Origin of the sequence: Haloferula chungangensis (assembly GCF_042664875.1) — a bacterium.
In the GTDB taxonomy this organism is placed as follows: Bacteria; Verrucomicrobiota; Verrucomicrobiia; order Verrucomicrobiales; family Akkermansiaceae; genus Haloferula; species Haloferula chungangensis.
In genome coordinates this window covers 576,716-634,386 of record NZ_JBHTBS010000002.1, presented here as the reverse complement: position 1 = coordinate 634,386, position 57,671 = coordinate 576,716, and the positions used below count along the sequence as shown (strand labels likewise).

The following is a 57,671-nucleotide window of genomic DNA, read 5'->3' as shown; positions in this document are numbered from 1 at the left end:
CTCCCAAGCCTTCCCGCTCAGACAATCTATGGATATCCCCACCATGAACGGCCGACGCATCGCCGTGATGAAACTCAGCGCGCTCGGCGATATCGCATCGACCCTGCCCTACCTGCGCGCCATGGACCCGCCGCCATGCATCATCACCTCACCCATTGGCAAAGCCTTCCTCAAGGACGAATTTTCCGACTTCATCGTCCTCGATAAAAAATCCGCCATCTCCCAGATCCAGGTCATCCTCGAGGTCCGAAAACGACGCTTCACCGACATCCTCGACTTCCAGGGGAACAAACGCTGCCGACTCATCGGACGCCTTTCCGGAAGCCGTGTTCACGATGTCGCCAACGTCTTTGTTAGAAACGCACCTGCCTCTGAACTCACTGCCTCCGTCCTCAAAAAAGGCCGCGAACAGCACCAGTTCAGGAAACGCGAACGCACCCACATCATCTTCAACACCGGCTCCAGCCCGAAGTGGACATCCAAACGTCCGTCTGTGGAAAAATGGCAGGAATTCGCCAGCATCCTCAACGATCGCTACAACCTGCCGATCAAACTGGTCGGCTCCGAGGAAGAAGTCCCCTACGTCGAGGAGATCGCCAAAGCGCTGCCAGGAAAGATCGAAGTCCTCGCCGGAAAAACCTCTTTCCCCGAACTCAAAAAAGTCATCCGCGATGCCTTTCTCACCGTCTCCACCGACTCCGCCGCCCTTCATATTTCCAAGGCCGAAGGCACCCCGACGATCGGCATCTTCGGCTCCCACGCCATCGGTGGAAAGATGAGCTTCCCATGGACCGTCGGCATCTATGACCGCGTGCTCTACCCCGACGGCAAGCTCCCCATCGCCCAGCAGGAACCCGGCAACTACTACGACCACGTGGATCTCAGGGAGGGACTCGATGCGCTCGCCGAGTATCTGCACTAAGTGGGAACTTTAGGCCGGCTCGGATGGGAAGAATGGGATTTAGGAGAGATAGGGATCGGTGGTCTTCCGCTTTGCCATACTTCCCATGAATCCCATTCCTCCCATCCGTCAAACCCCAGCAGCATGAACTCCCATCCCCAGCCCGACACCCCTACCCCAGCTCACTCTGAAGCGCCTTCTTGATCCGCCCGATCACATCGGTCGAGCTCCAGCCTTCGAGGAACTTCATGAACTCCACGCGGCCAACCAGATCACTGCCCGGAAGTTCCTTTCCTTCCCAGTCCGCACCCTTCACCAGAATGTCCGGCCTCAGCGCGCCCATCAACTCAACCGGCGTGTCTTCATCGAAGACCACCACCATGTCCACGCAAGCCATCGATGCCAGCATGTAGGCCCTCGCGCTCTCCTCGCAGATCGGTCGTTCAGAGCCTTTCAGCCGCTTGATCGAATCATCTGAATTCAAGCCGACCACCAGAATGTCGCCAAGCTTCCTCGACGCCTGCAGGTACTGCACGTGTCCCGGATGAAGCACATCGAAGCAGCCGTTGGTGAACACCACACACTTGTTGTCCTTGCGGAACTCCTCAAGCAACTCCGCAGCTTCCTCCCGACTTTTGATCTTCTCTTCGATGTCTTGCATAATTTGGACCTCTCTGAACGAACGGAGGATTAACCACGGACCACACGGAATACACGGAATTTTTCCGCACAGTTGCAGCAGATCAGGGTCTTAGCTTTGAAAGCCCCAATGCCTTTCAATCCGTGGATTCCGTGCAATCCGCCTGCCCGACCGAAGCTTTCCTCGCCTTTGAACCTCCTGAAAAGCAGTCAGCGAAGGAGGGTGCTTAAAAATTCTGAATCTGGTTCCAGAACCTCAATCCAATCCATCCAATCCATCCTGGTCCAATTCTTACTTCCTCCGCTCCAAACATCCGCGTTCATCCGCGTTCATCCGCGGTTGAAAATTCAATGGAGCGCTTTGATCTCAGCCAAAATCTCCTCAAACGAATCAATCCGGAACTGACAAAGCCCACCGGTCCCCGAATCATCGATGTTCCCATCGTTCAGGCCCACCGAGCGGATCCCCGCCAACCTCAACGAGCAGATCCCCGCACCACTGTCCTCGATTCCTAAAGTCGCATTCCGCTCCTCGAACTTCATCCCCAGACCAATCGTCAGGCTCTCCGCGTAGAGCCACGGATGCGGCTTCGGCGGCAGCTCGCCCATCGTCCCCGCCTTCCCCCGACCGACCGCCGTTCCGGCCGTGATGATCGAATCATAAAAGTCTTCCGGGTTCCCCATTCCCAGCGTCTTGAACACATCAAGGATCTCCGGATACGCCTTTTCAAAAAGCCCCGAAGTCACCAGCCCGAGCTTCACGCCCATTGCCTTGAGTTCTAACAAAAACTCCTTGATCCCCGGAGCCGGCGTGAACGCCCCCGGCCGACCTTTCCCATCCAGAATCGCCGCCATCTCGCGGTCCGTGTGCTCGAAGTAATAACGCCGCGCCTCTTCCAGCGACTTGTCCGGACAGTACTTCGCAATGCAGTACTGCAAGTGCTCCGAGACCGAGTGCCCCGAGACATGCGCCACATCCGCATCTTCGAGTTCGAACTTCGCATCGTCCAGCAGACTCGCCGTCGATTGCTCGATGATCCAGATCCAGAACTGCTCGCTGTGAACCGTTGTCCCATCCAGGTCCATCAGCATCGCCTTGATCGGCGCCGGCTCTCCCAAAGCAGGCACCGGATAGTAGGCCGGATACCCCAGCGACGACGTCACCAGCGCCAGCGTGTGTCTTTCAAAGCCCACGAACTCCACCTTCCCGTCGCCGGTCGCCGCAATCGCCCGCACCCCATCCTTCCCGACCGCAAAGCGCGCATCCGAAGTCCCCTCCCGAGCATCGAGCCCGAGAGTCTCCGCCGATTCCCCGAGATCCGGAAAATCCGCACTATCTGAAAAGCATCCGTCAGCCACGCCCAAAGCCTTGGCACCCCCTGTTCCCCGAGCAAGCAGAATCCCCGCTAGACTCAAGGAGCGGTTGCTTGCAGCTACCGGACAACCCCGGCGACCAACCCCAAGAGCCCTCCACCTCCCAAGCCTCCAACAATCCCACCTTCGGGGACTGCATGTCCCCGCTCCTTGCCAAACCAGCCTCCCCATCGCCAGCCTTTGCGAGATGGGCTTGGCATTTCCCCCTCCCCCGCAACCCCATGCCTTTCACTGATCACTGATCACTGATCACTGCTCACTCCCGCGCAGCGCCGCATTGCACTCATGACCATTCCATGACAAAGCATCCTCGGAAGTCTGCTTCCCTGCCCTCATGAAAACCTTCCTCGTCCTTCTCTGCCTGCTGCCGTTCTTCGCCACCGCCGAGCCGGATCTTCGCGTGCAACTCCGCGACGCCCTCTACGCCGAGGAAGTCGAACGCGAGCCCGCCAAAGCCGCCGAGTCCTACCAAAAAATCCTCGCCAACTTCGACCAGCAACGCCCGCTCGCCGCCAGCGCCCTCTTCCGTCTCGCCGAAGTCCGCCGCGCCCAGCAGAAAAACGACGAAGCCATCGCCCTCTATCAGCGCCTCCTCCGCGAGTTCCCCGACTTCGAACGCGAAGCCGAACTTTCCCGCGAACACCTCGCCACCCTCGGCGGCGAAGCTCCAGATGTCGAAACGAATCCCGATACCCGGGAAACCATCGAACTCAGACGCCTCAAGGAACTCGCCAAGTCCGCGCCAGATATCATTCGTGATCCCAAGGTCCTCTCGAATGCAGTCGATCATGGTTGGCCTGAGGTCATCCGCTACCTGCTCTCCGCGGGAGTCAGCACAGCCGACACCAACGTTTTAGCCGATGCCGCTTCTGTCGGCCGTCTCGACCTTTGCAAGATCCTCATTGAGCACGGCAAGTTTTCAGAGAGCGACAAACTCAAAGCCCTGAAGAGCGCGATTGAAAGAGACCGCGTTTCCGTCCTGACCTATCTACTGAAAAGCGGAGTCAATCCAAACGAAATTCTCAGGGCATCGGATAATTCCGATGTCACACTTCTTCATCTGGCGGTCCTCGAAGAGCGCCCTGAGATGATTACCACCCTTCTGGATCATGGAGCCGACATCGATATCAACATCGATACCCAAGGCCGCTACAACAGGAATTATCCGTTTGGGACTCCACTTCACCAAGCGGTCCTCGGGCGCAATCCAAAGATCGTCAAGCTGCTCCTTGATCGAGGAGCCTCGCCCGATCTGCCCGCGCCTGACACCAACCTCACGCCGCTCCATTTCGCCATCAGCGACGACCACGAAGAATCGGAGCTCATCGTTAGCATCCTACTGGAAAAGGGAGCTGACCCCAACCGCCGCACAGGACCCGTCAATGCAGACATCAACAAGCCCGGCAATCCCACCAACCCTTATTATCCGCAGATCTTCAACAAGGTGAGACCTCTCCAGCTCGCTTCGCTATGGAAAAGCCAAACGAATGCCAAAGCACTCATCAAAGCGGGTGCCGAAGTTCTTACCGAAGATCTCGCAGGGGCGAATTCAAAGGAGCTCTTGATCCTCTTTTTGAAGCACACTCCCCGCTTCCAACCGGACGACTCCAACGGACAAGACCTCCTTAGCTTGGCCATCGAAAAGGACAGCGAGCTCGCGAAGCTCCTCATCGCCCACGGTGCCGCACCATCCGAAGCACTCATCAAGTCACGATTCGCCGGCGTAAATCACGAGTTCCTACCAGAGCTCAATAAAAACTACCTGCTCCCGAAACTGACTCGCCAAGACAGCATCCAACTCCTCGTCGACCAAGGGACCCACCAAGACCTCACAGCTCTCGCCGAGCCATCGACAGGACCGACACCACCGCCACTCGCCCAGGCACTACGCGAGACGCCGATGAGATTCCCTCAAGTGGACAATAAGGAAACTCACTACCGATGGCTCTTATGGAGACAATCCGAATCGGGTAAACTTGAATCAATACTTCTGAATTTCGAAGGATCCGACTCCCTTCCAGAACTAGAGTGGGGGGACGTCATCGAGCGCCAAATCGGCAGCGACACCTCAGGCTATGGTATAAGTTACCGGGATGACCCTCCGCCAAGCCTTCTGTGGGATCTGACCCGCCGGATTGACATCCCCTTCACCATCACAATCAATGGACAAGCTCGGAAGATCACCGTGCGTGGTGACCTGCTCAGCTACGACCCCACCAAACCGGAGGTTCCCTATTTGTCCACTCCCGCTACGATCCTCCTGCTCAAGCCCGACCTCAATCTCCTTTCCGAGAATGAAGTCATGATCACCATCCAGCGAGATGGCTGGCAGGACATGGCGACCACTTTAGGCAGCAAGACACTGGATCGCTTCAAACTCCGCCCCGGTGATCGACTCAGCCTCGACGTCCCACCGCTCACAGCAAAAATGGACCTCGAGATCCGCAGCCGGTTGATCACCCTTCGCGTTCCTGAGATCCCGTACGAGTGGCACTTCGAGACACCCCCCCATACAGAGGCTCAGCCCTCTTTGATTGAAATACTGGCTCAGGTCTACAGCTGTGAAAAATGGGGCTTCACCCGCTCGAAATTCCAGTCGATCCCCGATGATCCCCGCAAGCGACCGGCAGACATCCTAGCAAATCAAACATTTCAGAAGCTTGCCAATCCGGTGGTGCTACCTCATCCCGATTTTTCCCATATCCGCATTCAGCGCACCGCTTGGGACGGTTCCCAATCGACGATCGAAGTGAACCTAACTGAGGCCATCGACGCCTGCGACGAGAGCTCAACGGCTGAACAAATCAGGGAGTCAGACATACCATTGCACCGAGGCGACATCATCGAACTTCCATTGAAGAGAGAAGCCAGTGAGTGGACCGGCTTCTCAAGCAAACAGATCCTGTTTTTCCACAAAGCCCTAAGTGGGGACATCATGATCTCCTATCACAACGGCGAGGTCACCCAACATCGGATCGACTGGCAGGCCTCGCGCTGGACCCCAAGCCCGTCCGGTTTACTTCCGCTGCCGCCCAAAAATGGCACATCTTCCACCAGGGCTCTGGACCTTGGATTCAATCGCAGTCAATCGGGAATTCCCAATCTGACTCTCACACGTGGCAAATCCACATTTGGAGACGTAGGATTTCAGGCTTATTTACGCAATGGAGACCGAGTCGCCTACGGGTCCGACACTCCCATTGATGTGCCCGAGCGGTCATCGCCCGACAGAGGACGCGTTCAACGGCCCCGCATCGTCGTTCCTGCCTCGTCGACCCCCCAGCCCCGTGTCCGAAGGAACGTATCTCCCTCTCGCTAGTCCATGTCCGCCGCCTCCCCATCACTACGCTGGCTCTACCTCGCCGTCCTCGGGCCGCTGGTGGTGCTCGCCGTCCTCGCCTGGTGGGGCACGCGCTCGCAGCTGAAGGCGGCATGGGCCGATGCCCAGGCCGATGCGGAGCGCCTCGCCCCCGGGATCGCCAAGGTTCTGGCGCTCGATTTTTCCCAGCAAATCGACGAGATCCCCAGCTACCCGAATCCCCCGATTCCCGGCCCACCGGCCCCACCCGATGACCCCCTTCTCGGCAACGATACCGAGGCACTTTTCGAACTCAGCATTGACCCCGAGGCCGGACTCTCACCCGCCGGCCTTCCCCGCCGCGCGCTCGCCGCCCTGCGGCTCCATGAACTCGATCCCAGCCACCCACTCTCCTCCTATCTCTTCCTCTACGAAGCCCCGTCGATCCTCACGCCCCTCGCCTTGGAAAAAATCACTGACGACGAATTCGCACTCGCCAACTGGAAGCGTGCCGAAGCGGTTAGAAAACTCGCCGCCGAACATCCATCGGAAGAAGGCGTCTGGCTCCTCGATGACTTGCCGGTCTACCTCCGCAACGAGGGCTCGAAAATCACCTACTACACCCTGCCGACGCGTGACTTCGATGGCTTGGAGCGGGAACAGGAATTGCCGAATTGGGTTCATGTCCAGTTCTCCCTCGATCAGGAATCCCCGCCGGCTTCGCCGCTTGCCACGACAAGCGTCCCTTTTGGCAAAGGCCTCGAGCTCCACATCATTCCTCGCTCCGAGATCCTCGAAGCGCCGATTCGGAGACAGCAACAATGGACCTTGGCGATTCTCTCAGCCGCCATCGGAACCGCCCTCATCGCGCTCTACGTCATCCACCGTACCGTGACTCGCGAACGCCGACTCGCCGAACTCAAATCCCAATTCGTCGCCAGCGTCTCCCACGAACTCCGTGCCCCGCTAGGATCGATCCGACTGATGGCCGAGTCCCTTCAGCAGGGTCGCGTCAGCAAGCCCGCCGAGTTCCACACCCTCATCGCCCGCGAAGGCGCACGGCTTTCCCATCTCATCGAGAATGTCCTCGACTTCGCGCGCATCGAAGAAGATCGCAAACAGTATCATTTCGAGGAATGCGATCTATCCGCCCTGCTGCGCGACACCCTGCGTCTGATGCAACCCCTCGCCGAGGACCGCCGTGTCCAGCTAGCTTTCGATATCCCCGACCTTACCGCCACCGTCGACCCCAGCGCCCTCCAACAAGCCCTCGTCAACCTCGTCGACAACGCCATCAAGTTCTCGCCCGTTAGAGGAGTGGTCGACCTGCGGGCGAAGAGCGGGGAAGACGGCAGGATCACCATTTCCATCATCGACCAAGGGCCCGGCATCCCGAAGAGCGAACAGAAAAACATCTTCCAGCGCTTTCACCGCCTCGGCAACGAACTCCGCCGTGAAACCCAGGGCACCGGCATCGGTCTGAGCATCGTCAAGCACATCGCCGAAGCCCACGGCGGATCGATCACCGTTGAAAGCACCCCACCCAACGGCGCCACCTTCACCCTAACCATCCCCGCCCAAACTCCAGACAACTGACTCAAGTGCTAGTCTTGGGTCTTCCCGTCTTGTGTCTTGTGTCTCTTCCCATGCGAATCCTCATCATCGAAGACGAACTCGCCATGCGCAGCGCTCTCGTGGAAGCGCTGTCATCCGAAGGCTATCACCTCCGCTCCGCCGACAATGGCGAAGCGGGCCTCGAACTCGCCTGCACCGAGCCCTTTGATCTCATCCTGCTCGACGTGATGATGCCTCAGCTCGATGGCTACGAGGTTTGTCGTACTTTGCGTCACCGCGGAAAGATCATGCCCGTCCTGATGCTCACCGCCAAAGGCCAGGTCGACGACCGCGTTGAAGGCCTCGACTGCGGTGCCGACGACTACCTCGTCAAACCCTTCAGCCTGCGCGAACTGCTCGCCCGCGTCCGAGCTCTGCTGCGTCGCTACGAAAGAAATGACAGCGTCCCTCCCACCGTCACCATCGGTCCCGCCACCATCGACTTCACCCGACAAACCCTCACCCGCGACGGCAACAGTTCCCCACTCAGCGCCAAGGAAGTCGGAATCCTGCGCGTGATGATTTCACGCCAGGGCGAAACTGTGAGCCGCGAAACCTTTCTCGACATCGTCTGGGGCTACCACGCCTACCCCAGCACCCGCACCGTTGACAATTTCATCGCCGCGCTCCGAAGCCGCATCGAGGCGGATCCCGCTAATCCCGTCCATCTCCTCACCGTCCGAGGCCAAGGTTACCGTTTGATCGGCTCTAAAGCGGGCCAGGCGAAGCTTGAAAATTGAAACGCCAAACCGCAACGATCGCCAAGCTAAACGAACTTCCAGACGGGTTGGAGACACTGCGGCCGCTGAACCAATCTCTTCTTGGCGAACTTGGCGTCTTGGCGTTTCACTATGGTATGAAGTGCTCGAAGCTCTGCCTCCCCCTCGCCCTCCTACCGTTCACGCTGTTCAGCCAGGAATCCATCGAGCGCCTCGACCCCGCCCTCGACGCGATCATCGCTCAGGACACCCCCATCGAAACCCTCTGCAGCGGATTCGACTGGGCCGAAGGTCCGGTCTGGGATGAAAGAAACAAGCGCCTCCTCTTCTCCGACGTCCCCCGCAACACGATCTATCAGTGGAAGCCCGGCGACAGCGAAGCCAGCGTTTTCATGAAACCCTCCGGCTTCACCGGCCCCCTCGGCTACGGCGCCGAACCCGGTTCGAACGGCCTGGCCTTCGACAAGGACGGCCGCCTCATTCTCTGCGAGCACGGCGACCGCCGACTTTCGATCCTGACCGATGGTGGCGGAAAGATGACCCTTGCCGACCGTTACCAAGACACCACCGGCTACCGTTTCAATTCTCCCAACGACCTGACCATCCATTCCTCCGGAGCCATCTACTTCACCGATCCGCCCTACGGTCTGCCGCGCGACAATCCCGAAAAGTTTCGCGAACTCGATTTCAACGGCGTCTTCCGCTACACCGCCGGTGAAGGCGTCACGCTTCTAACAAAGGAGCTCGACCGCCCCAACGGCATCGCCCTTTCACCCGACGAGAAAACCCTTTACGTCGCCCAATCCCACCGCCCTCATCCCGTCATCATGGCCTACCCTGTGAAGCACGACGGCACTCTGGATAAAGGTCGCATATTCTTCAACGCAAAGGACCTCAAGGGCCCCGGCATGCCCGATGGCATGAAAGTCCGCTCCGATGGCACCGTATTCGCCACCGGCCCCGGGGGGCTGCTGATCATCGACCAGACCGGCAAACTCCTCGGTCGCGTCCTCTGCGGACGTTCCACTGCCAACCTCGCCTTTGGTCCCCAGGAGAAGGAGATCTATCTCACCTCCGACGACCGGATCCTCAGAGTTGCCCTCAAGCCCCCCGCCAAGTAAACCCCTCACAACCCAAAGCCCTCATCATGAAAACCCTTCTCATCTCCCTCGCCTTTGCACTGCCCTTGCTTGCCGATGAATTGCCGGCTCCCCTCGCTCTAAAGACCGCCGCCAGCGCCTTCCTCGCCTCGCTCGACGCCGCCCACCTCAAGCAGGCCAGGATTCCCTTCGCCGACGCCGAAAGGGAAAACTGGCACTACACTCCTATCGAACGTCTCGGCGTCCCGCTCAAGGACATGAATGAGGCTCAGAAGAATGCCGCCGTGGAATTGGTCACCACCGCACTCAGCGAAAAAGGTGCCTACAAGGCCGCTCAGATCATTTCCCTCGAAGCCGTCCTCGCCGGCATGGAGAACGACCCGGTCGGACGCGATCAGGAAAAATACTTCACCACCATCTTCGGAGAACCCGGTGATCCCAAAGGCTGGGGATATCGTATCGAAGGCCACCACCTTTCAATCAACATCACCATCGTCGACAACAAGGACATTTCCGTGACGCCTTCATTCATGGGTGCCAATCCCGCCGAGGTTCGCGAGGGAGAATCCAAAGGTCTCCGCCCCCTCGCCGCAGAAGAAGACCTTGGCCGGGCCCTCGTCACCAGCCTTCTCGAGAGCGGAAAAAAGGAGGTCATCTTCGATGAAAAACCTCCGAGAGAAATTCTAACAGGTGAAGACCGCGTCGCCAAACAACTCACCCCCGTCGGCATCACGAGCGCCGACATGAGCGAGGCACAGAGCAAGGCACTGCTGGAACTCATTGCTGAATACACCGGCCGTTTTCGCGAAGACCTCGCCGATACCGACCTCAAGAAAGTCAGCATGGCGGGCAGGGACCAGCTCCGCTTCGGCTGGGCCGGCTCGACCAAGCCGGGCGAAGCTTACTACTACCGCATCCAGGGCCCGACCTTTCTCATCGAAGCCTGCAACGTCCAGAACAACGCCAATCACATCCACACCGTTTGGCGCGACCTTGAAGGCGACTTCGGTCGCGACGTGCTCAAAGAGCACCTCAAGGACCACGAGTAAAATTCCCCGAAAGATTCCGGCTCGATCCGGTAATACAGGTGGAACATGCACGGATCCCCTGAAAACCCCGAAGAGCGGCTTGTCGGCCTGATCGCCCGTCATCAGCCGGAGATCCATCGCTATGTGCTGGCATTGCTTCCCGATCGAATGCTGGCCGACGACGTCGTTCAGGAGACCAACCTCGTCCTCTGGCGGAAGGCCGCTGACTACGACCCGGCCCAGCCCTTCCTGCCGTGGGCACTCGCCATTGCCTGGTATCAGGTGAAAGCCGCTCGCCGCGACAGCGCGCGCGATCGTCATGTCTTCGACGACGACCTCGTCGAAATCCTTGCCTCCGAAAGCAGCCAGGAAGCCGATAGCCTCGACCTCTCGGAAGCCCTCGAACACTGCCTCGGCGAGCTCCCGGCGCAACACCGCCAGCTCATCCTCGAGCGTTATCAACCCGGCGCCTCGGTTCAGGATCTTGCCGCCGCGCGCGCCAAGTCACCGACCGCACTCTCCCTTTCCCTGCTCCGCATCCGCAAGGCGCTCGAACTCTGCATCGAGCGCAAACGCAAACTCGCCACACCATGAAAGAGGACCCCACCGACCACCTCATTCAGCATTTGTTAGACGGCACTCTGGAAGATGACAGCCGCGCCGAACTCAACGACATTCTGCGAAACTCACCCGAGGCTCGCGACCGGTATCGCCGCGCCTTCGCCCTTCACAGTGCACTCATTCGGCGCGATGCAAGCAAGCTACCTGATTTCCTCTCGAGATCAGAGGCTCCGAAAAAAGTCTCCTTCTTTCGAAGAGAATCACTTCAGGCAGTTGCGGCGCTGATCATTGTGGCTCTGATTCTCGGATCCTCCGGCATGTTCGCGCTTCACAGACTCAAGCCGCGCGCGGAGATCCTCGAATCGAACCTTGCCGTCTATCAAACCGGAACCCACCACTTGAGTCCCGGGAAGATGCCCGCTGACGTTCCGGTCGAACTTGTTTCAGGTGACGTCAAGCTGGCGTATCCGAGTGGCGCCCTCGTGATCCTCGAAGCTCCCTGCCGCTTCAGACTCGATACCAAAGAAGCTCTCACCATTCTCCACGGACGCGCGTCAGTCCACGCTCCGCCCGGAGCGGAAGGCTTCCGTCTCGACACTCCCACAGGGCAAATCATCGATCGCGGCACCGAGTTCGGCGTAGCCGTGGGCAACGATGGCAAGAACCCCGTGGTGCTCACTGAGGTCTTCAAGGGCGAGATCGAGGTCAGCACTCAAAGCACCGACAAGGTCCTGCTCACCGACGGAGAAAGCCGTGCGATCACCAATGACGGCACGCTCCTTGAGCAACTCGACGAATCGCCTGTCCATCTCGCCAACGCCCTTCACCGCACTTCACAAATGTCGCGGTCCAGCACCGGCAATCTCGCACTTGGCAAACCCGTCATCAGCCCCGGCTACCTCACCCGACCCCACGGCTCGATCTTTCCTCCCGACAACCTAACAGATGGGCGACTCGATGACTCCGGCGTCCCGGGCGACTGGTCCTTCTGGCTCGCACCCGAGCATGAAGGCGGCGAATTCATCGTCGACTTGCTCGACACTCACGAAGTCTCACTCGTGTCCCTGCAAGGCACCACCAACCGCGCCATCGACGACCGCGGAGCCGCCAGCGTCGAATTGTTAGGTTCCCTCGACAACAAAACCTACTTCCCGCTCAGCGGAGGCCCCATGCCACGCATCGACCCCTCGCTCTACGGCCAGAGCTTTCCTTTCGAGGACTTCAACTTCCCGCCGGTTGAGCTCCGCTACCTCAAATGCATCATTACGTCCTACTACAAACACCCGACTCGCCCCGCTGATCACCGGAATCAGGGAGGTGGATTAAACGAAATCCGGATCTTCTCCGAGTGATGAAAGCGCTCTCGAACCCTTTTCTGATGAGACAACTCCTTCCCATCCTTCTTCTCACCCTTCCGGCCACGGCGGAAGTCGACTTTGCCCACGACGTCCGACCGATCCTCAACGCCAACTGCACCGCATGCCACGGCGGCGTCAAGGAAGCCGGAGAAGTCTCCTTCATCTACCGCGAACAGGCCCTCGGAAAAGGCGAATCCGGCAAACCCGTCATCGTCCCCGGCGATCCCGATGCCTCCGAAATGATGGTACGCATCCTCTCCACTGATGAAGATGAAGTCATGCCGAAGCCCGAGCACGGCCCACCGCTCAAACCTGACGAAATCGAAACCCTCCGCCAATGGATCAAGGAAGGCGCGCAATGGGGAGAACACTGGTCATTCACTCCTCCTAAGAAGCACGCCGTCCCAAAGGTCACCAACACCTCATGGCCACGCAATGACATCGATCGCTTCGTTCTCGCCCGCATCGAAGCCGAGAATCTAACACCTTCGAAGGAAGCCGACAAAGCCTCCCTGCTCCGTCGTCTCTCCCTCGACCTCACCGGCCTTCCCCCCACTCTCGACGAGCTCGATGCTTTCATCGCCGATACCTCGCCGGAGGCCTATGAAAAGCAAGTCGACCGATTGCTCGCCTCCTCGAGCTTCGGTGAACGCTGGGCCAGCATGTGGCTCGACCTCGCCCGCTATGCCGACTCCGAAGGCCTCGGGATGGATCGTCGGCGCGATGTCTGGAAGTACCGCGATTGGCTCATCGATGCCTTCAACCGCGACCAGCCTTACGACGAGTTCACCATTGATCAACTTGCCGGCGACCTCATCCCGAACAGCACGCTCGATCAAAAAATCGCCACCACCTTTCACCGCCTCACTCAGGTGAATGACGAAGGCGGCACCGACGATGAAGAATTTCGTGTCGCCGCCGTGCTCGACCGGGTCAGCACCACCTGGGAAGTGTGGCAGGGCCTTACCTTCGGCTGCGTTCAGTGCCACAGCCACCCTTACGACCCGATCAAACACGAAGAATTCTACGAGTTCGTCGCCTTCTTCAATCAGTCCGTCGATGCCGACTTGAGTGAAGACCTCCCGAAGCTTCAGGTCCCACTCGCCGACACCCAATACCATCGGTCCAACGAACTCCAGACCACCATCCGCGAAACCGAAGCAGCCCTCCACAAACTCCGCTCGGAAATCGACGTAAATTCCCGTTGGGCACCCATGAAGAACGCTCAGGCCACCGCGACCAAAGCCAAGCTCAGCATCGTCGAGCACCAGGGCCGCGAGGAATACCGCTCGGACTCGAACGTCGCCTCCGGTGCGGTCTATCAGCTCACCTTTCCCACCGATCTTCCTCAGCTCAGTGCGCTGAAGATCGAGTTTCTCCCACTCGATGAAGAGACCGCCAAACACACGCCCGAGTGGGGTGCCTTGCTTCAGAAGATCACGATTGAAACCATCGACGCCGACAACAAGGCCACACCTGTTGCTTTGGCCGAGGTCATCGCCGACGAAGCCCACCCGCTTTTCAACTCTAACAACTCCATCAGCGGCAAAGGTCGCGGCTGGGGCACCTACTCAAAGACCTTCAGCCCCCGTCATGCCATCGTCGTCCCGAACGAACCCGTTGCCACTCCACCCGGCACGCGGATCAAGGTCACCATCCACAACGGCGGCACCATTCTCGCAAGTTTCCCAATGGCTTCAAAACGCGGCCGTCTCTCCATTACCGACGACCCCGCATGGACGATCCAGAACAGCGATCCAATCATCGCCGACCTGAAAAAGAAGCTCGACGCCGCCCGCAAGGAACTGAACGCCATCCCGCGCACCACTGTTCCCACCATGCGCGAACGCGACCCCGCCTACCTACGACAGACCCACGTCTTCATCCGCGGGAACTGGCTCGAAAAGGGTGAACTCATCCCTGAACCCGACACTCCCGGCGTTTTCCCGGAACTCAAGCCCGAGGGCAAGCAAGCCACCCGTCTTGATCTCGCCAAGTGGATCGCCTCGCCGCAAAACCCTCTAACAGCCCTCGTCGCCGTCAACCGATTCTGGCTCGAACTCTTCGGCACCGGCATTGCACCAACCCCCGAGGACCTCGGCTCGGCCGGCGAAAAACCAAACCATCCCCAGCTGCTCGACACGCTTGCCCTGCGCTTCAGCACCGACATGAAGTGGAGCATGAAGACGCTCATCCGTGAAATCGTCACCAGCGCCACCTACCGTCAGGATGCCAGCATCAGCCCCGAGCTTCTCGAGCGCGACCGCTTCAATCGCTTCCTTGCCCGCGGTCCGCGTCAGCGACTCAGCGCCGAAATGGCCCGCGACACCCCCCTCGCGGTCTCCGGTCTTCTCACTACAAAGGTTGGTGGGCCACCCGTGCACCCGCCCATTTCTCCCGGTGTCTGGACACCCTTTGCCGCAGACAAATGGGACACCCCAAAGGAAGGCGAGCCCAACCGCTACCGTCGCGCGATCTACACCTACTGGAAACGCAGTATTCCCTATCCCTCCATGATCACCTTCGACACCCCGACGCGTGAGATGTGCTCCAAACGTCGCCTCGTCTCCAACACTCCTCTCCAGGCCCTCACCATCCTCAACGACCCCGCCTTCCATGAATGCGCTCAGGGTCTCGCACGGTGCATGAAATATGAAACCACCGGCAACCTCGACGCCCGGCTCGCCTTCGGCTTCCGAGTCGCCACCTCCCGCGAACCCTCACCCGACCGCCTCGCCGAACTACGTTCCCTCTTCGAAGATCTCGAGGAACGCTACGCCGCCGCCCCCGACACCATGAAAGGCCTCGCCGGCACCCCCGACGGCGCCGCCTACACCGTCGTCGCCTCCGTCCTCCTCAACCTCGACGAAGCGATTACTAGGTAGATAGTAGATGATGGATGGTGGATGATAGATTTTGGACCTCCGCCATCCGCCATCCGCCATCCGCCATCCGCCATCCGCCATCCGCCATCCGCCATCCGCCATCCGCCATCCACCATCCACCATCCACCATCCACCATCCACCATCCACCATCCGCCATCTGCCATCTGCCATCTGCCATCCATGAACTTGCTCCAACACCTCCAGCAGGCCGGACTCAATCACCTAACCCGGCGTCATTTCCTCAAGGACTGCTCGACCGGGCTCGGTGGCATGTGGCTCGCTGGTCAAGGCCTCGCCCAGGCCTCCGGCAAACTTCACATCGAGCACGACCCTTCGAATCCCCTCGCCGCCCTCGCGCCCAGCTTCGCTCCCAAAGCAAAGCGCGTCATTTACCTCCATATGGTCGGAGCCCCGAGCCAGCTCGAACTCTTCGATTACAAACCGACTCTCGCCAAATTCGACGGCAAGCAATGCCCGCAGGAATACCTTGAAGGCCAGCGCTTCGCCTTCATTCAGGGTGTTCCGAAAATGCTCGGCCCCCAGTTTGATTTCAAACAACACGGCCAGTCCGGCGCCTGGATTTCCGACCGGCTCCCTGAGCTTACCAAGCACGCAGACAAGCTCTGCTTCATCAAGTCGATGCAGACCGATCAGTTCAACCACGGCCCGGCCCAGCTCGTCGTCCACACCGGCAACCAGAACCTCGGCCACCCCGCGATGGGCTCATGGGTCAGCTGGGGCCTCGGCACCGACAACCAGAACCTCCCCGGTTTCATGGTCCTTATTTCCGGCGGTCGCCTTCCCCGCGTCGGCGCCTCACTCTGGGGCAGCGGCTACCTTCCCTCCGTCTATCAGGGTGTCCAGTGCCGCTCCACCGGCGATCCCGTCCTCAACGCCGCCAACCCCGCCGGCATCACCCGGGATGTCCGCCGCGCCGCCCTCGACTCGCTCGCCCGACTCAACACTAAGACCCATGAGGACTTCGGCGATCCGGAGACCATCACCCGAATCGCCCAGTATGAAATGGCCTACCGCATGCAGGTTTCCGTGCCGGAAGTCATGAGCATCAAGGACGAACCACAGCACGTTCACGAAATGTATGGCACCCAGCCCGGCAAGGAATCCTTCGCCAACAACTGCCTGCTCGCCCGCAAGCTCGCCGAGAACGGCGTGCGTTTCATCCAGCTCTTCGACTGGGGTTGGGATTCCCACGGCGCAAGTGCCAGCGAGGCCATCAACGAAGGCTTCAAAAAGAAGTGCCACTCGATCGACAAACCCATCTCCGCTCTCCTCACCGACCTCGAACAGCGCGGCATGTTAGACGACACCCTGGTCGTCTGGGGCGGAGAATTCGGCCGCACCTCGATGCAGGAAAACCGCGGTGGCGGCGACGCGAACAAGTTCGTCGGCCGCGACCACAACCCGAATGCCTTCACGCTGTGGATGGCTGGTGCCGGCGTGAAGCCCGGCATTTCCTACGGGGAAACCGATGAGATGGGCTACCAGGTCGTCGACAAGCCCGTCCACGTCCGCGACCTCCACGCCACCCTGCTCCACCTCTTCGGCTTCGACGCCAAAAAGCTCTCCTTCCCCTTCCAAGGCCTCGACCAAAAGCTCACCGGCGTCAAACCCGCGAAGGTAGTGAAGGACATCCTCACCTAATGATTGCCTGAGTTCTCCGCCGATCGCCTACCGATCATGAAGGCGCCACAACTCTCCATCTTGGGTGCAGCCCCGTGGACTGCTGCAGCCTGCTGCCGCTGTCCGTGTGACAGCCCTGCTGTCCACGGCGAAGCACTCGTTGCAGCCCGCCTCGCAGCAGGGCTGCATTGGCCAACAGCGGCAGCAGGCTGCACGCACTCCGCAGCCTACGGCGTTCAAACAGAACCCTTCTCGCAAAAACTATGCCTGCGCCCCGATCCCGATCCCTCCCAAAAACAGTCGCGTGAGGCGCAGCCTTTTACGCGACGCGACGCGACCCTTCAAGTGCCCTGAAGGGGCCAAAGATCATAGCCCGGGGTAAGCGAGGAACGAGCGCCACCCCGGGTACCCCCATCCGAAGCCCTACCGCGAACAAGCCAGAACACCTCCCCTCACCGTTGCACTTTCCCGAAGTTCGCCAAATCCATTTTCGCCTGATTCTCTTCAGGCGGCCACCCTCTCGTGGAACCAGTTTCCTCATCCAGAAGACTTCATGGAAGTTCCTTCAATCCTTTACTGAGCTTTCCATGCGATGCGTATTTCAGACTATCTTACCACGACTCTCTTCAGGCTCATCAAAATTAATCCTGTCATCACTAGCGCTAACGCCCTTGGCTCGGGTATCAGATTGACACCCGTGATTAAACCCTCATCGCGGTTTGGTCCAAATGGAGAAACTCCAAAGATCGGACCGATCGCTCGAGTGTCATCAAACTGACTCAAGTCGATCGCTTCGGGAAGAATCCCATCACTGAATGCTCCACCCGTAGAATCGAAGAGCCATATCGATATTGCTCCGTTGTCGTTAAATCCGTCAATTCCGACAGTCGCCATAGCAGGAAGGTAAAACCCACGGACCTCAAGCCAGTCGTCGGAGTCCCCACCATCATGAACAAAAACGCCTGCACGGAAGGGTATCTCGGGGCCGGTCGACACATTCAAAGATCGGCCATCTAGTTTGAAGTCGATTAGATCGTAGAAGCCAGAAGAAGAACGACTCTCATTCAATGAACTCGTGTCATAGCTGAAGAATCCAGTAAACTCTCCGCCTACTTCTCCGGTGAACACACTAACGTCCCGACCCCTCTTTTCGGTGATCTGTCCTGTAAATGAAAATAGCAAGGTCGCTGCTGAGGCGGAGACCCCACAAAGATAATGAACAAGACCAATGCCCATCCAGGTTCTTATCAATGTTTTCAAGCTTCCCATGGACGACCTACAACTAATTCAGACAAAGCTATATCAGAACAACACCTATTCAAGCTCAGAACCAAACTTACACATCACCCGATGCCAACAGCCCTGATGAGCGAAGGCACGGGACTACGTGCAAATTTAGACAAGAATAGGTCATAATCCTAAAAAATCTGACTCAGCCCCTCGGGAGTAAAAATTTTGATCTGGGAACCATGGGTTCTTCTTTTCGCGCTACTTACCCGACTTTACGTGAAGCTCGCCAAGGGCATAAAAGACATCTTCACCTAAAAACCCCCTGCACCTGCCCCTCAGGCACCCATCCCCTCCTTTGATCCGCAAGCTCCACCTCCACCCAACCATCCCGCCTCCCGACGATTTCAATCTCAAGCCCGTCGTGCAGCGCCTCGTTGAACGCCGTCTCATACCGATACGACGGCCCCTTCCTCGCAAACACCTCCGGCACGACGATCACGCCCTCGCGTCCATCGCGCTTCACCGCGACCAACAAAAGCCCTCCTGCGCCCCCTAACAGGAGCAGCGCGAATCCCGCGCCAGCGATCAAGCCCCGCTTGCGATACCGAAGGTAGGCAAGCCCCAGACCCCAGAAGGCGAACGAGGTCACGATCATCGCCATCCTGATCCACGAGCTCGGCACTTGCTGCCACCACGCTGATTTGCGGTCCACCACCACGTCGACCGATAGCGCCCGCGCCGCGGAGAGGTTGTCGCGAATCGTCGAGTCGAATGGCCGCAGTACTTCCGCCTGACGATATGAAGCAATCGCCCGACCAATCTCTCCCGCCTGAAACCAGGCATTCCCCGCATTCAGCCAGGCCTTTCCCGCATACTGGCCATCCCGCGCACAGGCTTCAAAAATCAGTGCCGACTCGGCAAAGCGGGAAAGCGTCTCCTCACTCCCCGCTTCCGCTTCGAACGCCTGATCGAAAGTCTTCGTCGCCCGCTCCCAATCGGCCTCCTCACCCATCGCCGAGCCGACTAACAAGATCAGCAGCATCACCACCAACGAGCGACTCAGCGCCTGGCCGATCCGCTTCGCCAAACCGTTCAATTCGGGAATCTTCGCCGTCTTCGCCTCCGTCGAAAACGCCTGCGCATCGAGCGACTCCTGACTGCTCACCACCAAATCCACATCCTCCTTCGAGACCCCAAGCTCCTTCAATCGCTGCTGCGCGTCGCCCGAGGTCCACGCCGCTGGCTCCACGCCGAGACTGGTTGCCACAAAGCCACGAAACGCCTCCCACTTTTCCACCGTCCCTTCCGGCAAGCGGGTGAAGGCATCGTAGGCCATCCTTCGCGCCCGATACTCCGGACTCAAGGCCCGCAGTCGCCTTTCCTTCACCCACGGCAGCAGCACGGCAAACATCACCGGGCCCATCGCCATCAGGAACCAGAAGTATCGATCAACAAAGTTCCAGAGCATGTTCAGTATTTCATCCATCGTCGTAATCTCCGCATTCTGCCAAATCCCGTCCGGCGTGTCCGTTAGACTCGGCTCATCGCCGCCAAGCGTCTTCGCGTCGAAATAATCCCGGCCGTCCCGAGGAAGAATGCGCAGCGGAATCTCATCGGTTCTCAGCATTTGATACTCACCGCTCGCCGGATCGAAAATCTCAAACTCCAGCCCGGGCAGGGATTCCAGCTTTGTTGTCAGCGGGCGCACGCGGGTGCGGAAAATCGTCCCCTCATCATGCCAGGCCCGACCGTACTCCGCATCGACCTTGAACCAGCTTCGCAGCGCCCGCTGTTTTGTCAGGGGCGGAAGTTCCAGAAAGCCGTGCGGCGCCTCCGAGCTGACTTTCAAATCAAGCTCCACCAACTGCCCCACCTCGGTCTCCGTCGGCTTCGCCGAAACCTCGATCCTGCAGGGCGCGAACAAGCCACTGAAGGACTCCAAGCGCCCCTCCACCGGCAGCGGCAACACCTCGATTTCGATCGGCTCCGACTCCGTGAAGACCCGTTCATAGGCCTCGCCCTCCGGAACCGCATCAAATAAGCCGTTGTTGAAGTAGGCCGCGTAGGGCGCGAAGGCCCCGCCATCACGCATCAGGCGCGCGCACTCCAGTCGAACCGCCGGCAAACTGAATTTTCCCGGTTCGGTGATCCGTAAAAAGGTCCGAAACCTCACCACTCCCAAACCATCGCCTTCCCCCGGGGCATCCCGCTCCGCAATCACCCGACGCCCGCCAAAGGGCATCCCCATCTGCCGCTCCTCCGGCACCACACTGCGCGGCACCAGCACCTCGATCTTCGGGTCGTTGAAGAAGTCCGGGTAGCAATGCATCGATCTCAGCCGCTTGGTCGGCACGCGACAGTGCCACTCGATATCAAGCCGCAGCGGTTCGCCCGCGTAGATCGTCTTCTTCGCCGGAGTGATCTTCAGTTCCATCTCGTCGGATCGACGCGGCACGCTGATCGTCACCGTCTTCGCCTCGGACTGATAGCTCGTCGTCTCCGAAACAAACTCCAGCGCCGGAAACACCACGGCACCTCCCCGTTGCGGCAACCACTGGATCATCGCCACCGCGCCCTTGCCGTTCTCCGCTTCGAGCACTTCCACCGAAATCACCGCCACGCCATTCGCGCCTTCCGGCGATTCCTCGGCCTCCTCCGCCATTTCCGGGAGTGTCACCATCGCCGTCGCCGTCACCCCCTCGAACCACGATGCATCGCGGAACTTCAGCTCCACCATTTTCACCGGCAACTTCACCGCCTCGTCCACCGCGCGGACCAAGCCCGCCAGCAAGAGCATCGCCAAAAATGTTAGAAAGCCTTTCATCACCAATCCTTCTCCACCTTTCCGGCCTGGCCCTTCGCCCGCTGCTGTTCGCGGAACTGCATGTTCCCCTGCTCCTCCATCAAAAGCTCCTCGGCCGAATAATTCGGCACCGGCAGCGGCGCCATCTCGCTTCCCGCGGCCAGGTCGCCCTCCATCGGCATCGATGAAGGCATGCCATCCTCCGAGTCCTCGTAGTCCTCCCAATCGCCCTCCTCGTCCCACTCCCCTTCATCATCCTCGCCCTCCTCGGATTCGCCCGAATCACCGCCTTCGAGGATCGCAAGGATCTCCTCAATCTTGAGAATTGCTACCTGCTGCTGCGCCGCCGACTCCGCCCATCTCGACCACTCGGCAAGCGCTTCCCGTGCCTTGTCCTGAGCTCCCAGAAGCTCGGTCATCAGTCGCAGCGGCACGCGCATCATGCTCATTTCCGGCGGCGTGCCCTCTGGCATTCCGGCAAGCATCTCCTGATCCAACGCCGTCATTTCACCTTCAATCGATTGCGCCTCGGACTTCAGAGACCCTTGTTCCCTGCCAAACTCTTCTCCCTCACCCGACGCCGGTGGCGAGCTGTTAGATCCTCGCTTCGGTAACCGCTCCGCGACCTTCGTTCTCAGTTCGCTCTGCTTCTCGTGCAGCTCCTTCAGGTGCTCGATGATCTTATCGAGCTTCTCCTGAAGCGCCTGCTCTTCCTGTTCCTTTTCCTTCAGTGCCGCCGCATACGCGGAAATCCTCACCGCCGTGGAATCCAGACGCCTCCCCGCCCGCTCCAAGCCCGGATCCAACCGAGCCGCCTCAAGAAAACACCGCTGCGCCTGACGCGCCGCCTCCAAGGCCCCGCCCGGCGACTCGCCCGCGAGCCCCTCGGCACGATTCAGATAGCAGAGCGCCTGGTTGAAACGAATCGCCGCCGTTTGAAAAGACGTCTGGCCTTCCACTTCGCCGTAGGCCTCCAGTGCTTCATCAAATTTCCCCTCCACCTGCAAAGCCCGCGCCTCATCGAAGACCACCGACTCAGCACGCATCGGCTGAAGGAAGGCCAGCGACATCAGCATCACCCCGATCCCCGCCCGACCCATCCGACCACCGAGTAATAGCAGCACCAGCGCCACAGCAATCAGCCCGAAGCCCGCCTCGCGATACACCACAAAACTATCCGCCCCCACCGCGCCCTCCGCCGGCTTGTCCATCGCGAAGTTCGCATACAAGTCCCCGAGATCGAAAGCAGCCGTGCCCGGTGCGACGAACGACGCCCCCCTGCAATCCTCCGCCAGCCCGCGCAGCACCTCCTCGTTGAGTCGCGTCGAAACAAAGTCGCCATCCTGCTTCAAATAACTCTTCCCGCCTTCTTCATTCTCGATCGGGATGCGGCTGCTCGACGTCGGATCTCCCAAGCCGACCAAAAGCAGATCCACCCCACGCGATTCTAACAACTCCGCCACCCGCTTCGTATCCGGCACGTGATCTTCGCCATCGCTCAGCACCACCAGGTCCTGCATGCCACTCCGTTCATCGGAGAAAACATTGTCCACCGACTTCTCGACCGCCGACAGCACCGTCGTCCCGCCAAAATCCACCGCCCGTGGGCTGACCTGCTCCAGCATGTAGCGCACGAAATCGTAGTCGTAGGTCAGCGGACAGAGAATCGTCGCGCTCCCCGCATAGATCACCAAGCCGGCACGTTCCGTCCCGAATCCTTCCAAGGCATCGCGCACGCCCTGCTTCGCCGCTTCGAGTCGCGAGGGATGCGCGTCCTCCGCCAGCATGCTGCGCGAAACATCGATCGCAAATACCACATCGCGTCCACTCTGCGACACCGAGCGACGCTCCGGCGCATAGCCCGGACGCGACATCGCCAGCACCAGCAGAACCATCGCGATCACCCGCAGTGCATCTCTCCCAAACTCGCCCTTCGTCGGCTCCAGCCCCAGCTTCCGTCTCAGAGCCGCCCGCTTTTTCCGCGCCCGCGCCAGCAATCCTGCCAGCGGCACGATCGCCAGCAGCAACAGCAGCATCCAGGGCCATTGAATCGCGACGTAGTTCATGAGGTCGTTCGCAACAGGGTGGACTCCAACAGCAATCCCGCCATCAGAGCGAGCAGACCCGCCGCCAGTGGCAGCCAGAACCACTCGGTGGTCTCATTGAAATTACGCGATGAGATCTTCGAGCGCTCAAGCTTGTCGATCTCCTCATAAACCGCCTTCAAGGAATCGTAGTCGTGCGCTTTGCGAAACACCCCACCGGTTTCGCGGCTGATGTGATCGAGCACTCTTTCCGCAGGGGAAAGCAGCGGGGCCGACGCTCCCTCCATCGGATCGCCCAGACTGATGGAATAGACCTTGATCCCCCATTCCTTCGACAAGCCCGCAGCTTCCAGCGGCATGTGATTGCCCGAGTTGTTCTCACCGTCTGTTAGAAGCACGATCACCCGGCTCGCCACCTCGCCACCGATCGCCCCTCGACCTTCCACCTCGATCTCGTCGAGGTGCTTCAAACGCGCCGCCGCCAAGGCCAGCGCATCGCCATAGGCCGTGCCATCCTCGTTCGGCCGGTCCTGCACCGTCAGGCTACGCACCAACTGAAGCAGTGCCGGATGTCCAAAAGTCAGCGGACAGCGCGTGTCCGGATAGCGCGCAAAAGTGATCAGCCCGATCAGGTCGTCCGCCCTTCCCACCAAGTTCTCCCCATCCCCGGCGATGAAATCCTCGACCAGCGACTTCGACACCTCCATCCGCGTGCGCTTGTCGCCATCGGGCAGGTTCATATTCATGTCCATGCTGCTCGACACATCGACGAGCAACTGGATCGCGATGCCTTCGGTCACTTGCAGACTCTTCGTCGATCCCGCCTGCGGCCGCGCCAGCGCCGTGATCAGGAACGCGACGCATAAGAACTTCAGCCAGCGCAGCACCCACAGATAGCGCGCCCGGCCTTCTCCGACGTGCTCCCAGAGCCGCACCGATGCCACCGGCAAGCCACCCGACACCCGACGCTTGCGCAGCATCAGAAAGGCCAGCAGCGGAATCAGACCTAACAACCACGGATACGCAAAGCTCATCGCGCCTCCTCCTTCCGCAAGATCTCCATCACCCGCTCGACATCCTTTCCGCCGCCGTAAACCACCTCCGACAAGGCCTGCCGCGCCTCATCCGACCAATCGCGCTCGTCCAGCAAGCGCTCCAGATTCTCCGGGCTGAGATCCATCTCCGACTTCCCCGCGACCTCTTCGACCACCCCCGTGCGATTTGATTTGAGCATCCACCACCAACAACCCAAAGCCATCAGGACACCGCCAATGATCCACGCGACCTGACCACCTTCAGCGACTTCATCAATCTCCTCCGGAAACTCCAAAGGCTCACTGCTTTCATCCACCGTCGCAAAGGGGAGCACCTCCACCCGAATCGGCTCCAGCTTCACTTCCTCGATGCCTTCGTGGGTCTCTAACAACGCGAGCCCCCCATCGATCACAAACTCGCCCGACGAGTCCGCCTGCAAAAGCCAGGTTTCCTGCTGCCGATAGCGTCCATCTTCCAGCCGCACCGGCACTTCCTCGACCGCCACCCGATGCAGATGGTCATGTCCCGGAATCTTCAGCTCAAAGCGCCCGAACTCCTCGCGCTCCATCGTCACCCGCAACTCAAACAATTCCCCCGGCTTCACGGTGGATGGCACGACTTCCACCGCCATCCCCGAGCCGGCCTGCGCCACCGCAAGCAAGCATCCGAAAATCACCGAAACCATGAGCGCGACTTTCATCATCCTCCGGTTTCATCGGCCAATCGCCGCTGCCTTGCGCGGAAAAATCCCGCCAGCGCCGAAACACAGTCTTCTCCCACGCCGAGCTCCATCAAACTCACTCCGCGTTCCATCATCTGCTCCTGAAGCGCCTCATGATGCCGTTCGTCCGCCAGCTTGCGCTTTCTCAGATCCACATAGCGGGTCTCACCCGACTCCGAGTCCACCAAACGCACCAGCCCATCTTCCTCCGACTCCAGACCACCGGTCTCTAACAAGTTCACCGCATTCAGATCGTGCCGCAGCGCCAGCGCGCTCAGATCGTCAAGGTAGTCACCCGCCAGGAAGTCCGAAATCACGAAGGCGACGGAACGTTTCCGGGCCATGTGACCGAAGCGTGTCAGCACCTCGTTGAATGCGGTCTCCCGACCTTCCGGCTGGAATCCCACCAACGCCTCCATGATCCGCAGTCCATGCTGCCGACCCTTCGAAGGAGGAATCATCAGCTCGATCCGATCGGTGAAAAGCACCAGCCCCACCCGGTCACCATTCCCGATTGCCGACATCGTGATCAGCGATCCCAGCTCCGCCATCGTCGCGCGCTTGCGACCGCCCTCGCCTTCCAGCATCGAGGCCGAGACATCGACCAGCAGGTAGATGAACTGCTCACGCTCTTCGATGTGGCGCTTGATGTGCGCGGTGCCCGTCCGCGCCGTCACTTTCCAGTCCATCATCCGGACATCATCGCCCGGTTGATACGGTCGCACGTCCTCGAACTCGACGCCCTGTCCGCGAAACACCGATCGATACTCGCCGACCAGCAGATGCTCCACCGGCCGACGGCATTTCAGTTCAAGCAGCCGAAGCCGACTTTCCATTTCATCGATCATTCCTCGATAATCGGCACCTTCGATAGAATTCGGTCGAGCAGATCATCCGAAGTGATCGACTCCGCTTCCGCACGATAGGAAATTGCCAGACGGTGTCGCAAAATATCGTGCGCCACGTCCTTCACATCCTGCGGCACCGTGTAGGTTCGTTTGCTCAGCAGCGCGTGACCACGCGCCGCCAGCGATAAATAAATCGAGGCCCGCGGCGAGGCACCAAATCGAAGATAGCGCTCGATATCCAGATCATACTTCGCCGGAAAACGCGTCGCATCGATCAGCCTAACAATGTATCGCTCGACCTTTTCATCGATGAACACGCTTTCCAAAGACTCCCGCATTTTCATCAACTCGGGCAAGCTCAGGACCGGCTGTACCTCCGCCGGAGCCTGGGTTCTCGCCATCCGCTGCACCACTTTCAGCTCCTCCTCCATGCTCGGATAACCGACCTTCAGCTTGAACATGAAGCGGTCGACCTGCGCCTCGGGAAGTGTGTAGGTGCCCTCCTGCTCGATCGGGTTCTGCGTTGCCAGGACCAGAAAGGGCTTCGGCAGCGAAAAAGTCTCCTTCCCCAGCGTCACCTGCTTTTCCTGCATCGCCTCTAACAGCGCCGACTGCACCTTCGCCGGTGCCCGGTTGATTTCATCCGCCAGCAGAAGGTTCGCAAACACCGGTCCCTTTTCCGCCGAAAAGCTGTGATCGCGCGGATCATAGACCAGGGTCCCCGTCAGGTCACCCGGCAGCAGATCGGGCGTGAACTGGATCCGGCTGAACTCCGCATGAACCGCCCTGGCCAGCGAGCTCGCCGTCAGCGTTTTGGCCACGCCCGGCACGCCTTCGAGAAGGACATGACCATTGCACAGCATCGCCAGCAGCAAGCGCTCGACGAGCAACTCCTGCCCCACCACGACCGTGCTGATGACCGCACGGACTTCATTCAGTTTCGCGCTGTGGGCTTCAATCTGCTGCTGGATCTCGCTGGCGTTTTCTACCGTCATGATTTGGAAAGGAACCGGAGGCTTCAAAACGAAGCGATCCGTCCCGCTTTATCACCCTCACCCCGGAAACATGCCAACCTCATATTTTTCATCAGGATGTCCAATTCGGGAAATTTGCTGAAACACCCCGTCTCATCGGCGTATTGATGGGCCATGGAACCCATCACCTTCCGCCCGAATGGCCTTCGCCGGCTTGCTCACGGATTGATCATGGCCGTCGCGCTCACCGCCCCGATAGCCTCCCATGCCGAAGACTTCGCTCGGCCGAACATCGTCTATTTCAACGTCGACGACCTCGGTGTGATGGACGTCGGCTTCAACAGCCCGCGCTACCGCACCCCGAACATCGACAAACTGCGTCGCGAAGGGATGCTTTTCACCGAGGCCTACGCTCCCGCTGCCAACTGCGCCCCCAGCCGCGCCGCCGTCTTCAGTGGCCAGTACGCGCCGCGCCACGGAGTCTACACCGTTGGGAATTCCGACCGCGGAGACTCGCGCGACCGCAAGCTCATCCCGATCAAGAACACCGAGTTCCTCCCGCCGGAGAAAATGACGCTCGCCCGCGCCCTTCAGCAAGGCGGCTACAAGACCATCCATCTCGGCAAGTGGCACCTCGGCCCCGATCCCACCCAGCAAGGCTTCGACATCAACATCGGCGGCGACAAGTCCGGCGGCCCGAGCGGCGGCGGCTACTTCTCGCCCTTCTCGCGGGGCCCGATGAAAAGATTCAACGATTCGTATCCGAAAGGCACCCATCGCGTCGACATCTTCTCCGACCAGGCGCTCAAGTTCATGCGCGCGAACAAGGAAAAACCCTTCTTCCTCCACATGGCCTTCTACTCCGTCCACACCGGTATCGAAGCCGTCCCGGAATTCGTCGGCCACTACAAGGACAAGCCCGTCAATGCCGCCTATGCCTCGATGATCGAGAAGATGGACCAGGGGGTCGGCCGCATCCTCGACGGACTCGAGGAACTCGGTCTCGAAGAAAACACCCTCGTCGTTTTCTGCTCCGACAACGGCGGCGTTCAGAACCTCTCCAGCCAGCAGCCATACCGTTCCGGAAAAGGCTCCTATTTCGAAGGCGGCATCCGCGAACCCCTTGTTGTTAGATGGCCCGGTCGCATCCCTGCCGACTCCACCTGCAAAACACCCGTCATCGCCACCGACTTCTTCCCGACCTTCATCGACGTCGCTGGCATCAAGGCCCCCGCCGACACGATTCTGGATGGCGTTTCGCTCGTCCCCCTTTTCGATGGCAAAGGTCAAATCGAAGAGCGGGCACTTTTCTGGCACTTCCCCATCTACCTTCAGAAATACGGCAACAAGGACTACGAAGCTCACGACCCAGCTTTCCGCACCCGACCCGGTTCGGCGATGCGCATGGGAAAATGGAAACTCCACGAGTACTTTGAAGACGGTCGCATCGAACTCTACGATCTCGAGTCCGACCTCGGCGAACGCCACAACCTTGCCGCTACCCATCCCGAAAAAGCCGCCGAGCTCCACCGCATGCTCAAGGCGTGGCGCAAGGACGTCAAAGCCCCCGTCCCCACCGAGCTCAACAAAGGCTACAAGCCCAAAGCGAAGTAGTCCGTGGACTGCCGGCAGCCTGCTGCCGCTGTTTGGCAAAGCAGCCCTGCTGCGAGCCGGGCTGCAAGCGCTTCTCCGCCGAGGACAGCAGGGCTGTCACACGGACAGCGGCAGCGGCTGCCCACACTCCACGAAGCCCCCTTGCTATGGCTAGTCCCATCTCCAATCGATCAGACCTGAAGAAGACTCACCTCCCATCAGTTCCCTCTCCCTGTCTTTTTCTCGGTCCCTTTCCTTTCTTTCTTCGACCTTAGAGCTGCGGGTGGATGCGGCCAAAAGAGCTTGTCGATGAGCCGACTCATGACTCGAACCTCCAGCAACTGCCATCCTATAGGCCTCATTATAACCGGGACCGGAGGGATCCTCACCTGTGATCACGTCCTTCACATAAATGGTGCAAGAATAGTTCAACACACTGAATAGGCATACCAGCGTCGAAAAGATCACCTTCATTCAATCAGGAACGCTAATGAGGAAACAAGCCCACTCAAGATTCAAATTGGACCGATTTCAAAAAAACCCACCCGAAGCCTTCCCTGCCCAGGGTCACACCCACAAGACTCACGATCAAGCTGGAACCTTAGACGTCAGAAATCCTACTAACCCTCGTCGCACAAAAATAGAACGGTGCGAAAAGCGAGATAAGAAAATACAGGCCGACTAAATATGGAACGACGGGTGAATCCCTAACCTCTGGCGGAACGGTTTCAAAAAAACCAATCGGAGCAAAAACGACTACTGATAGAAGCCACAAACCAAAAGCCGAATAGACCACAACCTTCTTCATTCGAATTTACAATCCTCCTAAGACTTCGCTTTCTTCCACACTTGGATCGCATCCAGAAACGGCCTCAAGTAACGCTGCGCCTTCGCCTCGCCAATCCCCGGCACCGCTAATCCCTCATCCCTAGTCGAAGGCTGATAACGCGCCAGCGCCTCCAGGGTCTTGTTGTTGAACACCACATAGGGCGGCACGCTCTCCGCCTTCGCCAGCTTCGATCGTAGATCCCGCAGGATGCTGAAAAGCTGAGGGTCAAAGCCCTGATCTTCCAATCCCTCAACCACAGCCGGTCCCCCTTCAGTTCTCGATGGCCAGACGAGCCGATAGGACTTCGAGCCCTGCATGACTCGGTCACCACGCTCACTCAGGGTCAGCAGCGGGTATTCCCCGGTCTCGACCCGCAGCAATCCGCCGTCGGTCATCGCACGGAAAAGGCTGTTCAAGTAGCCGGTCCCCAGCTCCTTCAAAATCCCATAGGTGCTCAACTGATCGAGCTTCGCCGCGATCACATCCTGCGAGCGACTCCCCGTCAGCATCATCACGATCTTCCCCCTTCCGAAGCGTCCTTCCCACCCCACCGAGCTCTTGCGCGACATCCGTGCGACCCCGGCAAGCGCCTTTCTGACAATCAGGTGCTCTTCCTCCGTCGCCGCTCGCGTGCTTCCGCCATCATCGCAGCAGACATCGCAGCTTCCGCAGACATCGGCATTTTCCTCGCCGAAGTATTCCAGAATCCACTGCTGTCGGCAGGCGCGCGCGTAACACATCTCGACCATCGCCTTGAGCTTCTCCCGGTCGCGGCGGTCCTTCTCCTCGAGCGCCTCCTCATCGAGTTCAATGCCGGCCGCCGACACCTGCGGTTTCTTCAGCCGCGTGCCGCGCAACCTTTTCCCCGGGATATCGAAGCGCTCGATGTAGCCCGCCCGTGCCAATGCCGCCACCGCGCTGCTCACCGCCATCGAGTTCTTCAGACCTGCGCCTTCCGTGATATCCTCGATACTACGATGAACCTCGTAGTCATCGTCCGCCTCATCAATGAAGTACTGATAGACATCGCGGATCGCCTGAGCCCCGGGGTTCGCGCCATCGATGAAAAACTCCTGCGTTCTCGTGTCGGCATAATTGTAGAGCAACTCACACACCGCCGCCTCCCCATCGCGCCCGGCACGTCCGGCCTCCTGGTAGTAGGCCTCAATGCTGCCCGGAACCTCGTAGTGGATCACGAAGCGCACGTCCGCGCGGTCGATCCCCATGCCGAATGCATTCGTCGCCACCGCCACGTCCGCCTTGCGCTGCAGGAAGATGTTCTGCGCCTTCTCGCGCTGCTGATCGCTCATCCCGCCGTGATAAGCGATCGCCTTCATCCCCCACGATGCCAGCACCTCGCTGACCTCATCGACTTTCTTCCGCGTCGCGCAGTAGACGATTCCCGTCTTGTGCTCCTTCACGATCGCCTTCACTCGGTCCAACTTCTGAGCCTTCTTCTCCACCGCGGTGATCGACAGCGACAAATTCGGCCTCGAGAAGCCGCTGACCACTTCGAAGGGTTCACGCAGGCGCAGCACCTTCATGATGTCCGCCCGCACCGTCGGCGTTGCCGTGGCGGTTAGAGCGACACATTGGGGCTGCCCGATTTTCTCCAGCGCCTTGCCGAGCCGCATGTAGTCCGGCCGGAAATCGTGGCCCCACTGGCTCAAGCAGTGCGCTTCATCGACTGCGAAAAGCGAAACCTCGATGCCCTCGAGCGCGCGCAGGAAAGACTCCGCGCGGAAGCGTTCGGGTGCCACGTAGACGAGCTTGTATTTCCCCGACTGCATTCCGTTCAGCCGCTCCTTCTGCTCCTCCCAAGGTACCGTCGAATTGATCACCGTCGCCGCGATCCCCTTCGCCTCCAAGGCATCGACCTGATCCTTCATCAGCGCGATCAGCGGTGAAATCACCAACGTCACGCCTTCAAAGCACAGCGCCGGAAGCTGATAGCAAAGCGATTTACCGCCCCCGGTCGGCATCACCACCAGACCGTCCTTGCCGCTGGTGATCTGCTCAATCACGCGGTCCTGACCGTCCAGAAACGCCCGATGCCCGAAATGCCTTTCCAAGGCTTCGAGTGGCGTCTGAATCAGAGTTTTGGCAGCGGCTGACATGGTCTTGTTCAAACGAACGGGTTTTGGGCCTTAGGGTCAAGAAAGGGATCATCCAATGCTGCCCAGACAATTGGGGAATTGCCGTCGGCAACGAAAAAGCGATAGTGGTTTGAAATCAAACTTCCTGCCCGTGAAATCGCTCACTTCGCTCGTCCTTACCCTCGCCGCTGCCTCTCCACTCGGTGCCCAAATCACTCTGACCGAAGCTGACGAGCGCCTCCGCATCGAGATCGGCGGCAAGCTTTTCACAGAATATCGAAGCGATCGACTCGTTCCCTGCCTTTACCCGATCATCAGTTCGTCCGGTGCAGGACTCACGCGCAACTACCCATTTGACGAGAACGTCTCCGGAGAAGAGCACGACCATCCGCATCACGTCTCAGTCTGGTTCACCCACGGGCTCGTCAATGGCGTGGACTTCTGGGCACAGCACCTGGAGAAAAAGGGACGCATCGTTCACAAAAGTTTCGGACCGCGGAGAACACGCTCTGAAACCATCGACGGCCTCACCACCAACACGGCGGAATTTTCCGTGATGCTGTCATGGAAGGAGGGTGACATCATTCACCTCACCGAGAGGCGCAACTATACCATCATCTCGAGGGGTAAAACCCGACTGGTTGATAGCCAGTCCGTCCTAACAGCGTCCCATGGTGACGTCCTCCTTGGTGACACCAAGGAAGGCACCGCCGGAGTGCGAGTCGCCCCCACCCTGCGCTCAAAGGGGGAGCTGGCCAAGGGATCCATCACCAACAGCAACGGAGAAAAGAACCGCAATGCCTGGGGAAAACGCGCCAAGTGGGTCGCTTATTCAGGACCTGATGCCTTCGGTCAACCAGCGGTAGTCGCGATGTTCGATCACCCGGCGAATCTCCGGCACCCGACATGGTGGCATGCCCGAGACTACGGTCTTCTCGCCGCCAATCCGTTCGGTCAGCACGACTTCGAGGGAAAAAAGGACCGACACGTGGGCGACCACCATCTGAAAAAAGGTGAGTCCCTCACTCTCCGCTATCGGATTCTTTTTCACGAAGGGAGCAAATCATCGGCAGACCTTGATGAAGAGTGGCGGAACTTCGCGCGCTGACGGACCGTACGCGCTGGCCGTCGAGAGATAGAGCGTGCTCCTTCGACCGCCATCTTCAAATTGATGCTGCATTGCTGCAACGACGCCTTGCAGACTGCAATTGACGGTGAGCTATCAAATAGAGCGGCATCATCGCAAAGGCCTTGTTTTATCGACTCTCCGGCTTCCTGAGAGGGCTTGGCACCGATAGTGCGAGGGAGATGGAGGGACTCACAGAACCACCCGATATGATTATGAAACTTGAAAACCTTGAAAAACTACTGGTCCACGAATTGAAGGATCTGCACAGCGCTGAGACCCAACTCGTTGATGCCCTTCCTAAAATGGCCGAGGCTTCAGAGCACACGGACCTGAAGAAAGCTTTCAGGGACCACCTGAAGGAAACCGAGCAACACGTCGTCCGACTTGAAAAAATCTTTGAAGGATTGGACTTCGAGCCAGGCGGTCATCGCTGTCAGGCCATGGCGGGTCTCATCAAAGAAGGCGAGGGCATGATCAGCGCAGATGCGGAAGCGGAAGTCCGCGACGCAGGCTTGATTGCCGCCGCGCAGCGCGTCGAACACTACGAAATTGCCGCCTACGGCACCGCCGTCGCGCTCGCGACCAAGCTTGGGAAGCACGAAATCGCCGATGCCCTCCGAGAGACCCTTGAAGAAGAAGGGCTGGCCGACCGCCATCTGACCCAGCTCGCCGAGCGGGTGATCAATTTCAAAGCAATGATCGCCTGAGAAGTTATTACATCCATCTAAATCCGAAATCTACAAACATCATTATGAACACAAGTACCCAAAACGAAGAATGCATCGAAGTCTGTAACAGCCTCCTCCGCGGAGAACTGTCCGCAGTGGAAACCTATGCGCAGGTCATCGAAAAATTCGACGGCGATCCAAAACTCGGCGAGCTTCAGCGCATCAAGGACGAGCACCTGACATCGGTAAATCGTCTCATTGTCAACGTGACCGAGATGGGCGGGGTTCCCAGCACTGAATCGGGAGCATGGGGCACCTTCGCCAAGACGATCCAGGGAGCCGCCAACCTTTTCGGTGAGAACTCCGCAATCTCCGCTCTCCTTCAAGGCGAAGAGCACGGCCAAAGTGAGTATGAAGATGCTCTCAAGGACGACGTCGTCATGATGGATTGCAAAACCATGATCCGCTCCGAACTCCTTCCTCGAGTCAACGAGCACATCGTTGCCCTGAAGCGCCTCAGCAATTGATTAAAAGCGTCGACCGACAGTAAAACTGCACCAGCAGAAAGGCCTCCTCATCTTCAGGATGAGGAGGCTTTTTGCGTGATGATCGAAAGAGAAGCCGACGCTCCAAGGTTCATGATTGAGTTTAGCGCACGGAAGCCCCGTGCAAATTGCACGGAATTCAGGCGAATTAGATAAGCTTGCCCTCCCGGTATCCCCTGAAAGCCTGTAGAAACGCGGGTTTCCGCGAGTGGCACTGTTCCTGCGAAAAGGAATTCACGTGCTGCACAAAGCCGCACTTCAACCAACTACTACCATGTTAAATCTTGCTATCGCCTTTGGAGTTCTCGCCCTCATCGCAGCCGTTTTCGGTTTCGGAGGAATCGCCACGCAGTTCGCTGGAATCGCCAAGTTCCTCTTGGTCGTGTTCGTGATTCTTGCGATCGTCATGTTCATTCTCTAACAAGATTAGAGGCCGGGCTGGCGGGTGGGCTGTCCACCGTTCACGTTTCCGAACATGAGCAGGAAGTCCACTTGCCAGGCCTGCCGCCTCTAACACCCAAATGAAATCACCTACATCCAAATCACTGGGACTGATTGCCGTGAGCCTCCTGGCTCCCGCCATCGCTGCCCGCGCGGCGCGTTCAATCGCCGGTGTGGGTTACCACGCCATCACCAAGGATGATCCTCCGAGGAATCCTGCCCACCCTCAGGTCGAATGGAAGGATGCCGTGGCATGGACCGTTTTTTCTGGGATCGTTGGGGGCCTCGCCCGCCTCGCCGTTCGTCGCTGGATGGCGGACACCGAAGTGCCTGCCGAGGGTTACGATTACGAAATGAGTGACGTGCTGGAGTAAGCATCCTCGCGCCCTTTCAACCCACTTTGACCCGCCCGACGTCCATGAACTGAACACGCTCGTGAATCTCATTTCCCCCATTCGCAGCCGATTCAGGAGTCTCATGGTACTGACCGGCCAGAAGATGCCGTGGCTCTCGCGGTTTCTCGGTTTTGCCAAACTCAAGCGCCGCCCGGTCTGGGCGGTTTTTCGCGTCGTTCTCCACCTTATGGGACTGATCTATTCTGTCTCTGCCGTGATGAGCACACGGACACCCCAAGGAGCCATCGCCTGGGCCATCTCACTCAATACCATCCCCGTCGTCGCCGTCCCCGCATGGTGGATATTCGGAAACTCGACGATCGGAGACTACGCATCTACAAGAATGGTCGGAGTCGCGGAGGTCCGCCCCGTGGCGCTCCAGAAGATCCTCGATCTCGGTGCCGATGAAGTGGTCAGCCCGGGACCCCATGAACTGATCTCGACCCTCAGCAGTTTGTCCTCCCTTCCCGTCACCAAGGGCAATCAGGTGAAGCTGCTGGTGGATGGGCAGAATACCTTCGACTCCGCTTACGAGGCGATCGACGCCGCCAAGGACTACGTCCTCGTGCAGTTCTACATCATTCGAAATGACACCGCGGGAGAACAGCTGAAGGAGCGGCTGATTTCAAAAGCAAGATCAGGCGTCGAGGTCTATCTCATCTACGATGACTATGGTAGCATCGGTCTGGGAGGAAAGTTCGTGAAGGAGTTGCGTGACGCCGGAGCTCACGTGACTTCATTCATGGACTTTGACAAGGAGCCCAACCGCTTCCAGATCAATTTCCGCAACCATCGCAAATTGATCATCGTTGATGGCAAGGTCGGTTTTGTGGGCGGCCACAACGTGGGTGACGAGTATTTCGGAAAACATCCGGTTCTCACGCCCTGGCGGGACAGTCATCTTCGAATCTCCGGTCCTGCGGTCATCTGCCTCCAGGTCCCCTTCATTGAAGATTGGACCTGGGCAACCGGGCAGGACATCGAGGGCCTGAAGTGGGACCTCGAAGACGCGGATGAAAAGGCCGCAGGGGATGCGCTCGCGGTTGGCGTTCCGTCCGGCCCCGCGGACCCGATGGAGACCTGCAGCCTGTTCTTTCACGCGTGCATCCATGCTGCGAAGGAGCGAATCTGGATCGCCACTCCCTACTTTGTCCCGGACCAGGCCCTTGTCATCTCTCTTCAACTCGCCGCCGCTCGGGGCGTGGACGTCCGGGTTCTGATTCCGGACACCTCGGACTCCAAACTCGTTCAGCTTTCTTCGTTCTCTTACCTGAAGGAAATGGAGAGCGCCGGCGTACAGATCTGGCGCTACCAAAGCGGCTTCATGCATCAGAAAGTCTTACTCGTCGATGACGATTTTGCATCGATAGGAAGTGCGAACCTCGACAACCGATCCCTTCGCCTCAACTTCGAACTCATGGTCGCGGTGAAGGACCGCACCTTCGCTGCGGAGGTTGAAGAAATGCTTCAAAATGACTTCAGCAACAGCCGCTTGGCGACCGCTGATGATCTGAAAGGTAAGAGCCTCTTCTATCGAATGGGAGTCCGCGTTGCCCGTCTTCTGGCTCCGATCCAGTGAGTCGACCAGCCCACGGAGGATTCGATACGAAATTCGAGGCCTACCCGCGGCAAGAAGCGATGCAAGTTGCACTCACCACGCCGGTTAAATTGCACTACCACTTGCTAAACCGCTTTGAAGAAAAAGGGCTAACCCTTTGTCTCTCCGCACCTTATGGATATTTCAGATCCCGGCACCCGACCTGCAACGGATTATCGGTATCCGGTATGAAAGGTCTTTCGAACATAGCCACGCTCGCCGTCAGCGCTCTCGTCAGCTTGAGCGCCCCGTCGGGCGCGACTCCGCAGATCGGCCCCCAGTCGGATGACGAAAGAGCCAGCCTCATTGGAAACTTTCTCCATGAGTCGCCCAAAATGGACGGAGCCAGTTTTGATGTAAGTGTCTCCGATCATGTTGCCATCGTCAGTGCGTCGGTGCTGACTCTCGACCAGGCTGAATGGATTGCCGCAACCGTCTACGCCACCGATGAAGTCTACGGCGCGTTACAACAAATTACTTTTCAAACTGTCGATAGACCTGCAGCGGAGATTGAAGATGATGCCGATGAACGTCTTCGGCAGGCACTCGCCCTGGAGGGCGCGACACTCAGCGCCAGGGTCGATGACGAGGGGCATCTCGTTCTCAACGGAGCAGTGGCATCAATGAATCAAATCGAGGCCGCGCGCGAATTGGCCAGTCGAATCGAGGGAGTCACAAGCATCCGGTCGGCCATCCGGGTTCATCCACTTTCATCTCCTTCCACGAGCGCCATCGAAGCCAATCTCTATCTTCGACTACTCGAAGACCCCCTACTCTTCCACCTCCCCATCAGCTTCACCCTCAAAGAGGGTGACCTCTACCTCGCCGGCAAAGTACCGACAGCCGATCTGAAGGAGCGACTGGTGATGAATTCGATGATTGAGGGCGTCCTCACCTGCAACTCAGATCAATTGGAGATCGATTCGTCACTCACCATTCGCGGGATGTCCGAAAAACTCCTTTTTGCCGCAGATACTCTGAAAATCGCTGAGCTCCTCATCGAGAAGGATCCCCGAATCACATCTGCCGGACTCTCTCTAACACTTGTCGGCGGGCGTCTCGTGATCAATGGAGATAGCATGGGTAGGTCTTCCGACGAAGCCATTCGTGAAAATCTCCGCGGCTTACCCGGCGTCACGAGTATCATCCATGCCTATCAGGTCCGCCCAGATGAAAAGCTCAGTCATCTGGATCTGAAATAGAAAGCCCCAACAACGATCCCCTATCGAATTGACGATCAACGGGTGCAAGTCCCTGACCGCACCAACAGATCACGAACACGAAACCATGCATTCCGACCTTCATCAGAACTCCTCCCGCAATTCCTTGAATTTCCCCCACAGGGAGGGCAACCGGATTGAAACTCTGGTGAATGGCGACGAGATCTTCGAGGCGATGCTTTCGGCCATTCGTGAAGCGAGGGACGAAATTCTCCTCGAGACCTACATCTACTGGGATGGCCAGATTGGAAGGCAGTTCGCGGAGTCCCTTGCAGCGGCGTCACAGCGCGGCGTCTGCGTGTGCGTCGTCATCGATGCCTATGGATCGACCGATCTCGGAGAAAAGTTGATCGAACTCATGCGGGAGGCAGGCGTAAAAGTTCACCTTCACCGACCGATCGAGTGGCTCAACCTCAATAAAAGCAATCATCGCAGTCACCGCAAACTCATGGTGGTTGATGGTACCATTGGATTTATTGGAGGAGTTGGGATTGCAGACGAGTGGACGGGTGAGGCGCGAAATCCCAATGAGTGGCGGGATAATCACTATCGAATTGAAGGACCGGTGGTTTCGGACATGCATTCACTCTTCTTTACTCATTGGGAGTCCGACGATGCCCGTGATTCCTCAGAGCCAACAACTGTCACTCATCCTGACGAGTCCGGTCATTACCGATGCCAGTTGGTGGCCAGCGATCCCCTCCATGAGAAATGCTCTTTTCTGGATCTCTACGCCAAACTCCTCAATGGGGCACAGAGACGGGTCCGCATCATCTCACCCTATTTCGTGCTCAATGATGAATTTCTGAAACTCGTCGAGAAAACTGCGGAACGAGGCGTCGAGATCGAGATCATTAGCGCGGGTCAGCACAATGACAAACGCGTGACTCGCTTGGCGTCACGCCACGACTGGGGCGGACTCCTCAAAGCCGGTGTTCGAATCTTCGAATACAACAAGACGCTGATCCATGTGAAACTCTTCCTGGCCGACGACGACCAACTACTGATTGGCAGCGCCAACTTTGATGTTCGTTCGATGACTCTCAACGAAGAAGCCAGTCTCCTGGTGACAAACAGAGAGCTCGCCAGCGAGCACCACCAGCTCTTCGAAGATGACCTCGCCTGCGCGGAGGAGATCCATTACGACAAATGGAAGTCACGTCCATGGACCACCAAGGCTTTCGATTCCGTCTCCCATTGCCTGCGTCCAATGCTCTAAGTCATTGGGGTGCGGATCCGGGAGACCCCCGCGGCTGACCTCTATCGTCCGGGAGTCATCATCTTCCTCAAGGGTTTCACCGAGGCTCCCCCCATCACAAGCGAAAGCTCGACCTAACAGATGCTCAAGTATGGGCAGGCATCCCGCGGCAAATTTCGAAACCTGGTAAGAACCCCCCTTCCTCAAAATGCACTACCCTTCAAAATTCGTGTTGCATTCCGCAACAATCAGTAAGTTTCGGGAGAAGGACCACCCCAACCTTTACGAATCTTTCTTGTTCACCTTCAGTCACTTACGAACCACCAATGAAGATTCGCACCCGAACTGCTACTGGGAGTTAGGAACACATTCTCACACGTCGTGGGTAAGATCATCCCAAAGAAACCGAAACCAAAACAACCAATGAAACGTTCTATTACAAGTTACACCACCGCCCTGGTCAGCGCCTTTGCTGTGATCTCCCTGTCGTCATGTGATGTCGATACGGTCGAAGAAGGCGAAATGCCATCAATCGACGTCGACGCCGAGAAGGGAAAAATGCCCAAGGTGGAAGTCACCGAAGAGGGAAAACTTCCCTCCGTGGATGTTGATGCCAAGGGAGGCAAGCTTCCGAAGGTTGATATTGACGGACCGGACATCGATGTAGGATCGAAAAAGGTCGAAATCGAAGTGCCGACCGTCGACGTCGATCTGCCAGATGACGACGAGGAAGGCCAGGGCGACGAATCCCCTGCCGACGCGAAGGATTAAAAGCACCAGGTTCGCATTCTCACTCGAAGCCCCAAGGGTCTCCTTGGGGCTTCTTTGTTTCACCACCATTACCCCGTGACCTCTCTATTGGAACGATTCCCCGACGGCGCGCAGTACTGCAAATTGGCTGTCGAAGCCATGCAATCTGCGGTGCTTTCACACCGGGGCCCGACTACGGAATAGTCGTTCAACATGGCACAACTCCCTACACTTCTTGGACTTACAGGAAATTATCGAAGCCTTAAGCATCCGGTATGTAATCCGCTAAACTACAAGAATCGATACCTCTTTTCCATTATCCAAAATGAAGCGGCGGTCCACTGCCCCCAGTAAAGATCAGCGGCTTCTTGTCGTCGACGACGAAGAGTCTCTCCGGATCCTATTTTCCATGGCGCTTGCCGGCAAGGGCGTGACGGTGGAGACCTCCGGAGACGGATACGAAGCCCTCGAGGCGGTTCGCCGGGACGCGTTTGATCTGATTCTTTTGGATCTACGCATGCCACGTCTCGATGGAAGCGAGTTTCTCAAGCAGCTGCGAATCGAGGGGAACTCATCGAGAGTCATAGTTTGTAGCGCTGAATTGGATGCGAGAGTAGTCGCTGAATTGATCCCACTGGGCGTCGTCACCTTTCTATCCAAGCCCCTCTCACTCGTCACGTTCCGGGAAACCGTCGTCGGAAAACTTACCTCTTCCGGGGCCAGCTTGCGCGCTAAAGCTCTCCGTCTCGCCGAGCGCCAGCAATTCTCTGAAGCCAGTGCACTCCTGTCCGAGGAGAAGGAAACAAGCTCCGCCGCGCCCCATGATGACACCGCAGATCTGTGGCGTTCTCTCTTTTCAAGCGTCGCCGCGGGATTCTCTGGAAAGTCGATCCTCCCTTATGTCAGAGAACTGATTTCCAGAGGGTGCCTGATCCACTGACAGACCATGGAAAGCTGGTCAGCCCGAATGATCGACGCTTAAGAACCTTGGCTCTTACTGTCGGGCGAGACCGACCTCTACGCACTCTCGGAGCACTTCGGGCTCAGGAGGTTTTGCAACATGGCGGTTGAAACCCGCCTTGAGACTTCGCTCGACATATTCCTGCTGCGCGTGTCCTGAAAGCGCGACGAGATAGGGACGTGCCTTCTCATCATAACGATCGCAGATGGCTTCCGCGATGTCCCAGCCCTTCAATTCCCCGGGCAGCGTCAAGTCGCAGAAGATGACATCGGGCATACCCGCTTCCACCGCTTTCAATCCTGAGATTCCTTCCAAGGCATGGCGGACTTCATGACCATCAAGCTCGAGGAAGATCTCGAGGGCTCGCGCGACGCTTTCATTGTCTTCAATGATCAGCACTCGGGCGGTCCTTGGCTTGGTTTCCAGGGCACTCGATATCTCTTCCCGCGGGTCCTCAATTTGAGGCGCCTCAATCACCGGCAGCGCGATGGTGAACTCTGAGCCTTTGTCGAGACCATCACTCTGAGCCGTCACAACGCCCCCGTGGAGATCCACCAGTTGCTTCACCACCGCGAGTCCGAGCCCAAGTCCATCCTTACCCAGAGCCTCTGCTGCATTGCCTTGTTCGAAGGGCTTGAAAAGACTTCCCGCCTCCTCCTTCAGCATACCGACACCGCTGTCGCCCACTGCGATGAACACGCTTTCTCCATCATCGGCCGGACGAGCGGTTAGAGAGATCCTACCGCCTTTTGGCGTGAACTTGATCGCATTGCTGAGAAGATTGGAAAGACATTGGGATAGCCTCACTTCATCTCCATCGACCCACAATTCCCGCTCAGCGAGTTCCACCTTCAGCGTGAGATCCTGGGCCTGGCAGCTATCTTCAAAGGACTCGAAAGTTCCCATCAACAGCTGATTGACTTCGATGGCCTCAGTGATCAGGTCAAGCCCCCCACCTTCGAGCCTTACGATGTCCAGAGTGTCGTCGACGAGTCGCTTCAGATGGGAGATCTGATGCCCGAGGAGTTGAAAAGCCTTTTTGCGCTGGGCATCCGAGGTCTGGGAATCATTTAGAATATCGTAGCTTAACGAAACGGCAGCGAGCGGATTGCGTAGTTCATGGCCGAGCATGGCGATGAAGCGATCCTTCTGCTTCGCCACTTCAGCCATCGCCAACTCCCCCCTCTTTTGCTTATCGATCTCGGAAGTGGCACCATACCACTTCAGGACATACCCGCGATTGCTGATGACCGGGACCGCCTTTCCCGTGAACCAGAGGTAATCACCGTTAGCAGCCCGAAGTCGGAACTGATGTTCGTAACCTTCCAGCTTGTTCACCGCACCCTCCCACTGAAGAAGCATCTCTTTCCGGTCTTGAGGGTGAACACAGCTTAGCCAGTCAAGTGCGTCCGGCCTGTTCGCGTCGACCCCTGTGAACCGATAAAACTGAGAACTGATGTAGTCGATTTCCCCAAGAGGGTTCGCCGTCCATGTGATCATCGGCAGCGCCTCAGCGAGATGGCGGAAATTATTGGCCCCCAGTTGCTCATCGTAGGCGGACACTTCCCGATTTGCGTTATCTTCGTCCGCCAAATTCTTATCTGTCATATCTCAACTTGATTTCGGGGACATCCAGCAGAAAGCAGGATGCGCCCGTTCCGGTTCAGCACGTGAAATGCTTCGTGGGGATTTTATGTATTTCCGTCCCTTTCTGCCACCAACCGTGCGATCACATCCACCAGTCTTTCACAATCATCTTTAGCCTGATTCACCATGAACAACTGCTTCTCATTCAGCTCCCCTACCTTCTGTTCCATCAGTAATTGCAACATCATGCGGATGCCCGTCAGCGGAGTTCTCAGATCGTGGGCGATCGAAGATGAAATGGCCTTATGTTCGTCTGGTTCCATGAGATTCTTTAGCTAACAGGACTCACGTCATGTTCATTTTTTTCCTCTTTCGGTAAAGCGTTGCCTTATCGATCCCCAGTATCCGCGCTGCATTCTGAAGATTCTCGACGCGTTCGACGACTCGCTTGATGTGTTCGGATTCAAGCTCATCAATGGTTACGTCCGCCCCTGGGACGACAACGCCGGAATCGTCTTCCTGAGGGGCCAGCATCTCGCTTGTCGGGAGGTCCTTTCGATCAATGGTTTTGCCGATGCAAAGAATCGTCGCGCGTTCGATCACATTTCGAAGCTCCCGGAGATTTCCCGGCCAGCCATAGGTTTGAATGAACTCAAGTCCCTTCTCGGAGAACCCTGTAATGTTTCGACCAATCTGTTTGGAAAAGTAATCGAGGTAATCATTGGCAAAGTTCATCAAATCACTCTTTCTCGCCCTCAAAGGGGGAAGCTCCACCGAAATGACGTTGATCCGATAGTAGAGATCTTCCCGAAACTCGCCGGCGCTGACACTTTTCTTCAGATCGCGATTGGTGGCAGCGATGATTCTGACATTGCTCTTTCTCGTCTTGTTCTCACCGAGCCGCTCATACTCCCGCTCCTGGAGGAGACGCAGAAGCTTGGGTTGGATCTCGATGGGCAACTCACCGATCTCATCGAGAAACAATGTGCCCCCATCGGCGGCATGCACCTTGCCGAACTTGTCCTTGATCGCCCCAGTGAAGGCCCCCTTGACGTGTCCGAACAACTCACTCTCGAGGAGCTCCTTTGAAAGACTCGGACAACTGATCGTTACGAAGGGTTTATCCGCGAGATGACTGTTCTCATGGATGCTCCGTGCAATCACCGACTTGCCAGTTCCACTTTCACCGAGAATCAAAATGGAAGCCGGTGTCTTCGCGGCACGAAACAGGGTGTCGAGAGCCCCCTGCATCATCGGGTCACTCGAATCAAAGCGTGCTGGTGGCGAGTGCCTTGACACCTCGCTCTTCAGTTCCACCACCGTGTTTTCAAGGTTCTGGATTTCTCCCTGGGTCTTCAGAGCTTTCTGCGCCTTGAAAAGGATCCCGCGAATCTGATCGGTCGTGAACGGTTTCGACAAGTAGTCAAATGCGCCTGCCTTGGTGGCCTTGACGGCCGTTTCAATCGACGCATAGGCCGTGAAGATGACTGCGAGCTGATGGGGATTCTTCTGATGAATTTCCTTGAGGAGCTCGAGCCCATCGTCGTCCCCCAATCGGAGGTCTAGGAACAGAAGATCGAACTTTTCTTCCCGCAATCGCTTCCTCGCCACTTCCAGCGAGTCGGCCGTCTCCGCATAGTGGTCCTCAGCTTCGACCGCCATGCGTGTCGAAGTCCGGATGCTTTCTTCGTCGTCTACAATGAGAATATCCATTCAGGTGTGCGCTTTCCTTGTTTGATTCGTCTAGCTCAGGGGATGCCGAGTGCCAAAACCCTTCATTTCAGGGGTTTGCGGGTCCTTATACCTCTCCAAACAATGCTTTTGCAGGGCGTTTTGCAATCCTTAAAAGTGCATGTTGCATCTTTGACCCCGAGCCATTCGCCCGCTCTCGCTCCGCCGATGCGCCCGTGATACCACGTTCAACTGCGCCAACCGCACTCCGCAAGGAAGTGATCACGAGCTGAGAACCCTCCGGAAGCGCTCCATGGTTGCCGTGTTCTCACAGGCAATTTTGAGGATCACAAGGGTCGGCATGGCGACCAGCATTCCCCCAATTCCCCAGAAGCCCGCCCATGCGAAAATCCAGACGAAAACGATCAATGGATTCAATTTGAAACGACCTCCCAACACGAGTGGCGTGATGATATTTCCCTCGATGGCGGTCATGGCAACGTAGACAAGTGAGGGCGTGATGGCCAGTGCCGGACTATCGAAGCTGGCAACGGCGACGAAGAAGACCGCGATTGCCCCGGCAATTCCGCCGACATAGGGAATGAAGTTGAGGATCATGGCCAGGACTCCCCAGAGGATTGGCATTGGCATGGCCAAGGCCCACATCGCAAGGCCGATGACCAGCCCCAGACACGCATTGATGAACGTGATCGTGAAAAGATATCGGGAAACCTCGTCCCCCATGCGAGGCAGCAGGGACTCGAGCGTCGGGTCCTTGCTAAGCGCGCGAGCCATACGGTTTCCATATGCCAGGATGAACAGCACGAGCAATAGAAAGGCGATCAGCAACACCCCAAATTCCTGTGTTTCACTGATGAGAGCTGAAACACGGTTTTCCCGAATTTCCACCAGCACCGGATCCCCTCCAGGCTTATTTTTTCCTGTTTTTTGAGTCACCGCTCCCCGCGTCGTCAGGAGAGCTTCTTTATCTCTGGAAAGACTTTCGGAATTATCTCGGACCACGATCTCCTCAGACTTCTCAGATAGGTCTTGGTTATCTCCATCCGCTTCTGCAGGATCCGGATCCTCCGCGCCCTCCGTGGTAACTTCGTCCACTTGCTCAGCGATTTCCTGAATGCCGGCTTTCACCTCCTTGACTGGACGGAAGACCTCCTGAACTCTTGAGACGACTTGTTCCCGATCGACCTTTTCAAGCCAGGCGGCTCCGGGTAGTGCCGCCTGATAGACCCCAAAGATGATCAGGGCCAACAGGCCTGAAACGGTTAGGAGTGCCGCCGCAAAGGCCGGCAGCCGAATCTTCCGGAACAGCAGGTAGACAGGCTTGAGGACCAAGGAAACCAGGACGGCAAGAACGATGGGAAACAGGACCGGTTTCGTCTGGTGGAAGAAGTAACCGAGAACCAGGAGGAACAGCCCGACCTGGGAAACCCTGGTGATACTCAGTCCGTTTTTCACCAGTCGCCAGCGTGGCCGACCTGCCTCGTCTTGACCTTCGTTTTCGTTCCCTGTGGGTTGATCGACTTTCATAGTACTGGATGGAGCGCGAATGGTGGGTTTCCTGAGCTTGCCTCTGGGCAAGGCTGCCTACGACAACGACGAAATCCCCATCACTCGACGACGCTGCTCCTTTCGCAGAAAGCATGCCTCAGCGGTTTTCCCTGCAAAACGGGCGATTCCGAACGGATTCGAGTTGACCCACCGCTGCAAAATGCACGCCACCCCTCTCAAAGGGATTGCGGAGCCTATTCCCCCTCGGGCCCCCATTTCTCCTCCCACCTTAGAAAAGTGGAGCCGCTGGTCGGAATCGAACCGACGACCTATTCATTACGAATGAATTGCTCTACCCCTGAGCTACAGCGGCCTTTGCCTTGCGGGCGGGCCGAAATGAACCAGACACCCCGCCCTTCGTAAAGCACTTCCTAGCGCAGAAAATCAACAATCAGGCCTTGGATGCCCATCGCTTGATGGCTGCCACCAGACCGGGAATGTCGTGCTTCTTCGCTTCAAATGCCGGCTCAAGGCCATGCTTTCTCAGGGCCTCGCTGGTCACGGGTCCAATACTCCCGGCCACGCAGCCCTCCGGCCATGGTAGGCCGAGCGTGAAGAAATTCTCAACCGTCGATGCCGATGTGAAGGTCATCAGCTCAGCGCCCTCGTCCTTCAGGCTTGCCACCGCACCCGTTGGGTCCTCGGTTTCCGGCACCGTCTTATAGGCGATGCATTCGTCGACGATCGCGCCTTGAGCCACTAATCCGTCATAGATCACATCGCGCGCCTGCTCGGCGCGCACCCAGAGAATCGTCAGGTTCTCGACCGACTCTTTTTCAAAAGCCTTTACCAAACCCTCGGCGACGAAATTTTCGGGAAGCAAATCCACGCCGAAGCGGTACTCCTTCAGCTTCGCCGCCGTCCCCTGCCCGATCACCGCGATCCGTGGATTGCCCAAACTACGAGCATCCTCGTAGATTGAAAAGAAGCCATCGAAGAAGCGTTCGACGCCATTGGGACTGGAGAAGACCAGCCAGTCGTATTCGTGCGCGTGAGCCACGCCTTCGGCAAAACCTTCCCGGTCGGTCGGAGCTTCCACACGAATGGTCGGCAGTTCGATGACGTCGGCACCAAGTCCCGTGAGTTCACGACTCAGGCCACTCGCCTGGTCGCGCGTCCGCGTCACGACGATCCGTTTTCCGAAAAGCGGGCGCTTTTCGAACCAATTGATCTTCTTGCGTTCCTTCACCACGTCGCCAATCACCGCCACGGCAGGACTCCTGAATCCTGTCCGCTCCGCGATGTCAGCAATGTCCGCCAGCGTTCCTTCGATCGTTTTCTGCGAACCCCTCGTCGCCCAGCGCACCAGGGCGATCGGTGTCTTCGGATCCGCACCGCCCTCGATCAGTGAAGCAGCGATCTCGCGCAAACGCGCCACGCCCATCAGGAACACCCGCGTTCCCGGCGTCTTCGCCAGGTGCGCGTAATCGATTGAGCTCTCCTCCTTTGTCGGATCCTCGTGACCCGTGAAAATCGTCAGCTGCGAGCAGTGGTCACGATGAGTCACGGGAATCCCGGCGTAGGCGGGACCGGCAATCGCCGAGCTGATGCCCGGAACGATTTCAAACGCCACACCTGCCGCCGCGAGCTCCGCAGCCTCTTCGCCACCGCGCCCGAAAATCATCGGATCGCCTCCCTTGAGACGCACCACGTTCTTACCCTCCCTGGTCTTCTCGACGATCAAGGCATTGATCCCATCCTGCGAAAGGGCGTGATCCTTCGCGCGCTTGCCGACGTAGATTTTCTCCGCGCCCTTCTTCATCCAGCGCAGAATCTCCGAACTACTAAGCGCATCGTAGATCACGACGTCCGCCAGCTCGACACATTCCTTGGCTCGAAGTGTCACCAGACCCAGATCACCTGGACCGGCACCGACAAGATAGCAGATTCCTTTATTTTTCATGCGAGAGATTCGTAGAGTTCACGTGCGACTTCAAACGGATCGCTTCCGCTGGCTTTCGCCGTTTGGGGATCACCCCCTTCATCAGGGAAAAGTCTTGCCGCCATATCAAGCCGGCCATTTTCCAGCGAGCTGAACACCCCAACAGGCGTGTGGCATCCGCCGTCGATCAGACGGAGAAATTCGCGCTCCGCCCGCGCGCGGACAAAGGTTTCCTGATGGCAGATCGCCGCTACCCAGGTCCGAGCGGCATCGTCATCGGCACGGATCTCAAATCCGATTGCTCCCTGACCCGCCGCCGGGAAAAATTCATTCTCGGCGAGTGGCACAAAGTGCAATGGCTGACCGGCCACCGTGCAGGGAACGCCCATCGGATAACCAAGCCTCGTCAACCCGGCCTCAGCCAGCATGATCGCGTCGTATCCACCGTCGACGAGTTTTCTCAGGCGTGTCGGCACATTGCCCCGGATATCGATCACCTTGAGGTCCGGGCGCAGCCACAGCAATTGCTTGGCCCGCCGAACACTGCTCGTTCCAACCGTCGACCCCTGAGCGAGCGCATCGATCCCACCACCTGAGCGCATCACCAGCACATCACGCACCGGGGCTCGTTTGAGGGTGCCGACGATCTCGAATGCCGGATCCACCACCGTCGGCACGTCCTTCAGGGAGTGCACCGCGATATCCACCTCGTTCGCCAACAGCGCGATCTCCAGCTCCTTGGTGAAGACGCCCTTGTCGAGAACCCCCTCGACCTTGGCCACCTCACTGAGTGCCACATCGGTGCGCCGGTCGCCCGTCGTCCGGATGACCTGGCGCCGAATCAGCTCGTCTGGAAAAGCATGCACCAGGGCGCGCTCGGTCGCGGCCGCCTGGACGAGGGCGAGATCACTCCCGCGTGTTCCGATCCGAATCGTCTTCATGTCCCGGGGAGATTCAGTTTTTTCAGTTCCGCCTCAATCATCTGCTCACATTCCACAATCTGTTCTTCACGTCGCTTGCGTGCCTCATCGGCCAGCTGCTCGAGGGTATCGATATCGTAAAGATACACCTCTTCGATCTCGCCAACCAAGGGATCGATGTCACGCGGCACGGCAATATCGATCAGGAACAGCGGGCGAAATTTCCTCACCCGCCTGACCGCTTCGATATGAAATGGCTGGACCACATAGTGCGGCGCACTGGTCGATGAAATCACCACATCCACTCCTGCGAGGACCGCCTGCCACTCGTCAAAGTGCACCGCCCGTCCGCCCATCTCGCTGGCCAGTTCCTCAGCGCGATCGAACGAACGGTTCGTCACGAATACCGATGATGCGCCACGCGAAACCAGCGCCTGCGCCGTCTGTCGGCTCATTTCGCCCGCACCGATCACGATCACGCGGCAGCCTTTCAGTTTGCCGAAAATTTTCTCCGCCAGCTCGACCGCACTGCCCGCCACCGAGGTCGCGCCAACCTGGATATTCGTATCCGTGCGAATCTTCTTCCCCACGCCAAAGGCCCGCTGGAAGAGCCGGTTGAGCACCCCCGAAGTGGCCCCCGCTTCCAGCGCGGCACGGTAGGCATCCTTGACCTGACCGAAAATCTCCGTCTCTCCGAGCACCATCGAGTCCAGCCCGCTGGCGACCCGGCACAGATGCCGCGCCGCATCGAGGCGGTGCTTCTTGTACCAATGCTCGGAATCCGTCTCACCCAGTTTCCCTAACAACGAAATCGCAAGTTCTTCCGCCGACTCACCGGCGAGATAGAATTCCGTCCGGTTACAGGTCGAGAGCACCACTCCTTCGGCCACTCCCTCCAGAACGAGCAGCTCGCTGGCAGACGCACCGAGCTTCCCGGGCGTGATCGCAAATCGCTCCCGAACCTCCACGGGCGCGGTGCGATGATTGAGGCCGACACAGACAAGTTCCATCAGATGAAGCCGAAAACTGAAAGCGAGACCACGAACAGCAGCACCACCGCCATCGAAAACCGACGGCCCGTCATTCCCCTCGTTTGCTTGAGCACAATCAGTGCGAGATAGGCAAGCCAGACCACGACCGCAGCAATCAGGTGACTCGCATCACCCGTCCGCCCCATCATGAAGCCGGCCACCACTCCCACCGTCAGCATCAGCATTCCCAGCCAAAGCAGTCGCTGCATCGATGTCAGCAACTCCCTAACAGGTGGTAGGTTCCGGAACAGACCCGAGTTCAAGTGGTGATCCTTCAACTGCCGGTCGAGCACGAGGAACATCACCCCCGCCACGGCGGACAAAGCCAAGGCTCCATATCCCAACACCGACATCGCCGCATGCGTTTCCCGCCAGGCATCCGTCGATGGCACCCGCTCCGGATTGGAGCTCAGCATTCCAGGTAGCAAAGCCACCGCCTGAAAAACGACAACCACCGGTGCGGAGAAAACTCCCAGCAGGGAGATGCGATAGGTGGGCCCCACCGCGAGATAGAACAAGGTCAGCGACCAGGCCAGAAAGACCAGAATTTCCCCGGTCCCGATCAAAGGACAGGCTCCCCTTGCTTCCCCCCGCAACCATAGGAAACCCAGCTGGGCCACAAATGCCGCCGCCATCCATGGAAAAGTCCAGCGGCTCCGGTGATCATGGCGCAGCGATACCATCCCCGTCACACCGCCGATGGCAGCGAGCAGGGTGGCAGCAATCAAGAACCAGCGGTCCACGCCCCCTCCCATGCCCCGGCAACGGCTTTCGCGCAAGCGTAACGATGGCACGACTTCCTGCAACGATCCCTCCCCTGCCACCCGTCAAGGCCGTCATCTCGGAAGAAAACCCATTTCCCCTGCTAGACTCGGCCCCCTAGCCAACGTATGCCACCCCCATGATCCGCTGGTTCGCACGCAATGACATTGCGGCTAACTTCCTCATGATCGGCATTCTCCTCACGGGAATCTGGTCCTACATGAATCGTGTCCCGCTCGAAGTGCAGCCGGGCATGAAATTCCAGGAGGTCCGCATCGACGTCGCCTACCGTGGCGGAAGCCCCGAAGACGTCGAACGGGCCGTCGTCATCCCCATCGAGCTCGCGCTGGAAGGGCTCCCAGGGATTACCAATATCGATTCCCGAGCCCGAGCCGGCGGTGCCGACATCCGCGTCGAAGTCGCCGACGGCGTCAACACCCGCGACATGCTCGAGGAAGTCAAGCAGCGCGTCGATGCCATCAACAGCTTCCCCGACGAGATCGACCCGCCCCGCATGCGGGTTCCCGACACCAACCTCTTCTTCGACGTCATCAAGATCGCCGTCACCGGCGAAATGGACGAAGCGGACCTTTCAAAAGCCGCCCGTCGAGTCCGCGACGACCTGCTGGAGATGCCTGGGATTTCCCAGTCCTTGATCCAGGGCGAAACCCGTCAGGAAATCGCCATCGAAGCCGACCTCGCCCGCCTCCGCGACTACGGTCTCGGATTCGACGATCTGGCGAACGCCGTCCGGCGATCATCCAACGACCTTCCTGCCGGAGAAATCCAGACCGACGAGGGCGCGATTGTCATCCGCTCCAAAGGACAGGCCTACAGCCAGGAGGAGTTCTCCAATATCGTCATCCGCAGCAGAACCGGCGCTGAAGTGACCGTCGGCGACGTCGCCCACGTATCCGATGGCTTTGAAGAAGACCGCAAGCTCATCCGCTTCAATGGCAAGCCCGCCATGCTCGTTGAAGCCCTCCGGCTCAATGACGAAAACGCGCTGGAAATCGCGGACAAGGTCAAGGAATACGTTGCCACCCAGCGCGAGCGTTTCCCGATCGGGATCGACCTCTTTATTTGGGATGACTCCTCCGTCGAGCTTCGCGGCCGCCTTGGAACGCTCTTTTGGAGCATGGTCCAAGGCGGTGTTCTCGTCCTCATTGTGCTCGGATTGTTCCTCCGCCCCATGATCGCCCTGTGGGTTGTCATCGGCATCCCGGTCGCATTCGCCGGCGGCCTGATTTTCCTCCCCATGATGGGCCTCACGCTCAACTCCATGAGCATCTTCGGCTTCATCATCGTCATCGGACTCGTCGTCGATGACGCGATCGTCACGGCTGAGAACGTCTACACCAAACTCAAGGAAGGCGTACCACCGCTGGAAGCTGCCGTGGACGGAGCCAAGGAAGTGGCCGTCCCGGTCACCTTCGGCGCCCTCACCACCATCGTCGCGTTCATGCCTCTGATGACCTTCGATGGTTTCTACGGGAACTTCTCCAAGCAGATCCCCCCCGTTGTCGGCCTCGTCCTGATATTCTCGCTCATCGAGACCAAGCTCGCCCTACCGTGCCACCTCAAGCACATCAAAACTGGGCGCACTTCCTTCAATGCCTTCACTCGCTTTCAGAAGGTGTTCGCCGACGGCTTGGAGAATTTTGTCGAGCGCGTCTATCGACCATCGATCATCTCCGCCACCAGGCACCGATACACCACCATCGCCGTGTTCCTGGCGATCGCACTCTGCTCGTTTGGCTTGGTGAAAAGCGGGCGCCTCGGATTCGTCAACATGCCATCCACGGATCGGAACCGGATCATGTCGTCGGTTTCCATGCCGCGCGATACGCCGATCGAGATCACCCACGAACGCGTGCTCAAGATTGAATCGGCCATCGAGCAGCTGCGCAGCGAGTTCATCGATCCCGGCACCGGCGAAAGCCTCATTGAAGACGTGCTTACGAGCACGGGCGGATGGACCGGTCGCGACAACGTCGATCCGCGGGAAGGCTTCGTCGTCATTTCCATTGTCGATCCCGGATTTCGCTCCGAGCCCGGCCCGAAAAACAGCGTCATCGCCGAGCGATGGACGGAACTCGTCGGCGAGATTCCCGATGCCCAATCGTTCTGGATCTCCGGTGAGCGTGGAGGCGGATTTCGCGGGGGCGGCGATGATCTGGAATCCATCAAGATTGAGCTCCGCGGACCATCCAGCGATCTGCGCGACCAGATCTCCGACGAGATCGAAGCAGCCTTGGAGGAATACGATGAAATTGCCAGTGCGTGGTCCGACTCGGGACGTGTCCGCAATGAAATCCACGTCACCCTCAAGCCCGAAGGAAAGACCCTGGGCCTTAGCCAGATTGATCTTGCCCGTCAGATCCGCGGCGCCTTCTTCGGGGAGCAAGCGCAGCGCGTCCAGCGTGGGCGCGACGACATCCGGGTGATGGTCCGCCTCCCCCGCGAGCAGCGCCAATCCCTCCACACTCTGGAAGAACTGCGCATCCGGACTCCTGACGGAGGCCACGCCCCTTTCCACTCCATCGCCGAGGCTTCCTTCGTTCCAGCCCGCTCCCATATCCGCCGGATGAATGGTGCCCAGATCACCTCTGTCTCCGCCAAGCCCGAGAATGAAGACGTCGATGTGATCCAGATCGCCCGCGATCTGGAACCTCGCATCAACGCGATCGTCGACCCTCACCCCGAATTTTCCTGGGTCTATGACGGCTACATTCGGGAACACGAAGAAACCGGTCACAAAACCAAGGTCGCAGGCATTGCGCTTTTCCTCGCGCTCTACGCCCTGCTTGCCATCCCCTTCCGCTCTCTTAGCCAACCATTCGTGGTGCTCCTCGCCGTCCCCTTCGGCGTCATTGGTGCGCTGGCCGGCCACCTGGTCCTCGACATCACGCCATCATTCCTCTCCGTCTTCGGCATGCTCGCCCTTGCGGGCGTTGTCGTGAACGACTCACTGGTCATGGTCGACTTCACCAACCAGCAGCGTCGCGAAGGACGCGACGTCTTCGAAGCGGTCGTCGACTCCGGCGCCCGTCGCTTCCGTCCGATTTTGCTGACCTCCCTGACGACCTTTGTCGGCTTGCTGCCCCTGATGCTCGATCGCTCCCTGCAGGCCCAGCTCTTGATTCCCATGGCGGTCTCTTTGGGCTTTGGCATCCTTTTCGCCACCTTCATTACTCTCTACCTCATTCCTTCTGCCTATCTGGTGATGGAAGACCTTCTCGCGTTCGGGCGGACGACGAGGGCGTGGTATTTCAAACCCTTCAGAAAAGAGGAAGAGAGCCCTAGCAATCAATAAACCTAAAACATTTCGCTGGCCTTTTTCCCGGTTAAATCTTAAAGGAACGACACTGTCCCGCCTACCGTTCCCACAGGCATGCCCTCTGCAACCGAGCACACCCACCACCTTCGTATCCGCAATACTCAACTCGAGATGAAATCTTCTTCCGGCAACTCGTCAGGAGAGGATGTCGATGGCAAACTACGCCTCGCCCAGACTCAGTTGGAAGAACTCCAAGCTCAGCGCGAGGAGCTCGAACGTCTCAAAACCGAGACCGAACAACTCAATACCCGCAAGCGCGAACTCATTGGTTCGCAGGTGGAAATGAGCGAGCGTCTTGCCTCCGCCATGACGCTCATCGATCGCGAGCTGTTTGAAATGAAGCAGGAGATTGATGACCTTGAGCAATGCCGCTCCTGCTTTGCCGGACATCTTTCCAAAATCGAGAAGCTGAACCCTGAAAGTTGGACTCGCGAACAACTCCCTGATCGTCTCGACCGGGCCCTCGCCATCGTCGATCATGCCGAGGACGAGTACAGTCAGGCCGCCGAGCATTTCTCCCGCACGCGCAGTGCCTCCATCTTTCAAGGCGTCCGCCGGGCCAAGAGCAGCAGCAACAGCGAATTCCGCCAGCAACTTTTCCGCGGCTTCGCCTTCAACCTGCCGATCATCGCCCTTGGGGGCCTCGCCTTGATCGCCTACCTTTGCAAGTAAGCGCATCGTGATGACCAAGAGCCGCAAAACCAAAGACATCGAAACGGACCCGCTCGACGAAGCGCAGCGGGAACTTGATGCCAAGATTGCTGCGCTTAAGGCCCTTCCCCAGCAGCTCGAGCTCGAGATGATCGAGCAAGAGCGCACCATGCCGCCACCGGAGGACCTCGAGGACCGCAAACGGGTGCGCGACTTCGAGGAAAAGGCCGCAAGAGGACAGATCCGCAACGAACGCAGGACTCAAGGTCGAAGCCTTCTCCTGATGTTCCTCCTCCTCGCCGCAACCGCCGCGATGGTCGCATGGGTCATTACCCTCGCCCAAAAATAGCACTAACCTCCAAAGATAAGGCGCTTGCCTCACAGCGCCTTGAGCCGCGAACAGCGACATCATTCCTCCCCCGGAGCTCGGCATCGGGGAATTGCCCGGGCACCCGTCAAGCGGCGCCCTTCTTATCCTTTTTCGCCTTCTTCTTCTCTTCCAGCTGATCCCACTGCTCACGGCTGACGATGTAGCCCACACAGCCCTTGCTTCCGCAGCGGCACGGGTGCTCTTCGTAGCATTCAATATCAAAGCCGTAGTCAAAGCTCAGCTCTTCGCCCTTCTTGATATCGCGCAGTGAGTGAATGAAGATCTTCTTTCCTTCGATCCAGGCTTCGCAGTTCGGTTCACAGGAATGGTTGATCAAACGCGCGGTATTCCAGGGCACATTGCCATCAATGTCCCAACGCTTGTTGAGGTTGAAGATATAAACCGCCGCATCGCCCGAAGCTTCCGCCTTCGCATGCTGGGCCCAAGCCCGCTTTTCACTCTCATCCTTGTCGATGAGTTCGCCGATGTACTCGATGATCTTGGTCTCGGCCGGAATATCCTGGGTCGCGTAGACACCTCGCCCGTGAATCTCCGAGCCCCTGACTTCGCAGTAATCACTTTGACCTCGATTCCACAGCTGGGTCAGCTTTCGGCGCAAGCGCGCCTCCTCCTTGATCTTCTTCGATTGCTTTGCCATCAGACTAGAGGGTGCTCATTCCGCTTCCTCGCGCTTTACCGGCGGAAGCTCCATGTTGGCAGGCAAGGTAATGAAGAGGGAACGCAGATCAGAAACGCTGAGATCCGAACCATCAATGAAGGTCCAGTTGTCCTGGCCCTTGTCCGCGATCGCCACCTGGAAGCCGTGCGTGTTGATGACGGAGCCCTTGGGACTTTCGTCATGAAAAATCCGAAACTGGGTCACTGTCGGAATCAGCAGCAACCACTTCGTATAATTGATCGCTCCCTCGGCAGCATCCGCCCGGTCACCCGGCCAGACCTCGTAAGCCTTCGGGGCTCCAGAGACCTTGAACGAAATGATCTGCACGCCATTGCGAGCCATGTACTCGCCGATCCCGGCGAGTTCTTCTTCAAGCTTCTTCATCCCCCCTTTGCGCTTCGCCATACGCGCCTTCCACTGGGGATACATGCTGTCAATCGCCGCCTTGTAGTCACTATTGACTACCTTCTTCCCCAATTCTTCCACTGCGGCCGTTGCCGACTTGACCACCGCCGGCGGGGCTACCGTCTGCGCAGAAACCGCCGGTAGCAACATCGCCAGGAACAGCATCGTCATTCCGATTCGCTTCATGCCTCATCCATGACGCCGCATCTTGCCGCCGTCAAGCCCGGGCAACGATCGAGGCTTCGCCGGAAGTCGACCCGAGCTCACCTCCAAATGCAGCGGCATGCCCAAACCGGCGGGGTCGAGACATTGGCGACCTGCGGGATTCCGGCTCAGCCTGGAAGTGAACCGGATGGCTACTTGGAGACTTCTACTTCATAGTCACCGATCGCCCACTGGATGCCAGCGAGGTAGTGTCGAAGAACTTTGGGATGCCAGTAAATGTCATCGTTGTGACCGAGCGAGCAGTAGAAGACGCGACCCTTACCCCAGTGCCGGGCCCAGGCGACGCCGTAATCGTTGTCCTTCCGCTTCATGCCCTTGACCTTGCCACTCTTCTCCGGATCAAGACGCAGCAGCATCTCAACCTTCTTTGAATCGTAGGGGTCCTTGAGCTGATAGATCTCTTCCTTGAACTCCAGCGGCTTGCCTTCGAACATGGCCACCAGCGGATGGGCTTCCTTGCCCGGCTCCACATCGATGTGAACCTGTGTGCCTGCCCTCCACGGGTGCCCGTCGAAGTAGCCATTGATCATCTCACCGTACTCCGGCCACTTGTAACCGGTATCCGTGGCGGAATGGATGCCGATGAATCCCTTGCCGCTTTTCACGAAGTTCATGAAGCTCTTCTTCAGTTCCTCTTCGTTCTTGGCACCTTTGAAGGGCTCACCCGTCGTGTTGAGAAACACGATCGCATCAAAGCGATCGATCTTACCGGGTTCAAAATTCGTGATGTCATCGCTGATGACCGTCTTGAACGCCCCCGTATTCTCCCCCATTTCGGTCAGCGCCAGCTTCCCGGTGGGAATCGATTTGTGGCGGAATCCTGCGGTCTTCGAAAAGACGAGAATCGTCCGTTCCTTCGAAGGCTTGGCGTAGCCTTCATCTGGAAGAGCCTCCTTGATTTTGTCGGCCGCGCCCGCTGGGGCACGCTCCTTGTCAGGGCCGGCAGAGACGAACAACACGGCTGCAGCCGCACAAATGAGAGGGAGAATCAGGGTTGGTTTCATGGGGAATCAGGCGTCAATTTTTGTCCAAGCGGCATTGTTTTTTGAAGAAGCCACCACCGCTTCAATGAAGGCCATGCCGCGCACACCGTCTTCAATTTTCGGATAATCGAGCGAGGTCGCATCCGGTTCGGTGCCGTCGATGACCGCACGCAAATGATTGGCGAAGTTCTTGTAGATGTTCGCGAAGGCTTCGAGGTAGCCCTCGGGGTGCGACGGAGGCGTGCGGGCAGCCGAGGCCGCTTCAGCACCAAGATAACCGTTGCCCGTACGGAAAACCTGCGTCGGTCCATCGAGCGATTTCACCAACAGGGTGTTCGGCTCGTTCTGATGCCATTCGAGCCCACCGGTTTCCCCATAGACCCGGATGTTGAGATTGTTCTCCTCACCCACGCTGATCTGCGAGCAGTGAAGCACACCTTTGGCACCCCCTTCGAAACGAAGCAGCATGTTGGCATCGTCATCGAGCAGGCGACCGTCCACAAAGGCTGTTAGATCGGCTGCAAGTTCGGAGATCTTCAGTCCGGTGATGTACTCCGCGAGGTTCTCGGCATGTGTTCCGATATCGCCCACGCAACCAGCCGCGCCCGAGCGCTTCGGGTCGGTGCGCCAGGCGGCCTGCTTCTGGTCGCTGGCTTCGAGTCGCGTCGCCAGCCATCCCTGCGGATACTCGACGACGACCTTGCGAATCTTGCCGAGCTTGCCGGCCGCGACCATCGCACGTGCTTCCTTCACCAGCGGGTAGCCGGTGTAGTTGTGAGTCAGACCGTATACCTTGCCGGTCTTCTCGACGATCTTCTGCAGTTCTTTCGCCTCGGCGAGGTCGAAGGTTGCAGGTTTGTCGGAAAGCACGTTGAAGCCGGCTTCGAGCGCGGCTTTGGCGGCGGGAAAGTGCACGTGGTTCGGCGTGACGATCGCCACGAAATCCATGCGCTCGCCTTCCGGCAAAGCGGCTTCCTTTTCCATCATTTCCTCATAGTTGCCGTAGCAACGATCGGGCGGAAGATAGAGGTCGGCGCCGGAGTCCTTGGAGCGCTGCGGGTCGGAGGAAAACGCGCCACAGACAAGTTCGATTTCTCCATCGATGCCAGCGGCAATGCGGTGAACGGCACCGATGAAGGCACCACGCCCACCGCCGATCATTCCGTAGCGAATCTTTCTTTCAGAAGCTTTCATGTCTCTGGAAATATTACTGGTTACCACGATCAAAGGCAGCATCGAAGGCAGCTTGATTCACCGGGAAATCGAGATCCTTCACGTAAGCGCAGCTCTCGGTCGCTCCGTGGAATCGATCCATGCGGCCGTCTTCCCATTCGATCGAAAGAGGACCGGTGTAGCCGATGTCATTCAGCGCGACGATGACTTCCTCGAAGTTAATGTC

At 58.3% G+C, this 57,671-nt stretch carries 48 protein-coding genes and 1 tRNA gene (1 of these 49 cut by a window edge); 24 read left to right on the top strand and 25 right to left on the bottom strand.

Going from position 1 to position 57,671, the window contains the following annotated elements:
- The first annotated feature begins 28 nt into the window (after positions 1-28).
- Complete coding sequence (locus tag ACFQY0_RS06570; protein WP_379710562.1) at positions 29-922, top strand: glycosyltransferase family 9 protein; 894 nt, start codon at positions 29-31, stop codon at positions 920-922.
- Between the two features lie 151 nt (positions 923-1,073).
- Here the strand turns inward: ACFQY0_RS06570 and rfaE2 are convergent, their stop codons facing one another.
- Both rfaE2 and ACFQY0_RS06560 read right to left on the bottom strand, forming a co-directional pair.
- Positions 1,074-1,562, bottom strand: coding sequence for a D-glycero-beta-D-manno-heptose 1-phosphate adenylyltransferase (rfaE2, locus tag ACFQY0_RS06565; RefSeq protein ID WP_379710559.1), 489 nt, complete (start codon positions 1,560-1,562; stop codon positions 1,074-1,076).
- 326 nt (positions 1,563-1,888) lie between these two features.
- Entirely contained in the window at positions 1,889-2,899 is a 1,011-nt protein-coding gene (locus ACFQY0_RS06560) for an HAD family hydrolase (protein ID WP_379710556.1), read from the bottom strand.
- A 349-nt stretch (positions 2,900-3,248) separates the two neighbouring features.
- Between ACFQY0_RS06560 and ACFQY0_RS06555 the strand changes: the two genes are divergently transcribed.
- The 8 genes from ACFQY0_RS06555 to ACFQY0_RS06520 are packed head-to-tail and all read left to right on the top strand — an operon-like array spanning position 3,249 to position 15,477.
- Entirely contained in the window at positions 3,249-6,233 is a 2,985-nt protein-coding gene (locus ACFQY0_RS06555; RefSeq protein WP_379710553.1) for an ankyrin repeat domain-containing protein, read from the top strand.
- Positions 6,234-6,236: 3 nt separating this feature from the next.
- Entirely contained in the window at positions 6,237-7,808 is a 1,572-nt protein-coding gene (locus ACFQY0_RS06550) for a sensor histidine kinase (RefSeq protein ID WP_379710550.1), read from the top strand.
- 50 nt (positions 7,809-7,858) lie between these two features.
- The gene (locus tag ACFQY0_RS06545) at positions 7,859-8,566 is read left to right on the top strand and encodes a response regulator transcription factor (protein ID WP_379710547.1); all 708 of its coding nucleotides are present in this window, start codon (positions 7,859-7,861) and stop codon (positions 8,564-8,566) included.
- Positions 8,563-9,666: an SMP-30/gluconolactonase/LRE family protein gene (locus tag ACFQY0_RS06540; RefSeq protein WP_379710544.1), complete on the top strand. Its 1,104-nt coding sequence runs from the start codon at positions 8,563-8,565 to the stop codon at positions 9,664-9,666. Before ACFQY0_RS06545 ends, ACFQY0_RS06540 begins: the two co-directional genes overlap by 4 nt.
- Positions 9,667-9,692: 26 nt before the next feature.
- Positions 9,693-10,694 carry a DUF3500 domain-containing protein gene (locus ACFQY0_RS06535; RefSeq protein WP_379710541.1) on the top strand — a complete coding sequence of 334 codons (1,002 nt, stop codon included), beginning with the start codon at positions 9,693-9,695 and terminating at the stop codon, positions 10,692-10,694.
- 45 nt (positions 10,695-10,739) lie between these two features.
- Positions 10,740-11,267 (top strand): sigma-70 family RNA polymerase sigma factor, encoded by a 528-nt coding sequence (locus ACFQY0_RS06530; RefSeq protein ID WP_379710538.1) that lies wholly within the window; start codon positions 10,740-10,742, stop codon positions 11,265-11,267.
- Positions 11,264-12,586: a FecR domain-containing protein gene (locus ACFQY0_RS06525; protein ID WP_379710535.1), complete on the top strand. Its 1,323-nt coding sequence runs from the start codon at positions 11,264-11,266 to the stop codon at positions 12,584-12,586. Before ACFQY0_RS06530 ends, ACFQY0_RS06525 begins: the two co-directional genes overlap by 4 nt.
- A gap of 26 nt (positions 12,587-12,612) precedes the next feature.
- Positions 12,613-15,477 (top strand): PSD1 and planctomycete cytochrome C domain-containing protein, encoded by a 2,865-nt coding sequence (locus ACFQY0_RS06520; protein ID WP_379710532.1) that lies wholly within the window; start codon positions 12,613-12,615, stop codon positions 15,475-15,477.
- Here the strand turns inward: ACFQY0_RS06520 and ACFQY0_RS06515 are convergent.
- A complete protein-coding gene (locus ACFQY0_RS06515; protein WP_379710530.1) occupies positions 15,470-15,649 on the bottom strand; it encodes a hypothetical protein in 180 nt (59 codons plus the stop codon). The two genes, ACFQY0_RS06520 and ACFQY0_RS06515, sit on opposite strands and share 8 nt — an antisense overlap.
- A 9-nt stretch (positions 15,650-15,658) precedes the next feature.
- Between ACFQY0_RS06515 and ACFQY0_RS06510 the strand changes: the two genes are divergently transcribed.
- The gene (locus ACFQY0_RS06510) at positions 15,659-17,140 is read left to right on the top strand and encodes a DUF1501 domain-containing protein (RefSeq protein ID WP_379710527.1); all 1,482 of its coding nucleotides are present in this window, start codon (positions 15,659-15,661) and stop codon (positions 17,138-17,140) included.
- A gap of 585 nt (positions 17,141-17,725) precedes the next feature.
- Here the strand turns inward: ACFQY0_RS06510 and ACFQY0_RS06505 are convergent.
- The 7 genes from ACFQY0_RS06505 to ACFQY0_RS06475 form a co-directional block, all read right to left on the bottom strand.
- Positions 17,726-18,379: a hypothetical protein gene (locus ACFQY0_RS06505; protein ID WP_379710524.1), complete on the bottom strand. Its 654-nt coding sequence runs from the start codon at positions 18,377-18,379 to the stop codon at positions 17,726-17,728.
- Positions 18,380-18,656: 277 nt separating this feature from the next.
- Positions 18,657-21,173 carry an SH3 domain-containing protein gene (locus ACFQY0_RS06500; RefSeq protein ID WP_379710521.1) on the bottom strand — a complete coding sequence of 839 codons (2,517 nt, stop codon included), beginning with the start codon at positions 21,171-21,173 and terminating at the stop codon, positions 18,657-18,659.
- Positions 21,173-23,218: a VWA domain-containing protein gene (locus ACFQY0_RS06495; protein ID WP_379710518.1), complete on the bottom strand. Its 2,046-nt coding sequence runs from the start codon at positions 23,216-23,218 to the stop codon at positions 21,173-21,175. The genes ACFQY0_RS06500 and ACFQY0_RS06495 overlap by 1 nt, the downstream gene beginning before the upstream one ends.
- Positions 23,215-24,231: a vWA domain-containing protein gene (locus ACFQY0_RS06490; RefSeq protein ID WP_379710515.1), complete on the bottom strand. Its 1,017-nt coding sequence runs from the start codon at positions 24,229-24,231 to the stop codon at positions 23,215-23,217. The genes ACFQY0_RS06495 and ACFQY0_RS06490 overlap by 4 nt, the downstream gene beginning before the upstream one ends.
- Positions 24,228-24,932, bottom strand: a complete 705-nt coding sequence (locus tag ACFQY0_RS06485; protein ID WP_379710512.1) for a hypothetical protein — start codon at positions 24,930-24,932, stop codon at positions 24,228-24,230. Before ACFQY0_RS06485 ends, ACFQY0_RS06490 begins: the two co-directional genes overlap by 4 nt.
- Positions 24,932-25,789, bottom strand: a complete 858-nt coding sequence (locus tag ACFQY0_RS06480; protein ID WP_379710509.1) for a DUF58 domain-containing protein — start codon at positions 25,787-25,789, stop codon at positions 24,932-24,934. The genes ACFQY0_RS06485 and ACFQY0_RS06480 overlap by 1 nt, the downstream gene beginning before the upstream one ends.
- 8 nt (positions 25,790-25,797) lie before the next feature.
- Positions 25,798-26,796, bottom strand: a complete 999-nt coding sequence (locus ACFQY0_RS06475) for an AAA family ATPase (protein WP_379710506.1) — start codon at positions 26,794-26,796, stop codon at positions 25,798-25,800.
- Between the two features lie 153 nt (positions 26,797-26,949).
- Here ACFQY0_RS06475 and ACFQY0_RS06470 point away from each other — a divergent pair, with 153 nt between their 5' ends.
- Complete coding sequence (locus ACFQY0_RS06470; protein ID WP_379710503.1) at positions 26,950-28,389, top strand: sulfatase; 1,440 nt, start codon at positions 26,950-26,952, stop codon at positions 28,387-28,389.
- Between the two features lie 804 nt (positions 28,390-29,193).
- Here ACFQY0_RS06470 and ACFQY0_RS06465 read toward each other — a convergent pair.
- Positions 29,194-31,314, bottom strand: coding sequence for a RecQ family ATP-dependent DNA helicase (locus ACFQY0_RS06465; protein ID WP_379710500.1), 2,121 nt, complete (start codon positions 31,312-31,314; stop codon positions 29,194-29,196).
- Between the two features lie 130 nt (positions 31,315-31,444).
- Here ACFQY0_RS06465 and ACFQY0_RS06460 point away from each other — a divergent pair, with 130 nt between their 5' ends.
- From ACFQY0_RS06460 to ACFQY0_RS06415, 10 genes are all read left to right on the top strand, one after another.
- Positions 31,445-32,401, top strand: coding sequence for a DUF6807 domain-containing protein (locus ACFQY0_RS06460; protein ID WP_379710497.1), 957 nt, complete (start codon positions 31,445-31,447; stop codon positions 32,399-32,401).
- 233 nt (positions 32,402-32,634) lie between these two features.
- On the top strand, positions 32,635-33,129 hold the full coding sequence (locus tag ACFQY0_RS06455) for a YciE/YciF ferroxidase family protein (RefSeq protein ID WP_379710494.1): 495 nt from the start codon (positions 32,635-32,637) through the stop codon (positions 33,127-33,129).
- Positions 33,130-33,173: 44 nt separating this feature from the next.
- A complete protein-coding gene (locus ACFQY0_RS06450; RefSeq protein WP_379710491.1) occupies positions 33,174-33,617 on the top strand; it encodes a DUF2383 domain-containing protein in 444 nt (147 codons plus the stop codon).
- 292 nt (positions 33,618-33,909) lie between these two features.
- Positions 33,910-34,056, top strand: a complete 147-nt coding sequence (locus ACFQY0_RS06445; protein WP_379710488.1) for a DUF1328 domain-containing protein — start codon at positions 33,910-33,912, stop codon at positions 34,054-34,056.
- A 100-nt stretch (positions 34,057-34,156) separates the two neighbouring features.
- Positions 34,157-34,450, top strand: a complete 294-nt coding sequence (locus tag ACFQY0_RS06440; protein ID WP_379710485.1) for a DUF4235 domain-containing protein — start codon at positions 34,157-34,159, stop codon at positions 34,448-34,450.
- Between the two features lie 103 nt (positions 34,451-34,553).
- Positions 34,554-36,050 (top strand): cardiolipin synthase, encoded by a 1,497-nt coding sequence (cls, locus tag ACFQY0_RS06435; protein WP_379710483.1) that lies wholly within the window; start codon positions 34,554-34,556, stop codon positions 36,048-36,050.
- Between the two features lie 206 nt (positions 36,051-36,256).
- Positions 36,257-37,270, top strand: a complete 1,014-nt coding sequence (locus tag ACFQY0_RS06430; protein WP_379710480.1) for a BON domain-containing protein — start codon at positions 36,257-36,259, stop codon at positions 37,268-37,270.
- Positions 37,271-37,355: 85 nt separating this feature from the next.
- Positions 37,356-38,507, top strand: coding sequence for a phospholipase D-like domain-containing protein (locus ACFQY0_RS06425; RefSeq protein WP_379710477.1), 1,152 nt, complete (start codon positions 37,356-37,358; stop codon positions 38,505-38,507).
- A gap of 402 nt (positions 38,508-38,909) precedes the next feature.
- On the top strand, positions 38,910-39,257 hold the full coding sequence (locus tag ACFQY0_RS06420; protein ID WP_379710475.1) for a hypothetical protein: 348 nt from the start codon (positions 38,910-38,912) through the stop codon (positions 39,255-39,257).
- A gap of 304 nt (positions 39,258-39,561) precedes the next feature.
- Entirely contained in the window at positions 39,562-40,176 is a 615-nt protein-coding gene (locus ACFQY0_RS06415; protein ID WP_379710473.1) for a response regulator, read from the top strand.
- 54 nt (positions 40,177-40,230) lie between these two features.
- Here the strand turns inward: ACFQY0_RS06415 and ACFQY0_RS06410 are convergent, their stop codons facing one another.
- The 9 genes from ACFQY0_RS06410 to ACFQY0_RS06370 all read right to left on the bottom strand — a co-directional run bounded on the left by ACFQY0_RS06410 (position 40,231) and on the right by ACFQY0_RS06370 (position 49,600).
- Complete coding sequence (locus ACFQY0_RS06410) at positions 40,231-41,760, bottom strand: hybrid sensor histidine kinase/response regulator (protein WP_379710471.1); 1,530 nt, start codon at positions 41,758-41,760, stop codon at positions 40,231-40,233.
- A 128-nt stretch (positions 41,761-41,888) separates the two neighbouring features.
- Entirely contained in the window at positions 41,889-42,107 is a 219-nt protein-coding gene (locus ACFQY0_RS06405; protein ID WP_379710469.1) for a histidine kinase dimerization/phospho-acceptor domain-containing protein, read from the bottom strand.
- 22 nt (positions 42,108-42,129) lie between these two features.
- Positions 42,130-43,497: a sigma-54-dependent transcriptional regulator gene (locus ACFQY0_RS06400; RefSeq protein WP_379710467.1), complete on the bottom strand. Its 1,368-nt coding sequence runs from the start codon at positions 43,495-43,497 to the stop codon at positions 42,130-42,132.
- A gap of 240 nt (positions 43,498-43,737) precedes the next feature.
- Positions 43,738-45,003, bottom strand: a complete 1,266-nt coding sequence (locus tag ACFQY0_RS06395) for an AI-2E family transporter (RefSeq protein ID WP_379710465.1) — start codon at positions 45,001-45,003, stop codon at positions 43,738-43,740.
- A 259-nt stretch (positions 45,004-45,262) separates the two neighbouring features.
- Positions 45,263-45,337 (bottom strand) — tRNA-Thr (locus tag ACFQY0_RS06390).
- A 78-nt stretch (positions 45,338-45,415) separates the two neighbouring features.
- Positions 45,416-46,927: a uroporphyrinogen-III C-methyltransferase gene (cobA, locus tag ACFQY0_RS06385; protein WP_379710463.1), complete on the bottom strand. Its 1,512-nt coding sequence runs from the start codon at positions 46,925-46,927 to the stop codon at positions 45,416-45,418.
- The gene (gene hemC / locus ACFQY0_RS06380; protein WP_379710461.1) at positions 46,924-47,847 is read right to left on the bottom strand and encodes a hydroxymethylbilane synthase; all 924 of its coding nucleotides are present in this window, start codon (positions 47,845-47,847) and stop codon (positions 46,924-46,926) included. The genes cobA and hemC overlap by 4 nt, the downstream gene beginning before the upstream one ends.
- Positions 47,844-48,836 (bottom strand): glutamyl-tRNA reductase, encoded by a 993-nt coding sequence (hemA, locus tag ACFQY0_RS06375; RefSeq protein WP_379710459.1) that lies wholly within the window; start codon positions 48,834-48,836, stop codon positions 47,844-47,846. Before hemA ends, hemC begins: the two co-directional genes overlap by 4 nt.
- On the bottom strand, positions 48,836-49,600 hold the full coding sequence (locus ACFQY0_RS06370; RefSeq protein WP_379710457.1) for a cytochrome C assembly family protein: 765 nt from the start codon (positions 49,598-49,600) through the stop codon (positions 48,836-48,838). Before ACFQY0_RS06370 ends, hemA begins: the two co-directional genes overlap by 1 nt.
- A gap of 158 nt (positions 49,601-49,758) precedes the next feature.
- Between ACFQY0_RS06370 and ACFQY0_RS06365 the strand changes: the two genes are divergently transcribed.
- The 3 genes from ACFQY0_RS06365 (at position 49,759) to ACFQY0_RS06355 (ending at position 53,959) form a co-directional block, all read left to right on the top strand.
- Positions 49,759-52,935, top strand: a complete 3,177-nt coding sequence (locus ACFQY0_RS06365; RefSeq protein ID WP_379710455.1) for an efflux RND transporter permease subunit — start codon at positions 49,759-49,761, stop codon at positions 52,933-52,935.
- Positions 52,936-53,013: 78 nt separating this feature from the next.
- On the top strand, positions 53,014-53,631 hold the full coding sequence (locus tag ACFQY0_RS06360; RefSeq protein ID WP_379710453.1) for a hypothetical protein: 618 nt from the start codon (positions 53,014-53,016) through the stop codon (positions 53,629-53,631).
- Between the two features lie 7 nt (positions 53,632-53,638).
- On the top strand, positions 53,639-53,959 hold the full coding sequence (locus tag ACFQY0_RS06355; RefSeq protein WP_379710451.1) for a hypothetical protein: 321 nt from the start codon (positions 53,639-53,641) through the stop codon (positions 53,957-53,959).
- A gap of 106 nt (positions 53,960-54,065) precedes the next feature.
- Here ACFQY0_RS06355 and ACFQY0_RS06350 read toward each other — a convergent pair whose 3' ends face one another.
- The 5 genes from ACFQY0_RS06350 to ACFQY0_RS06330 form a co-directional block, all read right to left on the bottom strand.
- Positions 54,066-54,638, bottom strand: coding sequence for an SET domain-containing protein (locus tag ACFQY0_RS06350; protein ID WP_379710449.1), 573 nt, complete (start codon positions 54,636-54,638; stop codon positions 54,066-54,068).
- Between the two features lie 15 nt (positions 54,639-54,653).
- A complete protein-coding gene (locus ACFQY0_RS06345; RefSeq protein WP_379710447.1) occupies positions 54,654-55,250 on the bottom strand; it encodes a hypothetical protein in 597 nt (198 codons plus the stop codon).
- Positions 55,251-55,420: 170 nt separating this feature from the next.
- Positions 55,421-56,293: a ThuA domain-containing protein gene (locus tag ACFQY0_RS06340; RefSeq protein WP_379710445.1), complete on the bottom strand. Its 873-nt coding sequence runs from the start codon at positions 56,291-56,293 to the stop codon at positions 55,421-55,423.
- Between the two features lie 6 nt (positions 56,294-56,299).
- Positions 56,300-57,466, bottom strand: a complete 1,167-nt coding sequence (locus ACFQY0_RS06335; RefSeq protein ID WP_379710443.1) for a Gfo/Idh/MocA family protein — start codon at positions 57,464-57,466, stop codon at positions 56,300-56,302.
- A 13-nt stretch (positions 57,467-57,479) separates the two neighbouring features.
- A protein-coding gene (locus ACFQY0_RS06330; RefSeq protein ID WP_379710441.1) for a sugar phosphate isomerase/epimerase family protein crosses the window boundary here: on the bottom strand, positions 57,480-57,671 show its 3' end. 861 nt of this gene lie beyond the right edge of the window; only the last 192 of its 1,053 coding nucleotides appear in the window; its start codon lies off the right edge, out of view; its stop codon occupies positions 57,480-57,482.

What these genes read in the sequence shown, in the direction of transcription:
- cobA (WP_379710463.1), bottom strand. Translation starts at nt 46,927, where the DNA reads ATGAAAAATAAAGGAATCTGCTATCTTGTCGGTGCCGGTCCAGGTGAT.
- ACFQY0_RS06570 (WP_379710562.1), top strand. Translation starts at nt 29, where the DNA reads ATGGATATCCCCACCATGAACGGCCGACGCATCGCCGTGATGAAACTC.
- ACFQY0_RS06485 (WP_379710512.1), bottom strand. Translation starts at nt 24,932, where the DNA reads ATGAAAGTCGCGCTCATGGTTTCGGTGATTTTCGGATGCTTGCTTGCG.
- ACFQY0_RS06510 (WP_379710527.1), top strand. Translation starts at nt 15,659, where the DNA reads ATGAACTTGCTCCAACACCTCCAGCAGGCCGGACTCAATCACCTAACC.
- ACFQY0_RS06500 (WP_379710521.1), bottom strand. Translation starts at nt 21,173, where the DNA reads ATGAAAGGCTTTCTAACATTTTTGGCGATGCTCTTGCTGGCGGGCTTG.
- ACFQY0_RS06450 (WP_379710491.1), top strand. Translation starts at nt 33,174, where the DNA reads ATGAACACAAGTACCCAAAACGAAGAATGCATCGAAGTCTGTAACAGC.
- ACFQY0_RS06440 (WP_379710485.1), top strand. Translation starts at nt 34,157, where the DNA reads ATGAAATCACCTACATCCAAATCACTGGGACTGATTGCCGTGAGCCTC.
- ACFQY0_RS06490 (WP_379710515.1), bottom strand. Translation starts at nt 24,231, where the DNA reads ATGAGCTTTGCGTATCCGTGGTTGTTAGGTCTGATTCCGCTGCTGGCC.
- ACFQY0_RS06400 (WP_379710467.1), bottom strand. Translation starts at nt 43,497, where the DNA reads ATGGATATTCTCATTGTAGACGACGAAGAAAGCATCCGGACTTCGACA.
- ACFQY0_RS06550 (WP_379710550.1), top strand. Translation starts at nt 6,237, where the DNA reads ATGTCCGCCGCCTCCCCATCACTACGCTGGCTCTACCTCGCCGTCCTC.
- ACFQY0_RS06445 (WP_379710488.1), top strand. Translation starts at nt 33,910, where the DNA reads ATGTTAAATCTTGCTATCGCCTTTGGAGTTCTCGCCCTCATCGCAGCC.
- ACFQY0_RS06530 (WP_379710538.1), top strand. Translation starts at nt 10,740, where the DNA reads ATGCACGGATCCCCTGAAAACCCCGAAGAGCGGCTTGTCGGCCTGATC.
- ACFQY0_RS06350 (WP_379710449.1), bottom strand. Translation starts at nt 54,638, where the DNA reads ATGGCAAAGCAATCGAAGAAGATCAAGGAGGAGGCGCGCTTGCGCCGA.
- ACFQY0_RS06420 (WP_379710475.1), top strand. Translation starts at nt 38,910, where the DNA reads ATGAAACGTTCTATTACAAGTTACACCACCGCCCTGGTCAGCGCCTTT.
- ACFQY0_RS06520 (WP_379710532.1), top strand. Translation starts at nt 12,613, where the DNA reads ATGAGACAACTCCTTCCCATCCTTCTTCTCACCCTTCCGGCCACGGCG.
- ACFQY0_RS06465 (WP_379710500.1), bottom strand. Translation starts at nt 31,314, where the DNA reads ATGTCAGCCGCTGCCAAAACTCTGATTCAGACGCCACTCGAAGCCTTG.
- ACFQY0_RS06535 (WP_379710541.1), top strand. Translation starts at nt 9,693, where the DNA reads ATGAAAACCCTTCTCATCTCCCTCGCCTTTGCACTGCCCTTGCTTGCC.
- ACFQY0_RS06345 (WP_379710447.1), bottom strand. Translation starts at nt 55,250, where the DNA reads ATGAAGCGAATCGGAATGACGATGCTGTTCCTGGCGATGTTGCTACCG.
- hemA (WP_379710459.1), bottom strand. Translation starts at nt 48,836, where the DNA reads ATGGAACTTGTCTGTGTCGGCCTCAATCATCGCACCGCGCCCGTGGAG.
- ACFQY0_RS06495 (WP_379710518.1), bottom strand. Translation starts at nt 23,218, where the DNA reads ATGAACTACGTCGCGATTCAATGGCCCTGGATGCTGCTGTTGCTGCTG.
- ACFQY0_RS06545 (WP_379710547.1), top strand. Translation starts at nt 7,859, where the DNA reads ATGCGAATCCTCATCATCGAAGACGAACTCGCCATGCGCAGCGCTCTC.
- ACFQY0_RS06480 (WP_379710509.1), bottom strand. Translation starts at nt 25,789, where the DNA reads ATGGAAAGTCGGCTTCGGCTGCTTGAACTGAAATGCCGTCGGCCGGTG.
- cls (WP_379710483.1), top strand. Translation starts at nt 34,554, where the DNA reads ATGGTACTGACCGGCCAGAAGATGCCGTGGCTCTCGCGGTTTCTCGGT.
- ACFQY0_RS06425 (WP_379710477.1), top strand. Translation starts at nt 37,356, where the DNA reads ATGCATTCCGACCTTCATCAGAACTCCTCCCGCAATTCCTTGAATTTC.
- rfaE2 (WP_379710559.1), bottom strand. Translation starts at nt 1,562, where the DNA reads ATGCAAGACATCGAAGAGAAGATCAAAAGTCGGGAGGAAGCTGCGGAG.
- ACFQY0_RS06360 (WP_379710453.1), top strand. Translation starts at nt 53,014, where the DNA reads ATGCCCTCTGCAACCGAGCACACCCACCACCTTCGTATCCGCAATACT.
- ACFQY0_RS06455 (WP_379710494.1), top strand. Translation starts at nt 32,635, where the DNA reads ATGAAACTTGAAAACCTTGAAAAACTACTGGTCCACGAATTGAAGGAT.
- ACFQY0_RS06475 (WP_379710506.1), bottom strand. Translation starts at nt 26,796, where the DNA reads ATGACGGTAGAAAACGCCAGCGAGATCCAGCAGCAGATTGAAGCCCAC.
- ACFQY0_RS06555 (WP_379710553.1), top strand. Translation starts at nt 3,249, where the DNA reads ATGAAAACCTTCCTCGTCCTTCTCTGCCTGCTGCCGTTCTTCGCCACC.
- ACFQY0_RS06365 (WP_379710455.1), top strand. Translation starts at nt 49,759, where the DNA reads ATGATCCGCTGGTTCGCACGCAATGACATTGCGGCTAACTTCCTCATG.
- ACFQY0_RS06515 (WP_379710530.1), bottom strand. Translation starts at nt 15,649, where the DNA reads ATGGCAGATGGCAGATGGCGGATGGTGGATGGTGGATGGTGGATGGTG.
- ACFQY0_RS06470 (WP_379710503.1), top strand. Translation starts at nt 26,950, where the DNA reads ATGGAACCCATCACCTTCCGCCCGAATGGCCTTCGCCGGCTTGCTCAC.
- ACFQY0_RS06415 (WP_379710473.1), top strand. Translation starts at nt 39,562, where the DNA reads ATGAAGCGGCGGTCCACTGCCCCCAGTAAAGATCAGCGGCTTCTTGTC.
- ACFQY0_RS06430 (WP_379710480.1), top strand. Translation starts at nt 36,257, where the DNA reads ATGAAAGGTCTTTCGAACATAGCCACGCTCGCCGTCAGCGCTCTCGTC.
- ACFQY0_RS06340 (WP_379710445.1), bottom strand. Translation starts at nt 56,293, where the DNA reads ATGAAACCAACCCTGATTCTCCCTCTCATTTGTGCGGCTGCAGCCGTG.
- ACFQY0_RS06525 (WP_379710535.1), top strand. Translation starts at nt 11,264, where the DNA reads ATGAAAGAGGACCCCACCGACCACCTCATTCAGCATTTGTTAGACGGC.
- ACFQY0_RS06335 (WP_379710443.1), bottom strand. Translation starts at nt 57,466, where the DNA reads ATGAAAGCTTCTGAAAGAAAGATTCGCTACGGAATGATCGGCGGTGGG.
- hemC (WP_379710461.1), bottom strand. Translation starts at nt 47,847, where the DNA reads ATGAAGACGATTCGGATCGGAACACGCGGGAGTGATCTCGCCCTCGTC.
- ACFQY0_RS06395 (WP_379710465.1), bottom strand. Translation starts at nt 45,003, where the DNA reads ATGAAAGTCGATCAACCCACAGGGAACGAAAACGAAGGTCAAGACGAG.
- ACFQY0_RS06405 (WP_379710469.1), bottom strand. Translation starts at nt 42,107, where the DNA reads ATGGAACCAGACGAACATAAGGCCATTTCATCTTCGATCGCCCACGAT.